54 protein-coding genes and 1 riboswitch (2 of these 55 only partly in view) are annotated in these 57,671 nt (G+C 44.6%); of the genes, 9 read left to right on the forward strand and 45 right to left on the reverse strand.

Annotation, left to right across the window (positions count from 1 at the left end):
• The 3 genes from serC to NSS67_RS25295 form a co-directional block, all read right to left on the reverse strand.
• Positions 1 to 235: the start of a 3-phosphoserine/phosphohydroxythreonine transaminase gene (gene serC / locus NSS67_RS25285; RefSeq protein ID WP_339316464.1), read on the reverse strand. Its footprint begins 854 nt before the window's first position; only the first 235 of its 1,089 coding nucleotides appear in the window; it begins with the start codon at positions 233 to 235; its stop codon lies beyond the left edge, outside the window.
• 110 nt (positions 236 to 345) lie between these two features.
• Entirely contained in the window at positions 346 to 1,233 is an 888-nt protein-coding gene (locus NSS67_RS25290; protein ID WP_339316465.1) for a hypothetical protein, read from the reverse strand.
• 147 nt (positions 1,234 to 1,380) lie between these two features.
• The gene (locus tag NSS67_RS25295) at positions 1,381 to 4,119 is read right to left on the reverse strand and encodes a cellobiose phosphorylase (RefSeq protein ID WP_339316467.1); all 2,739 of its coding nucleotides are present in this window, start codon (positions 4,117 to 4,119) and stop codon (positions 1,381 to 1,383) included.
• A 607-nt stretch (positions 4,120 to 4,726) separates the two neighbouring features.
• Between NSS67_RS25295 and NSS67_RS25300 the strand changes: the two genes are divergently transcribed.
• Positions 4,727 to 4,900 carry a hypothetical protein gene (locus NSS67_RS25300; RefSeq protein WP_339316468.1) on the forward strand — a complete coding sequence of 58 codons (174 nt, stop codon included), beginning with the start codon at positions 4,727 to 4,729 and terminating at the stop codon, positions 4,898 to 4,900.
• 232 nt (positions 4,901 to 5,132) lie between these two features.
• On the opposite strand, the gene glnA is transcribed toward NSS67_RS25300, so the two are convergent.
• The 15 genes from glnA to NSS67_RS25375 form a co-directional block, all read right to left on the reverse strand.
• Positions 5,133 to 6,557 (reverse strand): type I glutamate--ammonia ligase, encoded by a 1,425-nt coding sequence (gene glnA, locus NSS67_RS25305; RefSeq protein WP_339316469.1) that lies wholly within the window; start codon positions 6,555 to 6,557, stop codon positions 5,133 to 5,135.
• Positions 6,558 to 6,840: 283 nt separating this feature from the next.
• A complete protein-coding gene (gene aroF / locus NSS67_RS25310; RefSeq protein WP_076119233.1) occupies positions 6,841 to 7,887 on the reverse strand; it encodes a 3-deoxy-7-phosphoheptulonate synthase in 1,047 nt (348 codons plus the stop codon).
• Between the two features lie 265 nt (positions 7,888 to 8,152).
• The gene (locus NSS67_RS25315) at positions 8,153 to 9,109 is read right to left on the reverse strand and encodes a 4-hydroxy-3-methylbut-2-enyl diphosphate reductase (protein WP_339316470.1); all 957 of its coding nucleotides are present in this window, start codon (positions 9,107 to 9,109) and stop codon (positions 8,153 to 8,155) included.
• Between the two features lie 60 nt (positions 9,110 to 9,169).
• On the reverse strand, positions 9,170 to 10,615 hold the full coding sequence (locus NSS67_RS25320) for a HAMP domain-containing sensor histidine kinase (protein ID WP_339316472.1): 1,446 nt from the start codon (positions 10,613 to 10,615) through the stop codon (positions 9,170 to 9,172).
• Position 10,616: 1 nt separating this feature from the next.
• Entirely contained in the window at positions 10,617 to 11,306 is a 690-nt protein-coding gene (locus NSS67_RS25325; RefSeq protein ID WP_339316474.1) for a response regulator transcription factor, read from the reverse strand.
• Positions 11,307 to 11,412: 106 nt separating this feature from the next.
• A complete protein-coding gene (locus tag NSS67_RS25330) occupies positions 11,413 to 13,080 on the reverse strand; it encodes a trypsin-like peptidase domain-containing protein (RefSeq protein ID WP_339316476.1) in 1,668 nt (555 codons plus the stop codon).
• A gap of 647 nt (positions 13,081 to 13,727) precedes the next feature.
• Positions 13,728 to 14,381 carry a response regulator transcription factor gene (locus NSS67_RS25335; RefSeq protein ID WP_042186223.1) on the reverse strand — a complete coding sequence of 218 codons (654 nt, stop codon included), beginning with the start codon at positions 14,379 to 14,381 and terminating at the stop codon, positions 13,728 to 13,730.
• 3 nt (positions 14,382 to 14,384) lie between these two features.
• Positions 14,385 to 15,461, reverse strand: coding sequence for a HAMP domain-containing sensor histidine kinase (locus NSS67_RS25340; protein ID WP_339316477.1), 1,077 nt, complete (start codon positions 15,459 to 15,461; stop codon positions 14,385 to 14,387).
• Positions 15,462 to 16,538, reverse strand: a complete 1,077-nt coding sequence (gene liaF, locus NSS67_RS25345; protein ID WP_339316479.1) for a cell wall-active antibiotics response protein LiaF — start codon at positions 16,536 to 16,538, stop codon at positions 15,462 to 15,464.
• A gap of 239 nt (positions 16,539 to 16,777) precedes the next feature.
• Positions 16,778 to 16,921 (reverse strand): hypothetical protein, encoded by a 144-nt coding sequence (locus NSS67_RS25350; protein WP_339316481.1) that lies wholly within the window; start codon positions 16,919 to 16,921, stop codon positions 16,778 to 16,780.
• Positions 16,922 to 17,097: 176 nt separating this feature from the next.
• Positions 17,098 to 17,958, reverse strand: a complete 861-nt coding sequence (locus NSS67_RS25355) for a 3D domain-containing protein (protein WP_339316483.1) — start codon at positions 17,956 to 17,958, stop codon at positions 17,098 to 17,100.
• Positions 17,959 to 18,097: 139 nt separating this feature from the next.
• Positions 18,098 to 20,035 (reverse strand): threonine--tRNA ligase, encoded by a 1,938-nt coding sequence (gene thrS / locus NSS67_RS25360; RefSeq protein ID WP_339316485.1) that lies wholly within the window; start codon positions 20,033 to 20,035, stop codon positions 18,098 to 18,100.
• 39 nt (positions 20,036 to 20,074) lie between these two features.
• Positions 20,075 to 20,329: a hypothetical protein gene (locus NSS67_RS25365; protein ID WP_339316486.1), complete on the reverse strand. Its 255-nt coding sequence runs from the start codon at positions 20,327 to 20,329 to the stop codon at positions 20,075 to 20,077.
• Between the two features lie 195 nt (positions 20,330 to 20,524).
• Positions 20,525 to 20,695 (reverse strand): toxin-antitoxin system HicB family antitoxin, encoded by a 171-nt coding sequence (locus NSS67_RS25370; RefSeq protein ID WP_036684471.1) that lies wholly within the window; start codon positions 20,693 to 20,695, stop codon positions 20,525 to 20,527.
• 11 nt (positions 20,696 to 20,706) lie between these two features.
• Complete coding sequence (locus NSS67_RS25375; RefSeq protein ID WP_339316487.1) at positions 20,707 to 21,549, reverse strand: SPFH domain-containing protein; 843 nt, start codon at positions 21,547 to 21,549, stop codon at positions 20,707 to 20,709.
• A 150-nt stretch (positions 21,550 to 21,699) separates the two neighbouring features.
• Between NSS67_RS25375 and NSS67_RS25380 the strand changes: the two genes are divergently transcribed.
• The gene (locus NSS67_RS25380) at positions 21,700 to 21,888 is read left to right on the forward strand and encodes a hypothetical protein (protein WP_339316489.1); all 189 of its coding nucleotides are present in this window, start codon (positions 21,700 to 21,702) and stop codon (positions 21,886 to 21,888) included.
• A gap of 93 nt (positions 21,889 to 21,981) precedes the next feature.
• Here NSS67_RS25380 and mqnC read toward each other — a convergent pair whose 3' ends face one another.
• The 3 genes from mqnC to metA all read right to left on the reverse strand — a co-directional run bounded on the left by mqnC (position 21,982) and on the right by metA (position 25,514).
• Positions 21,982 to 23,118 (reverse strand): cyclic dehypoxanthinyl futalosine synthase, encoded by a 1,137-nt coding sequence (gene mqnC, locus NSS67_RS25385; protein ID WP_339316490.1) that lies wholly within the window; start codon positions 23,116 to 23,118, stop codon positions 21,982 to 21,984.
• A gap of 267 nt (positions 23,119 to 23,385) precedes the next feature.
• Positions 23,386 to 24,558 carry an aminotransferase class I/II-fold pyridoxal phosphate-dependent enzyme gene (locus NSS67_RS25390; protein ID WP_339316491.1) on the reverse strand — a complete coding sequence of 391 codons (1,173 nt, stop codon included), beginning with the start codon at positions 24,556 to 24,558 and terminating at the stop codon, positions 23,386 to 23,388.
• 35 nt (positions 24,559 to 24,593) lie between these two features.
• Positions 24,594 to 25,514, reverse strand: a complete 921-nt coding sequence (gene metA / locus NSS67_RS25395; RefSeq protein WP_339316492.1) for a homoserine O-succinyltransferase — start codon at positions 25,512 to 25,514, stop codon at positions 24,594 to 24,596.
• A gap of 114 nt (positions 25,515 to 25,628) precedes the next feature.
• A riboswitch (SAM riboswitch) is annotated at positions 25,629 to 25,760 on the reverse strand.
• A gap of 396 nt (positions 25,761 to 26,156) precedes the next feature.
• On the opposite strand from metA, the gene corA reads away from it, so the two are divergent.
• Positions 26,157 to 27,092 (forward strand): magnesium/cobalt transporter CorA, encoded by a 936-nt coding sequence (corA, locus tag NSS67_RS25400; RefSeq protein WP_339316494.1) that lies wholly within the window; start codon positions 26,157 to 26,159, stop codon positions 27,090 to 27,092.
• 86 nt (positions 27,093 to 27,178) lie between these two features.
• On the opposite strand, the gene NSS67_RS25405 is transcribed toward corA, so the two are convergent.
• The 3 genes from NSS67_RS25405 to NSS67_RS25415 form a co-directional block, all read right to left on the reverse strand.
• Positions 27,179 to 28,195: an HRDC domain-containing protein gene (locus NSS67_RS25405; protein WP_339316495.1), complete on the reverse strand. Its 1,017-nt coding sequence runs from the start codon at positions 28,193 to 28,195 to the stop codon at positions 27,179 to 27,181.
• A 211-nt stretch (positions 28,196 to 28,406) separates the two neighbouring features.
• On the reverse strand, positions 28,407 to 29,288 hold the full coding sequence (locus NSS67_RS25410) for an ROK family protein (RefSeq protein ID WP_339316497.1): 882 nt from the start codon (positions 29,286 to 29,288) through the stop codon (positions 28,407 to 28,409).
• 156 nt (positions 29,289 to 29,444) lie between these two features.
• Positions 29,445 to 30,371 (reverse strand): 5'-3' exonuclease H3TH domain-containing protein, encoded by a 927-nt coding sequence (locus NSS67_RS25415; RefSeq protein WP_042186207.1) that lies wholly within the window; start codon positions 30,369 to 30,371, stop codon positions 29,445 to 29,447.
• Between the two features lie 454 nt (positions 30,372 to 30,825).
• Between NSS67_RS25415 and NSS67_RS25420 the strand changes: the two genes are divergently transcribed.
• Both NSS67_RS25420 and NSS67_RS25425 read left to right on the forward strand, forming a co-directional pair.
• Positions 30,826 to 31,800 (forward strand): hypothetical protein, encoded by a 975-nt coding sequence (locus tag NSS67_RS25420; protein WP_339316499.1) that lies wholly within the window; start codon positions 30,826 to 30,828, stop codon positions 31,798 to 31,800.
• Positions 31,801 to 32,120: 320 nt separating this feature from the next.
• Complete coding sequence (locus tag NSS67_RS25425; RefSeq protein ID WP_339316501.1) at positions 32,121 to 32,255, forward strand: hypothetical protein; 135 nt, start codon at positions 32,121 to 32,123, stop codon at positions 32,253 to 32,255.
• A gap of 61 nt (positions 32,256 to 32,316) precedes the next feature.
• On the opposite strand, the gene NSS67_RS25430 is transcribed toward NSS67_RS25425, so the two are convergent.
• The 5 genes from NSS67_RS25430 to NSS67_RS25450 are packed head-to-tail and all read right to left on the reverse strand — an operon-like array spanning position 32,317 to position 37,968.
• Complete coding sequence (locus NSS67_RS25430; protein WP_339316503.1) at positions 32,317 to 33,699, reverse strand: hypothetical protein; 1,383 nt, start codon at positions 33,697 to 33,699, stop codon at positions 32,317 to 32,319.
• 33 nt (positions 33,700 to 33,732) lie between these two features.
• Positions 33,733 to 34,584, reverse strand: a complete 852-nt coding sequence (locus NSS67_RS25435; RefSeq protein WP_339316504.1) for a carbohydrate ABC transporter permease — start codon at positions 34,582 to 34,584, stop codon at positions 33,733 to 33,735.
• Positions 34,562 to 35,620, reverse strand: coding sequence for a sugar ABC transporter permease (locus tag NSS67_RS25440; protein ID WP_339316506.1), 1,059 nt, complete (start codon positions 35,618 to 35,620; stop codon positions 34,562 to 34,564). Before NSS67_RS25440 ends, NSS67_RS25435 begins: the two co-directional genes overlap by 23 nt.
• Before the next feature lie 12 nt (positions 35,621 to 35,632).
• Positions 35,633 to 36,898: a sugar ABC transporter substrate-binding protein gene (locus NSS67_RS25445; RefSeq protein ID WP_339316508.1), complete on the reverse strand. Its 1,266-nt coding sequence runs from the start codon at positions 36,896 to 36,898 to the stop codon at positions 35,633 to 35,635.
• Between the two features lie 20 nt (positions 36,899 to 36,918).
• Positions 36,919 to 37,968 (reverse strand): LacI family DNA-binding transcriptional regulator, encoded by a 1,050-nt coding sequence (locus NSS67_RS25450; RefSeq protein WP_339316510.1) that lies wholly within the window; start codon positions 37,966 to 37,968, stop codon positions 36,919 to 36,921.
• A gap of 316 nt (positions 37,969 to 38,284) precedes the next feature.
• Here NSS67_RS25450 and NSS67_RS25455 point away from each other — a divergent pair, with 316 nt between their 5' ends.
• Positions 38,285 to 40,069 carry a glycoside hydrolase family 36 protein gene (locus NSS67_RS25455; protein ID WP_339316511.1) on the forward strand — a complete coding sequence of 595 codons (1,785 nt, stop codon included), beginning with the start codon at positions 38,285 to 38,287 and terminating at the stop codon, positions 40,067 to 40,069.
• 97 nt (positions 40,070 to 40,166) lie between these two features.
• Here the strand turns inward: NSS67_RS25455 and NSS67_RS25460 are convergent, their stop codons facing one another.
• The 10 genes from NSS67_RS25460 to NSS67_RS25505 all read right to left on the reverse strand — a co-directional run bounded on the left by NSS67_RS25460 (position 40,167) and on the right by NSS67_RS25505 (position 47,376).
• Positions 40,167 to 40,544, reverse strand: a complete 378-nt coding sequence (locus tag NSS67_RS25460) for an arsenate reductase family protein (RefSeq protein WP_339316513.1) — start codon at positions 40,542 to 40,544, stop codon at positions 40,167 to 40,169.
• A 189-nt stretch (positions 40,545 to 40,733) separates the two neighbouring features.
• Positions 40,734 to 41,723 (reverse strand): RluA family pseudouridine synthase, encoded by a 990-nt coding sequence (locus NSS67_RS25465; RefSeq protein ID WP_339316514.1) that lies wholly within the window; start codon positions 41,721 to 41,723, stop codon positions 40,734 to 40,736.
• A 1-nt stretch (position 41,724) separates the two neighbouring features.
• A complete protein-coding gene (locus NSS67_RS25470) occupies positions 41,725 to 42,291 on the reverse strand; it encodes a cob(I)yrinic acid a,c-diamide adenosyltransferase (protein WP_339316516.1) in 567 nt (188 codons plus the stop codon).
• 97 nt (positions 42,292 to 42,388) lie between these two features.
• Positions 42,389 to 42,976: an amidohydrolase family protein gene (locus NSS67_RS25475; protein WP_339316517.1), complete on the reverse strand. Its 588-nt coding sequence runs from the start codon at positions 42,974 to 42,976 to the stop codon at positions 42,389 to 42,391.
• Positions 42,977 to 42,984: 8 nt separating this feature from the next.
• Positions 42,985 to 44,061, reverse strand: coding sequence for an amidohydrolase family protein (locus NSS67_RS25480; RefSeq protein WP_339316519.1), 1,077 nt, complete (start codon positions 44,059 to 44,061; stop codon positions 42,985 to 42,987).
• Positions 44,062 to 44,231: 170 nt separating this feature from the next.
• Positions 44,232 to 44,420 (reverse strand): aspartyl-phosphate phosphatase Spo0E family protein, encoded by a 189-nt coding sequence (locus NSS67_RS25485; RefSeq protein WP_339320703.1) that lies wholly within the window; start codon positions 44,418 to 44,420, stop codon positions 44,232 to 44,234.
• A 314-nt stretch (positions 44,421 to 44,734) separates the two neighbouring features.
• A complete protein-coding gene (locus NSS67_RS25490) occupies positions 44,735 to 45,955 on the reverse strand; it encodes an aminotransferase class I/II-fold pyridoxal phosphate-dependent enzyme (RefSeq protein WP_339316520.1) in 1,221 nt (406 codons plus the stop codon).
• Positions 45,956 to 45,968: 13 nt separating this feature from the next.
• A complete protein-coding gene (locus NSS67_RS25495; RefSeq protein WP_339316521.1) occupies positions 45,969 to 46,469 on the reverse strand; it encodes an Lrp/AsnC family transcriptional regulator in 501 nt (166 codons plus the stop codon).
• A gap of 260 nt (positions 46,470 to 46,729) precedes the next feature.
• Positions 46,730 to 47,119 (reverse strand): spore coat protein, encoded by a 390-nt coding sequence (locus NSS67_RS25500; protein WP_339316522.1) that lies wholly within the window; start codon positions 47,117 to 47,119, stop codon positions 46,730 to 46,732.
• 23 nt (positions 47,120 to 47,142) lie between these two features.
• A complete protein-coding gene (locus NSS67_RS25505; RefSeq protein WP_339316523.1) occupies positions 47,143 to 47,376 on the reverse strand; it encodes a hypothetical protein in 234 nt (77 codons plus the stop codon).
• A 177-nt stretch (positions 47,377 to 47,553) separates the two neighbouring features.
• Between NSS67_RS25505 and NSS67_RS25510 the strand changes: the two genes are divergently transcribed.
• The gene (locus NSS67_RS25510; RefSeq protein ID WP_339316525.1) at positions 47,554 to 48,804 is read left to right on the forward strand and encodes an FAD-dependent oxidoreductase; all 1,251 of its coding nucleotides are present in this window, start codon (positions 47,554 to 47,556) and stop codon (positions 48,802 to 48,804) included.
• Positions 48,805 to 48,868: 64 nt separating this feature from the next.
• Here the strand turns inward: NSS67_RS25510 and NSS67_RS25515 are convergent, their stop codons facing one another.
• The 3 genes from NSS67_RS25515 to NSS67_RS25525 form a co-directional block, all read right to left on the reverse strand.
• Entirely contained in the window at positions 48,869 to 49,411 is a 543-nt protein-coding gene (locus NSS67_RS25515) for a hypothetical protein (RefSeq protein ID WP_339316526.1), read from the reverse strand.
• A gap of 212 nt (positions 49,412 to 49,623) precedes the next feature.
• Positions 49,624 to 50,043: a DUF350 domain-containing protein gene (locus tag NSS67_RS25520; RefSeq protein WP_339316527.1), complete on the reverse strand. Its 420-nt coding sequence runs from the start codon at positions 50,041 to 50,043 to the stop codon at positions 49,624 to 49,626.
• A 31-nt stretch (positions 50,044 to 50,074) separates the two neighbouring features.
• Positions 50,075 to 52,441, reverse strand: a complete 2,367-nt coding sequence (locus NSS67_RS25525; protein ID WP_339316528.1) for an endonuclease MutS2 — start codon at positions 52,439 to 52,441, stop codon at positions 50,075 to 50,077.
• Between the two features lie 150 nt (positions 52,442 to 52,591).
• On the opposite strand from NSS67_RS25525, the gene NSS67_RS25530 reads away from it, so the two are divergent.
• A complete protein-coding gene (locus NSS67_RS25530) occupies positions 52,592 to 52,939 on the forward strand; it encodes a phage holin family protein (RefSeq protein WP_339316529.1) in 348 nt (115 codons plus the stop codon).
• Between the two features lie 68 nt (positions 52,940 to 53,007).
• Here the strand turns inward: NSS67_RS25530 and NSS67_RS25535 are convergent, their stop codons facing one another.
• Positions 53,008 to 53,856: a GGDEF domain-containing protein gene (locus NSS67_RS25535; RefSeq protein ID WP_339316530.1), complete on the reverse strand. Its 849-nt coding sequence runs from the start codon at positions 53,854 to 53,856 to the stop codon at positions 53,008 to 53,010.
• Positions 53,857 to 54,355: 499 nt separating this feature from the next.
• Here NSS67_RS25535 and NSS67_RS25540 point away from each other — a divergent pair, with 499 nt between their 5' ends.
• Positions 54,356 to 54,739 carry a cupredoxin domain-containing protein gene (locus tag NSS67_RS25540; RefSeq protein WP_339316531.1) on the forward strand — a complete coding sequence of 128 codons (384 nt, stop codon included), beginning with the start codon at positions 54,356 to 54,358 and terminating at the stop codon, positions 54,737 to 54,739.
• Positions 54,740 to 54,880: 141 nt separating this feature from the next.
• Here NSS67_RS25540 and NSS67_RS25545 read toward each other — a convergent pair whose 3' ends face one another.
• Positions 54,881 to 56,938, reverse strand: a complete 2,058-nt coding sequence (locus NSS67_RS25545; RefSeq protein WP_339316532.1) for a hypothetical protein — start codon at positions 56,936 to 56,938, stop codon at positions 54,881 to 54,883.
• 199 nt (positions 56,939 to 57,137) lie between these two features.
• Positions 57,138 to 57,671 carry the final stretch of a phenylalanine--tRNA ligase subunit beta gene (gene pheT, locus NSS67_RS25550; protein ID WP_339316533.1) on the reverse strand. It continues 1,911 nt past the right edge of the window, so only the last 534 of its 2,445 coding nucleotides appear in the window; the start codon falls outside the window, past its right edge — the gene reads right to left on this strand; the stop codon is at positions 57,138 to 57,140.

Here is a 57,671-nt window from a genome sequence, read left to right on the forward strand (position 1 = left end):
TGCTTGCTCCACCTTGTAAGAACAATACCTTATAGCCTTTTGGATTGCCGAGGAGCGAAAGCAGACGTTCCTGCGCTTCATTATGCACGGATTCGTAGATTGCTCCACGGTGCGACATCTCCATGATAGACATTCCACTTTCCCGGAAATCAACAAACTCCGCTTGTGCGCGTTCCAGTACCGTCAGCGGCAATGCTGCCGGTCCGGCATTAAAATTGTATGCTCTCTTATTCAAAACTACTCCCCACCCTTTCTCTCCTATCAATATGGATATCGCTTATGATAGCAATAATATCACACACCATCAAGTATAATTATTCACATGAAAGCTCGGAATAGCGCTTATCATGTAGTGAAAAAATGATAAGTTCGGCTCCAGGACTTGCTTTCACGCGGTAAAAGACTAATGTTCACAAAAACTTCAGGTGACACCACATGGCGTTCTCCCCATAGTGCCATTCGTGCAACTGGGAAATCTCCGCTCTCGCGTACACCTGTTCCACTAGGCTTATGGACCAACTCCCAATTGAAGTCAGCTTTCAGGTCTTCTAAACCACTCAGCTTGCAGTAAAATGCTTTATCCGGCTCTTCTGACCAAGTGAGGGTATTACCAGATACCTCAAGCAAGTTGTTCGTATATTGAGATTCTGGTTCTTCTACTTTGAGCGTACTCGGGAGACGCAATTCAAAATCTGCACCTATGTTCAAACCATCAATTCCGATGAAATTGTGGACATACTCCTCGGTTTGGAATGGTTTATCTCCTTTGTTATGCATTTCATATGCAATTTTCAATTGGTCGTCCTTTATAGAAATCGTTTTGGTCAAAAGCATCGCGTATCCATTGTTTTCCATCGGCTGGACAGTATATGTAACTGAATCATCCTTAACCTCCATATCAACCGCAAAAGGGCTTAGTGAAAATTTGCTATGAAAGCTATAGCTCTGAGAATCCAGTTTTTGTAACAATCCGATTCCGGGCTTTGGAAACCACCCTCCAGTCGGCGCTTCATCATATCCAATTGCCCGGGAAATGCCAAACTCGTTGCACAGTCCAACGCCTCCAGTACCTTCGCCTTCCTTTAAGCTTTCTGGCACACAAAACGTATGTTTACCCTTTTCTAACGTAACTTGTGTGATAAACCCCGTCCAGTCAAAACGAGTCCCTTTATACTCTTCTCCAATATCAGCGATATCAACAGATAATACGCCATTTGACAGCCTACAACCCATCCTTCATACACCCTTTCAATCATTAAATAAATAAATTAGGCCCATTATATCATTTTTTTGTAGAAATATAAGGAAATTGTTTTCTAAAAAAACGCCTGCAGCCGCTATTCATAACGGTGCAGACGTTTTATTTATATCTTGTTAAGATTACGCGAGTATCACTTCAATCACGTGACGCTTCTCTGTCTGCAGAGCAAGTAGCTCTTCGCGTGGAATAATCGCACTTTCTGAGCCGCACTGCAGCGTCACCTCGCTGCCATTCAAGGTAATGGAGTGTATTTGGTACTCTCCGTAGTTAAAGCTTCCTGTGGCTTTATAGACCACTTCTAACTCACGATCTGCAAAGATTGTCTTAATAGATGCTTTACCCTCGGAATCAAACTGTTCTTTTACTAACTTAGGTTCTAGCAATAGATTGCCCAGCTTGCCCTTCACACCAAATACTTCAGTGACCATGGTTAGCAAGAGCCAGCTTGCTGAGCCTGTTAAATACGTATACATTCCTCTGCCTTGCTCGTTAATATATTCAGGAATACCTGGGTAGATGCGAGCTTTTGCAAAGTCTGTACTCAAGCTGTAAAGAGATTCGAGGACCTTATAACCTTCTTTTACATAACCACGTTTGTACAACGCATTTCCATACATGATGGTCATGTGACTGAACATGGCCCCATTTTCTTTATGGCCAAAGGCAAAGCCGAAAGCACGACCTAAATTCTGCTGAATCCCACCGAAACGGGTATTAAGTCTGTAGCCAATTTTGTCATCGAATAGATTACGATCTACAGCAGCAATAATGTGTGGAATTTGCTCTGGAGCTGCTGCATGACCCATAAGCGGGAACACTTGACCCGTAAGCGTCATACGAACACCTTCAGGAAATTCTCCCTCTACCTGTTCACCATCGTTATTATAATAACCGTTAAACCAGCCATCGCCATTCTCACTTTGTACCCACTCATTGCTGCGCAAATGGTTGAATATCCATTCCGCCTTTTGCTCCAGATCGTCAGCTGCTTTATCAATATCTATAGATACACGAACTCCGCTTACCTCATTTGGTGCGACAGCATAGTATCGATCCAGTCTCTCATGTTTGCCTGATACAGAACCGTAATCCACACGCTCGTTAAGCGTATCCAGCAGCAGCAGCATTTCCTCTGCCAATTCAACCGTTTCCTGACCTTTAGCAGTCTTAAGAGTACGCAACATCCGAGATATATCTAATAAATTGCTAGCATAGAAAGATGTAAAAGCCACACTCTCTCCGCGATCCGTACCCATATCGAGACCATCATTCCAGTCCGCGCCTTCGAGCAGGATATTATTATGTTCTCCTACATTAAAGAATGGAACAAGATTTTGCAGCAAAATATGTTCCAGAATTGTACCTTTGTAGATTTCCCCAGAAGCTGTTCTAAGATCATTGCCTGCAGAGGTATCCCAAGAAGTATCACGTTCCTTACAACGACTCATAAAAGTATCTCGGAAATAAGTCTGTTCTTGCAACAAGAAATCAAGATCACCGCTCTGATCCAAATAGAGCATCGTTGTTAAAAACGGCCATGCCCCATGATCCATCCATACACGCGGAATATTGTTGCGATCAGCGATAAATTCACCTGGCTGTTGACCGATGATAGTTGCGTTACTGCCGTCGATTCTTACTCCAGCATAATTGTTGAAGAGTAAGCTGCGAACTTCAGAAGGCTCCATTATAAGCAGCGCCAAACAGTCTTGCCAAAGATCTCGCCAGCCACGCCCACCTTTACCATAATCATGATACGGTAAGAAGGAGTTACCATAGAGCCTTCTAAGTACCGGTTGGATAGTAACCCACTTCATCCATTGGTCTGCATCCGAATCGCCTGTATGAAATTCAACCATATTCACTTTATCTGCCCAGAAGATTTTAGTTTCCTCTAGTAGTTGATCAAAAGCTTCAGATGTACCATATTTACTCATCATCGCTTCAACGTTCATTCTATCACTATCAATTGCCATAACTACGACATAAGAATGGCTTTCACCAGGAGACAAGGTAATTGGAGCAAAACAAAGGCCACCGACCGCTTCATAACCCTCTCTATCCACGCCCCCACCTTTGCCAATCTCTGGAGTAGTATTCAGAATAACTGCTTCTGGCCAGTCAAGGCTTCCACCTTCACCGATAAATTCCTCTTGAATCGGGAAGAAGCCAACAGGCTGACTACCGTCGCCTTCCGCTCCAAATACACCGTAAGTGGTATGGTTAATACGATGACCACGCTCATCAAAAGAAAGTGCAGGTTGAACCTCAACCCCATAAGCTGAAGTGTAAATCCGGTTCAGTAGGGAGGTTACATGTCTGTGATCCCGCAGATCATCTGCGGAACGGGCATACATCGGAACTACGGCTGTCGACGTTAGAGTAAGCTTCTCTGTTCCCGTGTTCGTCAATTTAACTTTCATTAGTTCTACCTTATCGTTACCACTAGGTACGAAGCTAGTAATCTCAGCTGTTACACCCATCTCTGAGTTGCTGCGAGTGACCCGATGCCATAGGAATCCAGCCTCCAATACTGCGTCATCAGCAGATGCGGTGTAGAACGCTGCATTTTGCTTAGCAGAATTTCCTGCTGCGGACCAAGCGCCCTTGCCTTCGATGTATACCCAGAAATTACGTGAAGCGCGTGAATTATGCAAATCTTCAACAGATAATGGCGGTGTCAAAAATGTATTATGACCTGTTGTCACCTGACCATGAAGCTTCGGGGTTACAGTCGACATCATCCCCCCCTCATTTACTAGAGGAAAGTATAAAAAACTACTTCGATCCGGTTGCTGAAGCCTGAACTCCCCATCATTTCCGGTGAATTCAAAGCCATGAATTTTTTTATGGTCCATTATCTTCATCCTCTCATTTACACACCTGCTTAAGCTTAAACCTCATCTGCCAATACACCTTCGCCGCTACCAAAAAACTTAACGCGCAATCCGAACACTGATGAACTCTGTCCTTGTTGTTGAAACAGTCAAACCGTTTCGTTCAAATATTTTTCTTTATTAATAGAAGAAACCTGACATCACAACTTGCTTTTCCGTGTAATCGCGAAACTTTAACACGGACAGTCCGAAATCGGTTTCGTTATTTTTATTATTACATCGTCATTTATCTTTGTAAAGCCTTTTTATCATTCATTGGCTTTGAGCGTTTTTTAACTTTCTATCTAAAAAAAACCTTCTATATCATGGATTAATCTGTTAGTCAGTTAAATTATCCATTGAATATTTACCTGTAAAATTACAAAACCATTTACGAAACAGTTTCGTAATATAAAATTATAATTCACATGGAAACAGTCTGAAATACATTTTCCCCATATTCCAAGGAGCATTTTTATAAAAAAAGAAGACTAATTGAGGCACTAATATCAAAGATATAGCGAAATTAGCTGAGGTATCTATTTCGATTTAAAGCTATCAGGCAACAATCCTGGTTTAATCCGCGAACTTGATTACATCGGTAGCTTCGCGGATTCTGATCAGCTATTACACAACACCACTATTGACTACGATCAGACAAAATAAAGATAAGATCAGCCGACTAGCTGCGTTAATGCTGCACGACCTGATTAACAAGCAGTCAGGTACACGTTTATTTAGCGTGGACCAGAGCTCATCATAAGAGAATCCTGTGGCGCTTCAGAGCCAGGTTTAGTGTAGACCACCTTTAGATAATCCTTTACTTTATAAAGTGGCGACAAGGCGTTAAGCCTTTATCTATAGAAGAAAAAAACGTGGATGTTTACTCAGAACGTCTGTTACAATCCCAGATCAACACAAAAGGTGTTCCTAAGCCATTTACATGGCTTTTGGAACACCTTTATTTGTTTAAGCTTTATATTTTTTTAGCAATCTTACAGGTCGAAGTACAGAGAATATTCATGTGGATGAACACGAATTGCAACCTCTTGTGCTTCAGAACGTTTCAGAGCGATATAGTTATCAATGAAGTCCTTAGTAAATACGTCGCCTTCAGTAAGGAACTCGTAATCAGCTTCCAAAGAATCAAGTGCTTCGCCCAGGCTACCTGGAACGCTGCGGATCTTCTCTTTGTCTGCATCGGACAATTCGTAGATGTTTTTGTCCAGAGGACCATAACCCAGTTCTTGTGGGTTGATTTTGTTCTTAATTCCGTCCAGACCAGCCATCAGCATTGCGGAGAATGCCAAGTATGGGTTAGCCGTGGAATCCGGTGTGCGGAACTCAATACGGCAGCCTTTTGGTGTCACAGCTGCTACAGGGATACGAACTGCAGCAGAACGATTTCCTTTGGAGTATACCAAGTTAACCGGTGCTTCGTAACCAGGAACCAAACGTTTAAATGAGTTGGTGCTTGGGTTAGTCAAAGCGATCAAAGCTGGTGCATGGTACAAAATACCGCCGATGTAGTGAAGAGCCATTTCGCTCAAGTTAGCATAAGCGCCTTTTTCGTAGAACAAAGGAGTGTCTCCGTCAAAGATTGATTGGTGTACGTGCATTCCGCTACCATTATCGCCGAACAGCGGTTTTGGCATGAAAGTTGCTACTTTGCCGTACTGACGTGCAGTGTTTTGTACAATATATTTATAAGTCATGAGATTATCAGCAGTTTTCTTCAAAGTATCAAAACGGAAGTTGATTTCCGCTTGGCCTGCAGTTGCTACTTCGTGGTGATGACGCTCAATCCGCAGTCCAGTTTCAGCAAGCAGACGACACATTTCACTACGAATATCTTGTTGGGAATCCACAGGAGCTACAGGTACATATCCACCTTTAACACCCACTTTAAACGCCATGTTGCCGCCCTCTTCTTTACGACCTGTATTCCAAGCCGCTTCTTCAGAGTCTACGAAGAATGAGGAGCTGTTCATACCGCTCTCGTAACGAACATCGTCAAAGATAAAGAATTCAGACTCAGGTGCGAAGAATGCCGATGTACCAACTCCGCTCTTCTGTAGGAATTCTTCTGCTTTCACAGCAATACCGCGAGGATCGCGTTCATAACGTTCGCCATCAGGAGTGTAAATGTCGCACATTACGTTAAGCGTTGGATGAGCTGTAAATGGATCAATGAACACACTGTTCGGATCAGGCATCATAACCATGTCTGATTCTTCAATACCACGGAAGCCTTTGATGGAAGAACCGTCGAATGCTACCCCATTTACAAAAGTTTCATCTTCCACTTCAGAAGCAGGCAGAGAAATATGGTGAGCACGGCCACCTAAATCTACGAATCGAAAATCTACCCACTCGATATTGTTTTCTTTAATTGTTTGCAACACTTTTTCAACCGACATGAATTTTTCCTCCCCCAAGTTCCGAACATTAAGCCCCTCACAGTATGCAAATGTTCTTGTTTTATTTTTATTTGCTGTCGTCATTATAAATCTCATACCTAACATCGTCAATGCTTATGTCAGGTATTTCTTTCAGCAATGTAAGATATTCTAACGCTTTCGTGAAATCCGTTATTTTTGCTAATACTCATACCTTCTATAACTTATCCAAAAGAAAAGAAGCCCTACTATCCCACTATACCGCGGGTTAAGAGGACTTCTACGATAGTTATATACTTAAAAATTATAGCGCCGAAACGGTTTCTGGCGAAGTTGAAAACTTACGTCCAACAATCGGAGCCAGCTTTTCCAGATCCTTAAGTAGATTATCGAACTGTTCAGGGAATAACGATTGAACACCATCACCTGTCATGGAATTGTCCGGATCTGTGTGCATTTCGATGATTAGACCATTTGCACCAGCAGCAACTGAAGCTTTAGCCATAGGTTCAACTAACTCACGACGTCCAGTGCCGTGACTTGGGTCAGAGATTACCGGAAGGTGGCTTAAGCTCTGTAGAACCGGAATAGCCGATAGATCCAGCGTATTGCGAGTGTAAGTCTCAAATGTACGAATACCACGCTCACAGAGCATTACATCCTTATTTCCGCCTGCCAAAATGTACTCGGCTGCATTGAGCAATTCATCATAGGTTGCACTGAAGCCACGTTTCAGAAGAACGGGTCTTCCACAAGTACCCAGCTTGCGCAGCAAATCAAAGTTCTGCATGTTCCGTGTACCCACTTGGAGGATATCAGCATGCTCTGCACAAATATCCACATACTCTGGTGTCATAACCTCTGTAATGGTCAACAGGCCATGACGCTTTCCTGCTTCAGCCATCATAGTCAAACCTTCTACACCTACACCTTGGAAGCTGTATGGACCTGTACGGGGCTTAAATGCGCCTCCACGCAGTACCTGAGCACCTGAAGCTTTTACTAGACGGGCAATTTCATCAATCTGCTCTGGAGACTCAACGGCACATGGCCCGCCCATAATTACCAGATTCTCTCCACCAATCTTCACACCCTTGATATCGATAATGGTATCCTCTGGATGGAAATCACGGCTAGCTAGCTTATAGGACTTGGAGATCTTCACGACGTTCTCCACACCCTTCATTTGCCGCAAATGCTCTGCAAGCTTAGGAGTGACACTTCCTACTAAACCGATAACGGTGTGATCTGCACCTTTGGAGAGATGTACCTGCAAGCCCTCTCTTTCGATAACTGCAATAATATCTTTAACCTGCTCTTCTGGAGTTTGATTGGATGTAATGACGATCATTTTAATAACTTCCTCTCTACACTAATAATTTATAATAATTTCGCTGGTCGCACTCGCGCTACGACGCGTGTGCGCTTTTAAGCTTTTAAGCTTTTATGCTTTTAATCGTTAAAGTGATTTTACTCCAAAAATCCATTGTCGTCAATCCTATTTCCTAATTTATTAGATGAGAACGCTTTTATATAAATAGAAAAGCGTGTAACCTCGATAGACGAGGATACACGCTTTTGTTCTAACACAAATATATAAGTTCTATTACAGCGCATTAAGTATTACTTGCACTCTTATTCTTAACCGGAGGAAGTAACTTCGCCATATTCACGGTACGCTTGATCTCCCATGTTTCGGGATTCTCGGAATCATACTGCTCCAAATAATTAATAACTTCTTTCGTAATCGGTGTAGGTGTAGACGCGCCAGAAGTAACCCCTACAATATTTACACCCTTCAGCCAGTCTGTGTTAAGTTCAGACACATCAGAAATCCGATGGGCAGGAACACCTGCGATTTCTTCCGACACCTGTGCCAGACGATTAGAGTTGTTGCTTCGTGGATCGCCAACAACAATCACTAGATCGCATTGGCCCGCCTGTTCCGCTACAGCCTCTTGGCGCACCTGAGTAGCCATACATATCTCATTATGCACTTCGGCACCTGGGAAGGTCTCTAGAAGCTTTTTCATAATATTTTTAATATCCCACTGACTCATAGTGGTCTGATTCGTAATCACAATCCGTGAAGAAGGGATGGATAGCGTTGCAATCTCATCTTCTTTTTCAATTAAATGCACATGCTCTGGAGCAATGCCGACAGCACCTTCCGGTTCCGGATGGCCTTTCTTACCGATGTAAATAACCTCATAGCCATCGTCGACTTTTTCCTGAATGAGATCATGCGTCTTAGTCACATCAGGACAGGTAGCATCGACCGTAGTCAACCCTTTATCCCTTGCCATCTTACGCACCTCAGGTGAAACTCCGTGAGCAGTGAATATAACAGTTCCACTGTCTACTTTATCGAGAATATCCAGACGGTTATGACCGTCCAAGGTAATAATGCCATCGTCCTCGAATGAATTCGTGACATGACTATTATGCACAATCATGCCCAGTATATAAATCGGCCGGGGAAGATCGAGATTTTGCGCAGCCTGCCGTGCCATTACCATAGCATCGACTACTCCGTAACAATATCCCCGGGGAGAAATTTTAATGACTTCCATGACTTCACCAACTTTCTGCTTTCGTTGACTGCTGTAATAGGACACACTTTAAATTATACCCTATTCCAGCGGCGGAGCAAAGAGAAGCGGCAACCAGATCACAAAAGTGGTTCCCTCACCTTGACGTGTAACAACCTCCACAGACCCACCATGTTCATCAATAATCCACTTCGCAATGGATAAGCCAAGCCCGATGCCTTCCGTAATTCCCCGCGATTCATCAGCACGGTAGAAGCGGTCAAAGATATATGGAACCTCATCTTTATCCATACCAATACCTGTATCGGAGATCCGAATACCAACTTGATTCTGATAGAAGACGGTATCTAAACTTACCTCGCCGGAAGGTGTATATTTGAATGCATTATCAATAAAAATGAACAACATTTGTTGTAAATAATCTTTATTTCCAACAACATACTTTCCATTTAAGGAGGACATATCTCCTGTAACCCACTCCGCTTGACGAGGTAGGAATGATGCCCGACGCGCAATCTCAGTCATCATGGGTTCCAGTGCCACTGGTTCTATCTCAAAGGTCCGTCCTGTATCAGCACGCGCAAGAGAGAGCATATCTGCTACCAGACGACTCATTCGCTTAGACTCGTCCGCGATATCCTTCACCGATTCCATCGAGAGCTGACGAATTTCTGCCTCGCTCATCTTCCCTTCGCCCGGCTCCATCTCCCATACTTTTTGCAGCAGATCAATATTCCCACGAATGGTCGTTAGCGGAGTCCGCAGCTCATGTGATGCATCGGAAACGAAGCGACGCTGTGCCGCATAAGAATCCTCAAGCTCTGTATAGAACCCTTCCATACGTCCAAGCATGTTATTGACAGTCTCAATGAGACGACCGATTTCGTCTGGTGGTCCATCATATTCAATACGGGAGCTTAGGTCATTCCCCGTCTGAATCCCATTTGCAGCTTCAATGACGTTTCCAATGGGACTCATCGCTTTACGGGCCAGGAATAAACCAAAAGTGAACGCTGCTATCAAGGTAGCAAAAGACCCGACGAGTAATATATTTTTCAGACGCTCCAAGAGCTTATTCTGCTCACTCACATAGGCAGCAACTTGTAATACAGCAACTGGATTATTATTAAAATGCTCTAGCTCAATAGGCATTTCATAGATCAAGAACTGATTACCGTCTACAGTTACGTTACGAAATCCTTTTGCAACTTTATCTTGAGCAGGATAATCAAACTGAAGGCCAAAGTTAATCATATTCTCCGATAGTGACAAACTATTGCTGCCATAAGTATAAATTTGTGTATACAAATTGGAGTTTTCAGGACCGACTCCGCCAAGCTTCAACTCACCGTTGTAGCGATCAACTTTAAACAAGGGTTTCGTCTGCTCCGCTTGCACTCTTAGACGATCTTTCAAGTCGCCATACGTATTAAAATAGACAAAACCGTAAATTGCGGCTGATAAGGCCAGCAGCATAACGGCCAAAATCCCTGAATACCAAGCAGTCAGCCGCAATCTTATAGACATGTTAGTTGTCACCTCTTAGAATGTAACCGGCACCCCGGATCGTTTGAATGAGGCGTTTACCGCCATGCTCCTCCGTCTTTTGGCGTAGCATAGCTATGTATACCTCAAGTACATTAGATTCACCGCTGTAATCATATCCCCATATTTTATCCATGATCAGATCCCGCGATAGCACCCGTTTCGGATTCTGCATAAAGAGATGTAGTAGCTCGAATTCCTTTGCCGTTAGCTCTAGTCTCTTGCCGGCGCGTGTCACTTCACGTGAATCCACATCCAGAGTAATATCTTCGTAAGTAACGGCTTGCTCACCACCTCCACCTTGCTCACTCTTACGCCGAAGCAGTGCACGTACCCGAGCAAGCAATTCTTCCAGTGCAAATGGTTTTACTAAATAATCGTCCGCACCTAGATCGAGTCCTTTCACACGATGCTCAATTTCATCCTTGGCCGTAAGCATTAGAACAGGCACATTACTCCCCCCTTCTCGCAAACGACGACATACTTCAAAGCCGTCTACCTGAGGCATCATAACATCCAAAATAACTACATCCGGATCGCTACTTAGGATTGCCCGTAAACCATCCGCTCCATTTACCGCAGTCTTTACATCGTAGCCTTCAAAGGCTAGCCCCCGGCGTAGCATGGAGATAATTTTTTCATCATCATCAATAATAAGAATATTCGGTCGCATCAAGCAGCCCCCATTGTTCATTTCTATTTATTTATATTGTAGCAGTCACACCATGATTAGACAAAAACGGAAGGGTTGCCCCTTCCGCGTTATTCACCGTCCGGTGTTATTTCTGCTGACTTTGCCCAGTAGTCGTATCAAAATCATTTTTGTTGCCGATGGTAACGGAAAGATCCATTGGTTTACCATCGCGCACTACATTTAGTGTTACTTTGTCACCGACTTTTAGCGTTTGAATGAAAGCGATCAGATCCTGGTTCGTTGCATACTTTGTTCCATTCGCACCTGTAATAATATCGTAAGGGCGCAAGTCAGCGGCATATGCTGGCGATTTAAAGATAATATCTGCTACAACAGAGCCTTCTTTAATATCTGTGCCCATTTGCTTAGCAACCTCATCTGTAATTGTCATAAGCGTTGCTCCAATGAATGGAACTGGTTCTTTTGGAATCGCTTGGTTCGCTTCCAGTTTATCTACGACTTCTTTAATCGTATTCACAGCGATAGCGAAACCTATACCTTGGGAATCTGTGCTAACCGCTACGTTCATACCAATTACCTGTCCATTCATATTGAGCAGTGGACCACCGGAGTTACCAGGGTTGATAGAAGCGTCAGTTTGCAGCAGATTTTTGTAGTTGCGTGTTCCACTACCATCTTCTTCCGCAATATCAATACTACGTCCTTTTGCACTTAGTACACCGGAAGTTACAGTATGATCGAAGCCTTGCGGGTTACCGATAGCAACCACTTCTGATCCTACTTTCAGACTATCCGAATCTCCAAGAGCAACTGTAGGGAAGTCCTTGTCTCCTTCAATCTTCAGTACTGCCAAGTCCAGATCCTTGCTAGAGCCCAGCAATTTTGCTTCGTATGGTTTGGTAACGCCATCCACTGTAACTTGGATTACATCTGCATTTTCAATGACGTGCTGATTGGTCAAAATATATCCAGATTTCTCATAAATGAAGCCTGTTCCAATACCCTGAGGGATAAGCTGTGATGACGAATCTGATCCTGACTTGGAATCCTGCTCATTTTGTGAAGAACCACTTCCACCGTATTGATCTCCGAAGAAGAATTGAGAGAACGGATCACTCAAATTCGGACTGGATGAACTTCCATTACGCGAACCCGATTTCACTAATGTCTCAATCTTGACGACTGCTGGTCCAACCGCATCAACTACCCCCGTTACATCACGAGATCCTTTCACCAATGATGTTGTAGTAGTATTAGGTGTAACATTAGCACTCTCATCCGTCGTCTTCGCTGTACCATTCGATCCTGAGCTTGCAATGGTTGAGGCTGTATCCCCTGTGAACCAGTTGCCTCGATCCGCCATAAACATTGAACCGGAGAGAACGACCATACCAGCTAGGAAAGAAATCAATACTGTTTTTACTGAGCTTTTTGGCTTTTTATTAAATTGCCAGCCACCGCCACCTTCAGAACCGCCTCCGCCGTTTCCACCTCGTCCACCGCCATTACCATCGTAGCCTGTACTGCGGAATGAACTGTTATATGGGAGTGGTTTTACGGGCTGTGGAGGTGTAATCTCTACCCGCTCCGGCTCCATCCGATTGTAATGCTGAGCACTTCCGTCAACGTTACTTTCATCTTTATTCAAAGATTTAAATGGACCGTAAGAATAGTAGTATGATGATCCTGATTCAGATGACGGGTTATTATTGCTGCTATTGTTATTATTGTCCCATTCCCGATCCGGTGCCGGTCCATTGTCACGATTGAAATTATTTTTGTTATCGTCCATGTTCTATTCCTCCTGCACCCTGTCATCCTGACAAGGATTAATTTGTTTTCTTGTTTCTTATTTTGTACTTTAAACCTTAAGGTCACATTAAAAACAATTTAAGCGGAGATAAAAGATATAGGCAAATAGTCGGAATTTGGTTTCAGGAGGCACACCTTTGTTAGGAGGGACTGGGTTTCAGGCTACACCGCTGTTGAAATCATATTCCTTTGAATTGACCCTGCGGGTGGAATATGATTTCAAAGGCGGACGTAAACTTTTCGCTCTGATACCCAATCCCTAAGCAGGGAAGTAAAAAAAGAAGTTCGGGCGCGGAAAACAACGCGGCCCGAACTTCCAAACATACAACATGCTTAAATAATTAATTAGGGAAAACCTCCCTAATAATGTGAGATTTATCGTGTGCCAAGCGTGAATTAGGGAAAATCCCCCTAATTATCGGGGCGATTCATTCATAAAGAGCGTATTCTCGTATTGATTAGGGAGGAATTCCCTAAAAGCCACAATTTGAACGGATAATTGACTAATTTTAGGGAGGATTTCCCTAATCCGCAAAGTGTGTAGATTCTAAGTCTGGTTTACGGGTTCGGAGGGTTACTTGCGAGCGTTGTTAAAGCCCACTTTTAAGCACCAATAACCAACCTACCCTACCCCTGAGCCCAACCCTTCCGATGAGCATAAATAGCCAGCTGAGTACGATCATCAAGCTCGCATTTCATTAGCAGGTTGCTAACATGCGTCTTCACCGTCTTGATGCTGATATGCAGCTCCTCGCCGATATCCTTATTGGTCTTGCCCTCGGCAATGAGCAGCAGAACCTCCTTCTCACGCTCTGTCAAGCCGGAGGAATCGCCTTGCACAGTTCGCTGGCGAATGCCACGTGTCAGCGCTTGCGATACATCGCCAGTCATGACTGGCATACCACGGAATGCACCTTGCAGTGCATAGATCAGCTCCTCTGCTGACACAGTTTTGAGCACATAGCTGACTGCTCCAGCTTCTATAGCGTCTACGACGAGGTCATCCTCAAGGAAGCTGGTCAAGATAACGATTTTGAGGCCAGGAAATTCTGACAGCACCGCACGAGTAGTCTCCACGCCATTCATCACAGGCATCATCAGATCCATCAGCACGAGATCGGGCAAACCTTCATGACCACCAGCACGCAGCATTTCCAGCGCTTCCTGTCCATTGGCTGCTTCTCCTATAACCTCAAACGTCGGCTCCAGCATCAGATATGTTTTGAGACCCATCCGTACCATATCGTGATCATCTACAAGCAATACTCTTATGACACTCATGCTCTATTCCTCCTCGTCCTCTGTAATTGTTCCTATCGCTCTTTTTCCCTCTGACTCAGAGTTCCCTTGCACAAACTTAGGGATATGTACGCGTATGGTCGTTCCCGCACCTTTACGACTAATAATCTCCACTTGTCCGCCCAGCTTCTCCGCACGCTCACGCATGGTGGTAAGACCGTACGAACCTTGTTTTTGCTGTATATGTTCAAAGCCTTGACCGTCATCACTAATGCTCAGCACAACCTGTCTCGACCCTTCACGCAGCGATAGACTAACCAGTCTAGCCCCAGCATGCTTCACAATATTCGCCATGGCCTCCTGAATAATCAGAAACAGCTGATGTTCAATTGCCTCGGACAATTCTCCTTGCAGTTCAAGCTCCTTCATTCCTTTTAAACCGTTCTGGCGGCAATAGTCCGGGAACCATTTTTCCAGTGCTTCGAACAGATTCCTGCCTTCCAGCTCCACCGGTCGCAACTGTGCAATGAGTGCTCTCATCTGCTTTTGTGCCATCTGTGACATTGCAATTAACTGATCCATTACCAACTGCCCTTGAGCTTCATTGACTTTCAGCACTTTAGGCAGCGAAGAAGCCGACATGTGGATGGCAAAAAGCTGCTGGCTCACCGTATCATGCAAATCCCGGGCCATACGCCTTCTTTCCTCCAGCACCGCGCTCTCCGCTGCCTGTTCCTTCTCAATAACCTCTTGTTCACCTAATCGCTGCAGTAGCTGCATCTTGTTCTCAACTGTATCCATCATGACATTAAATTCGTGATACACCCTCGCAAAAGACTGGTCATCGCTCTCTGGCATCCTTACAGAAAGGTTTCCTTTTGCCACCTGCAGCATGTTCAAATCCAGATGATCAATCCGGCGCTGAATCCGCTGACCTGCCATATAGCCGATAATTACGGCGCACAACACGATACCGATGCACAGATACAGCCACATGCGATAATCTTCAACTTCGATATAACCAAGGCAGGCGCCCGCATACATTAACCCAGCACTTACTCCTCCACTGAGCAAAAAATAGAACGTCAACAACCATTTGGTATTACTGATGATCGTCCCCATCTAACCCACCGTTTTAACTTTAATGTCACCTATAAAAGCACTTACGGTAATGCGAACTTTTTTGCCGGCTTCTTTATAGTAAGGTGTCTTGCATTGAACACTGCTCATAAATCCACTGCGAGACTGATCCAGAACCTCCATATCGCCGATAAAAGAACTGCTGTTCACTGAAATACCCAGATCCATATCATTCGGAATATACACCTTAATGTCACCTATAAAAGCGGAGATATTAATTTTCGTTTCTCCATAAGCAATTTGCGCGTTCGTCAGATCAAGGACAGTATCGCCTATAAACTGCGAGACATTCGTGTTCTTCAGTTGAAAATGCTCGCGCCCCATGTGGACATCCCCGATAAAAGCAGAGCGATTGGTCGACTCCTTGTTACTCTCTGATTCCTGGAACTCCTCATGCCACTCCCCATGTCTTCTAGCGTGACGCTCATGACGTTCCTGACGTCTGCGCTCATGGCGCTCCTGTTTCTCCTGCCAACGTGATTCAGCGGTGGACTTAAAAGCTCCCGTTCCGTCCTCATCCTCTTCTTCATCTTTTTGAAGATTAATATTCCAGTCTCGCCCACCAGAAGGTTTGCCGAATTTCTGTTCAAATTGCTCATCTAGCGTGGAATCCAGCGGCTTTGGCGGCTCCACATCCAGTGAGCTTTTTCCTGAAGGAAAGTGATCATTCGGTGACGTTGGAGCAGGTGGCACTGGTGGTACTGAACCTCTTGGTTTAAAAATCACATAAAGTCCGCCACCAATAAGCATGATTGGAATGAACATTTTGAAAAAATCCCCGGCCGAAATATCGAACCAGTCCAAGTTCCGTCCAAGGAAGAACACTCCGATCGCCAGAAAGAAAAAACCGCCAATAGGTGAAGATCCACCTTTTGAATGTTCGTCTCCCGTCCCCAGAAGTCGCTTCATCCCCATTAGGATCAAAATAACAGGCCAATAATTTGAGATCAAATAGCCTAAGCTGAAATCGGTGTAACCCAATTGTCTGAGTAGAAACATGGCTCCAATCCCTATCAAGATCAGGCCACCAAAAATCTGACTTGTGAACCTTCTTTTCATATTCCATTTCCCCTTTAAATTAGTGGAACGCTCTCTTCTTCAATCTTATAGCCTTAGTCTACAGGAAGAAAGCGCTCATAAACAGCGGCGAGAGAAGGAACTCCCACTCAGTCTCTAGACCGAGACGTATGGGATATTATTCTATATACTACTATATATATGAAAAAAAGACCGCCCCTCAGTTATAAACTGATCTGGGACGGTCTCTTTATTCAGCAGTCTTCTGCATCAGTAGCGCATTATTGTTGCGGTTTCTGAGCTGGTTTAGAAGTATTTCCACTTTGCTTAGTAGCGCCGTCATTCTCAACAGCAAACTCAGCATTGTATTTTTCATTCGGTGTTTTGTAATTGTCTTGAACTTTAGATTTTTTATTATTAGCCACGGAATTCACCTCCCTTATCTCTTATGCAGCATAGATAATGCTTACTAAGAGAACATCTCGGATGAGGCTAATGCTCTGCCCCAGTCCGTATTATGGCAAGGTGATGTCACTATTATGCATGACCAAGTGAAAATAAGTTCAATCCACCAAATTCATTGAAATACAAATCCTAAATGTTAAATGGATTCTTCCAGCAGAGATTGCGGTACGGCATTATAAGTCTCAATCGCCTGGCTTAGCTTCTTCAGCATAGCTTCAGTACATTTACCGTTACCGCGCTTAATGAGCTGAACTTCAACTGATTTTTTGCCCCATTCCTTATACACCTGTTTCGTGGTAGCAAAATACAAATCAATCTTCCGCCCTTTAATGGCAGATCCTGTATCAGCGACTATACCGTACCCATAACCAGGTATATACAATATACTCCCTAACGGTATTACCTTAGGGTCAGCAGCAATGGTCGAGACTGTATTCTTATCTCTACGTACTTTCACACCTGAATAGGTGATTCCGTATTCGGGATGTTTTGAAGTTTTACCTGTAGATTCATAACCCGCAGTATAACCCGTCGCCATCACTTTCATTGAAGTGATAATCTGGTCAGCTGCTGGCGCAGCTACAGGAACAGAATTTGGTGCTTTTGAAGAACCAGCGCCCCCATTCCCTTTGGTAGTTGGAGCTTTGGTAGCTGGCGCTTTGGTGCTCTGTGGTGACAATGTAGCTGCTGGTTTATTTTTCGTTGTCGCAGGTAATACAGATGTTCTAGAATGTTGATCATTTGACAATAATGTGGCGCGGCCTGTCGCAAGTACAACTGGTTGCTCTTTGGTACTCAATGAGCCAGAGTTAGCCTGCGTATGTTGCAACTTGTTCGATAGCGCATTGCCAAAGTCCGTGTGCTGTAATGTGTCTCCTATACCGTTAGCCACAACTGCTTGATGCTTTGATTCAGGAATGACACCTGCAACAGTCAACAGCAGAACTATTGTGACGAAAAGACACCAAAACCTCTGAAATATGCCCATTTTGTTCATGTGATAAACCTCCCCCTTATTAGCGAAGGTTTCCCGATTCACAAAATTTTATACATGAAGATCAATTTTTGATCCTCATGAGCATATGACAGAGGTCGTTATTAAACGTTTTTTTGATGTTGATTATTACAAGGTTTTATTAGATTACACGGTCTGCGATTTCCTGAGCCAGTAGCTCAATAACTTCTTGAAGCGGCTTAGCTCCAATGTCGCCTTCTCCACGCTTACGGATGGAAACTGTCTGAGCATTCATCTCATTCTCGCCAATTACGAACATGTATGGCAGCTTCTCCAATTGAGCTTCACGAATCTTATAACCAAGCTTCTCATTGCGTAGATCTGCCTCAGCGGAGATGCCACGGCGACGCAGCTTGTCAGTAACTTCTTTAGCATAATCGTCGAAGGCAGTGGATACAGGGATGACTTTAACCTGCTGTGGAGACAACCAAAGCGGCAGAGATCCCGCAAAGTTCTCTAACAAGAAAGCAACAAAACGCTCCATTGTACCCAAAATACCGCGGTGTAGAACGACTGGACGGTGTTTTTGACCATCGTCACCGATATATTCAAGCTCGAATTTTTCAGGTAACAAGAAGTCGATTTGCACAGTGGATAGCGTCTCTTCCTTGCCTAATACAGTCTTGATTTGTACATCCAATTTTGGACCGTAAAATGCTGCTTCACCTTCCGCTTCATAGAACGGCAGTCCCGCTTCTTCTACAACCTCGCGCAGCATCCGCTGAGCAGTTTCCCACATATTATCATTATCATAATATTTCTCAGTATCTTTAGGATCTCTATAAGATAAGCGGAAACGGTAATCATTAATACCGAAGTCTTTGTAGACCTGCTGGATCAGCTCGATTACACGAATGAACTCCCCTTTAATTTGGTCCAGACGACAGAAAATATGGGAGTCATTAAGAGTCATAGAACGCACACGGTGCAAACCAGTCAACGCTCCCGACATTTCATAACGGTGCTGGATACCAAGCTCAGCGATACGGATCGGAAGATCACGGTAGCTGTGCATAGAGCTCTTATAGATCATCATGTGATGCGGACAGTTCATTGGGCGAAGAACAAATTCTTCGTTATCAATAGTCATCTTAGGGAACATGTCCTCTTGATAGTGCTCCCAGTGTCCGGAAGTTTTATATAGTTCAACATTACCCAGAACTGGTGTGTATACATGCTGGTATCCCAAGCTTGCTTCCAGATCCACGATGTAACGTTCTAGAATGCTGCGCAGTTTGGCACCCTTAGGCAACCAGATCGGCAAGCCTTGTCCAACTAATTGGTTAAAAGTAAAGATTTCAAGCTCTTTACCCAGCTTACGGTGATCGCGTTTCTTCGCTTCTTCGAGCAGGCGAAGATGCTCATCCAGCTGCGCTTTTTTAATCCAAGCCGTACCATAGACGCGTTGAAGCATCTTATTCTTACTGTCACCGCGCCAGTATGCACCCGCTACATTCATCAATTTGAATACTTTGATCTTAGCAGTCGACGGCACATGTGGTCCACGGCACAAGTCGAAGAATTCACCTTGTTCATAGATTGTAATTACACTATCTTCAGCAAGTGCTTCGATCAATTCGATCTTGTAAGGATCGCCTAGCTCACCGAATATTTCAAGAGCTTCCTTCCGGCTTACTTCCTTGCGTACGATTGGAAGGTTCTCAGAAATAATACGATCCATTTCCTTTTCGATCTTTAATAGATCTTCTGGGTTAAGAGGATGCTCCAGATCCATATCGTAGTAGAAACCGTCTTCGATAACCGGACCTACTCCAAGTTTTACTTCCTTAGTTCCGTACAAACGTCTTACAGCTTGTGCCATCAAATGAGCTGTACTGTGACGCATAACTTCAAGACCTTCAGGTGAATCCAAAGTTACGATCTCTACTAGTGCGCCTTCCTCAAGTGGAGTGGACAGGTCCACAACAATACCGTTCAGTTTACCTGCTGCCGCGTTCTTACGAAGTCCACTGCTGATCGAAGCTGCTACATCATCAATGCTACTACCCTCTGCATATTCCCGAACAGAACCGTCCGGAAGCTTAATATTTACTGACATTCAAATTCCTCCTTCATATCGTTAAGCCTAGTGGCCAGTTTAAGCTTGCGGAACGGAAATATCCACGCATACAAAAAACGCCCGTCCCGCAAAGGGACGAGCGATTGCACCCGTGGTTCCACCCAAATTCGATTCTCTCAATCCGCTCTTAACACGGAGTTGAAACAGAATCCTTCGTAAGCATGGAATAACGACCATGAACCGGCGGTTCTTACTATCCCATTTCAGGGAATTCATAACCGCAGCTACAAAGGGGTAAATCGATAGTAGGCTACCGGAGGAAATTACAGCCAATGTTCCCTCTCTCTGAACGGTCCTGAACAATCAACTCATATCTTTGTCAATGCTGTTAACGTGAATTATGGAGTAATTATAAATCTGTCCTCCCTGACAGTCAAGTCTGAAGAGGCGTCAAAATTTTGTAAACCCGCTAGCAGTCACCCACACGGACAGTTCTGCATCCATGAAATGGACGCTGTCCTTAACAGGTTACTCTTCTCGGCGTTTCTTTTCAGGTAAGCGGCCTGCACGTTTCAAAGACTCACGCAACAAGTATTCGATATGTCCGTTTACGCTGCGAAATTCCTCTCCCGCCCAACGTTCCAACGCCTCATGCAGATCTGGATCGATCCGCAATGGAAAGCTTTTCTTGGCCGCCATGATGCACCGCCTTAATACAACGAGCCGGCGTTGATGACCGGACTCGCTCCGCGCTCCGATACAATCGCCACCATCAGATTATTAATCATCGCCGCTTTACGTTCTTCATCAAGCTCCACTACACCGCTCTCTTTAAGCTGTTTAATCGCCATATCAACCATGCCAACTGCACCTTCTACAATGATTTGGCGAGCAGAAAGAATGGCTGATGCCTGCTGCCGCTGCAACATCGTACTAGCAATTTCTGTTGAATAAGCCAAGTGTGTAAGCCGGGCTTCAATAACCTCCACACCAGACAAGGACAAGCGCTCTTGAAGCTCAGTCGCTAATTCTTTAGCAATTTCGTCTGCATTGGCACGCAGGGACATACCAGATTCATTGAAGTTATCATACGGGTATTTACTGGCCACATGACGCAGTGCTGTTTCACTCTGAATCTCTACGAAAGCCATATATTTATCTACATCAAAAAGGGCTTTAGCGGAGTTAATCACCTTGAAAACGATAACGGCGGCAATTTCAATCGGGTTACCCTCGACATCATTGACCTTGAGCTTCACACTGTTAAAGTTACGAACTCGTAGGGAAACCGTCTTACGTATGCTGAACGGAATGACTGCGAACAATCCACTCGTAGCGATAGTTCCTACATATTTGCCGAAAAAGGTTACAACGACTGACTTATTCGGCTGAACAACCGTAATACTCGTACACAGCACTGCCGCCACAACGAACAATACAACCGACACAACTGCATACTCCAGAACAGCACCATATATTCCACCAACCAAACAAACTGCAATTAATGCGATAACCCAAAATCCGCTGACAGGACGAAGCGTCTTCTCCTTCATAAAAGCACCTCCACTAGATATTCATTTGATATGATTATGATATCACTTATGGATAATAATGTGTATACAAAAATGTAATAAATTATTGAATTCATGTTCACATGTAAATAAATGTTATAATTAATCAAAATCAACCTAGGAGGTCCTCTTATGTTTGATAATAATAACCCTAACCAATTTAATCGTTTACCAGACCCTGACGCAGCGAAAGCTAAATTTGATGTGAATCAAAGGAAACTTCATACTGAAGGTTCACCCGGTTTTTGGAGCGAAGTCTCAAATCTTCTTATCGCTGTCGGAATCATTGCTGCAATTATTATTTTGATAAAAATATTCTAACTATTCCCACACCAAAAAACGCTTGTTTATCATTCATCCCTACAAGAGGCTGAACGATAAACAAGCGTTAAATATGTCCTTATGAATTCCGTATTAGTTCTGCATGATGAAATCATTATCAATCTTTGCATTAGCGTCATCGAACACGCGCAGAATATCATAACGCGTATTCCGCTGTGCGGGGATTTTGCCTGCTTCACGAATCAATTGAGTAATGGATTCGATATTTACTTTGTAAGTTGCGCCCGCAGAAGATACTACGTTCTCCTCAATCATCGTACTGCCGAAATCGTTGCAGCCATATTGAAGGGAAAGCTTGCCAACTTCTGGTCCCATAGTTACCCAAGAGGACTGGAAGTTCTTAATGTTGTCTAGAACAAGGCGACTAATCGCTACCGTCTTCAGATATTCTTCAGGCGATTGTCTATCCAGCTTCAGGTTGGTGTTGTCCGGTTGGAATGTCCAAGAGATAAAGGCCAAGAAACCCTCTGAATCATATTTGTTGGCAATACACTCGTCCTGAGCCTCGCGCACACGAAGTAAGTGCAGTGCCCGTTCTTCCATACTCTCACCAAGACCAATGACCATCGTAGCCGTCGTATTCATACCGATCTTATGCGCCGTCTGCATTACGTCCATCCACTCGCGCCACGAGCCTTTAAGGCGGCTGATCTTGCGGCGTGTACGGTCATCGAGAATTTCCGCTCCCCCACCTGGTAAAGAATCTAGACCCGCAGCATGGATTTGACGCACCACTTCCTCGAGCGATAATCCAGAGACCTCTTTCATCTTCATAATCTCCGCAGGAGAGAAGGAATGCATTGTAATCTCAGGGAAACGTTGCTTAATTCCGCGCAGTATATCTGTATAATAGCTGAAAGGAAGATTAGGGTTCGTTCCGCCTTGCATTAGGATTTCTGTACCATTTACAGCGATGGTCTCAGCGATTTTTTGGTAGATCGTCTCATCCGGCAGTACATAGCCCTCATCCGAGCCTGGTCTGCGATAAAATGCGCAAAAACGACAGTAGACATCACACACATTCGTATAGTTAATATTGCGACCAATTACAAACGTGGCCATCGGGTCCGGATGCCAGCGTTCCATTATAGTGTTAGCAGCAGCACCCATTTTCTCAATTTCGTTGCTCTCGAACAGTCGGATGGTATCTTCCAATTGGAGACGTTCACCCCGTAGGGCTTTGTCCAAAATAAGATCTATCGTACTCATCGTTCGCATCCTCCTTTTAAACCCTTAGGGGTATTGGTAGAATCACAAAATTACAGGAAGAAAAGACGTTGCCTTCTTTCCAGATGACAACCCTTTCTCGTAGAAATGAACAGTTCATTTCCTCATCCTATCACAATCCGAACGGCTTGAAAAATGCTTTTACATTCTTCGCTAAATCCCATCCAGAAGAAAAGCAGCATCGCAATAAGCGATACTGCCAGTTATTCTCTATTTTTTGACTAACACTCGATTGAAAGTAAATCCCAGTTATTCCGACTCAATTTCTGCCCGTGCGGCCTCTAGTGCGTTGCCAAGATCAGCAATCAAATCCTCTGCATGTTCAATGCCGACGGAGAAACGCAGCAAACGATCGTCTACACCCACAGCATTCCGAATTTCTACAGGAATATCAGCATGCGTTTGTACTGCCGGGTAAGTCATAAGTGACTCTACGCCGCCCAGGCTCTCTGCGAATGCAATAAGACGGATGTGACGAAGAAGCGGTTCTACATATCTGGCATCCTTTAATTTGAAAGAAAAAATCCCGGTATTACCTGAGGACTGGCGATTCTGAATTTCAAATCCCGGATGATCTGGCAGGCCTGGATGGAACACTTCCGCAATCGCTGGATGCTCCAGCAAATAGTGAGCAATTGCCAGCGCATTACTCTCGTGCCGCTCCATACGCAAAGCCAAGGTCTTCATGCCTCTCATCAGCTGATAACTGTCTGTTGGCCCAAGAACAGCGCCAATAGAGTTATGTAGAATAGCTATTTCAGCGGATAGTTCAGCCCCTTTAGAGACGATAAGACCGGCAAGCACATCATTGTGTCCGCCCAAATATTTGGTGGCACTATGGACTACAATATCTGCACCTAATTCCAGAGGACGCTGGAAGAATGGAGTCAGCAGCGTGTTGTCTACAATAGTAAGTAGCTCATGATGACGAGCCCAAGTAGCAACGGCTTCAATATCAGTGATCATCATTAGTGGATTCGTTGGTGTTTCAATAAATACAGCTTTCGTATTCGGACGACGCGTAGCTTCCAGTGCATCCAAATCATTCGTATCTACATAAGAAGCAGTGATTCCAAACTTAGACATTATCCGTTCCAGCAGACGATAGGTACCACCGTAAAGATCCAGTGAAACGATCAGATGATCGCCTTGAGCGAACAAGGTAAGGACCGTTTGTATAGCTGCCATCCCTGAGCTACAAGCAAATCCTGCATCTCCGGACTCCAGTTCGGCAGCTGCATTTTCAAGCACTGAACGGGTTGGACTCTTGGTACGGCTATAATCAAACCCTGTACTCTGACCGAGCTTCGGATGACGAAATGCCGTTGCATTATAAATCGGAAAATTAATTGCTCCTGTAGCCGGATCTTCTTGAGAACCTATCTGAGCCAGTCTACTTTCAATCCTAAGTTTGTCATCCATGATTAATGCCTCCTAATTATAATGTAGCGCTGTTATTAATAAACAATCGGGTCGATATCATAAGGTGTTTCTTGATATACATAGTAATTGAGCCAGTTAGAGAATAATAAATTGGCATGCGCACGCCATACAGCTGGAGGCGTTCGATCCGGATCGTCTTTAGGGAAGTAATGTTTCGGCAAGGCCATCTCCATCCCTCTAGCTACATCACGGTCATATTCCCATTTCAAGGATAAAGGGTCGTATTCGGAATGTCCGGTCACAAATATTTGTTTACCGTCGTTTGTAGCCACCAGATACATACCAGCTTCTTCGGATTCCGCTAGAATCTGCAGATCTGGGTTATTCTCAATATCTTCACGGGAGACATCGGTATGACGGGAGTGCGGTACATGGAACACCTCGTCAAAGCCGCGCAACAATTTAATGTTATTTTGATTAATCGTATGAGCGAAGACGCCAAAGCATTTTTCAGGCAATGCCACTTTACGAACACCAAAATGATGATGTAAGCCTGCTTGTGCCGCCCAACAGATATGCATGGTTGAAGTTACATTGTCCTTGCTCCATTCAAAGATCTCTTTCAATTCTTCCCAATACGATACATCCTCGAACTCCATTTGTTCTACAGGAGCACCTGTAACGATTAGGCCGTCTAAGCGGCGGTGACTAATCTCGTCAAAGGTTTTGTAAAAGCTCTTCAAATGTTCAGCAGAAGTATTCTTGGAAGTATGGGAACGTGGATGCAGTAGCGTAACATCAACTTGTAGTGGCGAATTTCCAATTAAACGCAGTAATTGAGTCTCTGTCGTCTCTTTAGTCGGCATGAGGTTCAGAATAGCAATCCGTAGTGGACGGATATCCTGATGGAAAGCCTGACTTTCGTCCATCACAAAAATATTTTCTCCGGATAGTACTTCTTTTGCCGGTAAACTGTCGGGAATTTTAATTGGCATTGTCTTTCCACTCCTTAGCTGATTTTAATTGTATTACCGCACTTCGGCTTGCTGAACAATAAAAAGACCCTTCTCGGAAATCGAGAAAGGTCATATCTACAGTCATATGCGCCTCTCTCATCTGCCAGAATTATTCTGACGACGATTTAGGCGTCAGCAGAAATTCCGCAAGATTTAGCACCGTGCGTTTACACGCCGGTTGCCGGGTTTCATAGGGCTAGTCCCTCCACCTGCTCTTGATAAGATTTAGCTGTATTCAATTAAATTACTTTAAAATTCACTTTAAATCATGAACCTCCTTTTCGTCAAGTCCATACAATGCTGAAGAAGCCTCAAAATCACAATAAATTTGCTTGAAAGAGGCATACTCCGTTGTTATACTAGACAAGTATTTCATACCTGAACGAAAAGAGAGGTGAGAAGAAGGATGGAAGGCGACCCTAGCTCGCAATTAAGTGTACAGAATGAGCAACCACACAGGATAATCATCAGCTTGCCGGCGGCGGGAGCAGTTCTTCTTCATGCCCTCGAAATGTCATTTGGCCTTATGTATTGATTGTAACCCCGGCCAAGCTGATTTTTTTCTCTGTGCTTAATTAGCAGTCCCTGGTGAAGACCTGGGGACAGGAGGAGTGAAATCAGATGAAAATCCGGCTGGTGAATGCAGGGGTTTTTACACCTATTGATGAAATTGATGAAACACTGACACCCCCAACGGAAGGGTTCTATTGGATTGATGCCGATGTGGAGGATTTGGAGCTACTTCAGCCCTTGTTCAATCTACATGATCTTGCTGTTGAGGATTGCCTTAGCGAAGAGGATCAGCGTCCAAAGATCGAAATATACGAAAGTCACTACTTTATTGTTGTAAATAGCATCCGCTTTGATGATGAGGAAATTTTCCTTCGAGCGCTCAATGTATTCCTTGGAAGACATTACATCATCACTGTAACGAAACAAAAGATCAATGAACTGCGAATCCTGAAGCCTATGCTCTGGGAGCAAGAGGTAAATGAGCCGGATATGTTCCTTTACTTACTTATTGACCTTGTCGTGGATAACTACTTCTCCGTCGGCGACCGGATTGAGGCTCGAATTGAGAAGCTGGAAGAAGATATCCTCATGCACACCAAGAAGTCACATCTCAGCGAAATTATCGGTCTACGAAGTGAGATTCTATGGTTGAAGAAGATGTTGGGCCCACAGAAAGAGGTTATTAATACCCTCAATAAAAAAGACCTCCGTCTGATTGATGATCAGCTGCAAAAATATTTTAGCGACATTTATGAAAATGCGGTTAAAATATCTGAAACCTTCGAGACGTACCGCGATCTCATGGGCAACTTACGAGAGGCATACCAATCCAGTATTGCCAACCGCGCGAATGAAATTATGAGAGTGTTTACTGCGATCACAACAATATTCATGCCCCTGACCGTAATTACCGGAATCTATGGTATGAACTTTGATCATATGCCTGAGCTTCATACGAAATACGGCTATTTTGGCGTTATAGGCGTTATGTTGACGTTAGGCTGTGGAATGCTGTATGTATTCCGCAAGAAGGAATGGCTATGAACCAAATTGGACGAATAAGCAAGACGAAGGCCCTGTAACCGTAAGGTATAAGGAAGCCTTCGTCTTTTTAGTATGCGGAATTACAATTAAAAGCTGGTCGCCATACTCACTTTATTCGTTTGCTCTCGACGGAAACGGATGCGGATCAACCGCAATCGCTCATAATATGAATCCAACCCTTCAGCAGGCGAAAAACCCTCTCCGTACACCTTATGTAGCACCGGTTTTAAGAAGAGATCTCCATGCTCCACATAGGCATTCCAAACCGCTTCCTGCTCATTCTGCGGCATATTGCTAAGCTCCACGACGATTAGTTTCTCTACGGAATAACCTTCTCTCTCAAGTTCCTCTACCGCTTCAATCAGTTCACGGCGGTTCACTCCACTATTCAGCTTAAGCTGTTCCATGCTCAATCCATTCTCGATCCCCTGTAGCAGAATTCGACGTAAGCGCAGTCGTTCAAGCTGCTTCTTATATTTGACCTCTTTCTGTTTATAAAGCCAAGATACAAAAGGCTCCTCTTCGATTACTTCATGTACCCAATTCAGAGGAAAGGAATGTTCCCTTGCCACCGCTGTAGTGATAGCGAGCCAATCAGCCCCAAACTGTGCTACCTTCCCCTCTCCTACACCTGGAATCTGCAGCAGTTCCTCAGGCGTATGGGGTAGAAATGTGCTTAATAAGCGCAACAGACGATTGCTGGCGAGAATATAGGGCGCCTTCCGTTCACTCGAAGCTTTTCCACGGCGCCAAGTACATAACTCCTCATAAATAGCTTCATTCCCATGATGTTCGCTGTAATATTGAAGCTTAAGCTGCTCCTGATTACGTCCAGTAAGACTATCCTCCTCGTGGAATATCCCATCTATTAAGGGTCGATAGCCATCTCCCATCTTCACCGCCAGCTCATGCCTGTATACACAGAGCATTTCATTCCATGAACCGCCTTCATACCATAAATTCTCGATGCAATTCTCTCCACCTGAAAAATCACGCCAGCCCAGACTCCAGATTCCCTCCTCCTCTCCAATCCACAGCTGGGCGTACACCTCTTGATCCACTCCAGATATTCTGGATAAACGATTCATAAATACGATTTGCATATTCATCCCTTCCTTTCTCAACTTACAGCAAGCACTATAACCTCCCGGGCAGATCCTCCTTCGGAGCGAACCAATCCTTCTCAATCAGACCCCGAAACGCAAAAAAAGCACCTCTCTCACGATAAACGCGAAAGAGGTGCTCCCTCATTAAATGCTATACTGTTAGATCCTAGAATACCATATATTACCGAACAGTCAATGTCTTTTTATACTAGTTTCTAGCTAGAGCTAATGTAGCCAGTCCAATGGCTCCAGCAAGCCCTGCATTGTCTCCAAGACCCGGTGACACAACATAATTCTCGATGTCGACATTAAGTGATGGATGCTGAACATATCCGCTCAATAGCTCTTGCAGCTTAGTACGAATTAACGGGAACAAGTGGCTTTGTTTCATGACACCACCGCCCATTACGATTTTTTGAGGAGACAGAATCAGCACATAGTTCATGAGTGCATGCGCAAGATAGTGAGCTTCCATCTCCCATGCTGGATGGTCCACTGGTAACTCGCCTGCCGGTTGTCCCCACCGTTTACCGATCCCCGGACCTGCGGCTAACCCTTCAAGGCAATCACCATGATATGGACAGTAACCCTCAAACGTATCCTCTGGATGTCTACGAACTAGAATATGTCCCATCTCAGGATGAGATAATCCATGTACCATCTGACCGCCTACAACCGCTCCCGCTCCAATGCCTGTCCCAACCGTAATATAAAGGCAGCTGTCCAAACCTTTAGCCGCTCCCCATTTACTCTCAGCAAGTGCCGCACCATTCACATCCGTATCAAACCCAATCGGCACATTAAATTGCTCTGCCATAGTACCTACTAGATTATATTGTCCCCAGTGAGGTTTTGGTGTCGTTGTTATATAACCATAAGTAGGGCTGTCCAGCACGGGATCAATCGGTCCAAAAGATCCTATTCCGAAAGCTTCTACATTCTTCCCTTTAAAATAGTTTATTACTAATCCCATCGTTTCTTCCGGAGTAGTAGTCGGAAAGCTTACCCGATCAACAATGGTACCGTCCTCATAACCAATCCCACATACAAACTTTGTTCCGCCTGCTTCAATCGCTCCTAATAGCTTCACAGCAATTATCTCCCTTTCTCTAGTTAGAAGTTGATACGCTACCCATAAATAATATCATTCAAAAAAGCAATCACCAGCCCTAATTATACGTTGAATGAAGCGCTATCACAACAATAAAACTCCCTCCATGCATCTTTGCATGAAGGGAGTTCCTCCTTATCCCAAATCGCCTAACTCAATCTGTACAATGCCTCGCTCATCTTGCACCTCAGCAATCAAGTGCATCAGGCTGCCGAACTCCAGCTCTTGAAATTTGCGCGCGGCTGTTTCCCGCTGTAGTTGCCACAAGGCTTCTGTCAGCTCGCAGACTACCGGTACATCGCAACGGATTTCAGCTAGCTCTCGCGATAAATGCAGCATATCCAGATCTGCTTCGATTTTGGTACGCACACCTTTAGGAAGCAAGTGCAGATTCTCAATTACACCTTCAACTGTACCGTATTCGGTTAACAGTTTCAGTGCAGTTTTCTCACCAATCCCTTTTACCCCTGGATAGTTGTCACTGGTATCGCCCATAAAGCCCTTCAGGTCAATCACCTGTCTAGGGGTTAGACCCTTTTCCTCCAGCAACTCTGCAAGGTCATACACTTTATAGTTAGAGCGTCCTTTTTTCATGATTACGACCTTAACGTTCTCATCAATGAGCTGAAGCATATCATGGTCACCCGTCAAAATATATACCTCGGAATTTTCACTGTAACAAGAAGCTAACGTACCAATGCAATCATCCGCTTCATAGCCTGCAAGTCCGATATTCGGAACACCTAGCTCAGCTACTACATCTTTTACCAGATCGAACTGTGGAATCAGCTCTAATGGTGCCTCAATCCGATTCGATTTGTACCCATCATATTTCTCTGTGCGGAACGTTCCTTTGCCCATATCCCAGCAGCATACGACGTGAGAAGGCTCAAATGTGCTTACCGCATCGAAAAAATACTGTAAAAAACCATACACTGCATTCGTCGGTAATCCAGCTTTTGTCTTGCGAATATATCCTCCATAAGAGGTCGCATAAAAGGCCCGGAACAGCAGAGCCATTCCATCTACAAGCATTACACGGCCCGTTGTTTCTGCTCTCATGTATAAACCTCTCCTCTAATCGTTCTATTAATATTAAGCATTTGTCCAAGCTATTGCACAAAGAGTATTCTAACAGAAAATACTTGATCTGATAAGGGATCATAAAGTTACACATATGGGAGCATATTCTTATCCTTTGAAATTAACAGCTCAACTTTCGCAGCTCAAATCTCCAAACAAACCCTTGATGAGTCCTCCGAGTGTCCGGCATCACTTGATTGACGCCGTTCGTATTCCAACGCTAAATAACGGCTGAATATGCATGTCGTTTCCTTCACATACAAAAATGCTCCCCTTCATTGGTAATTCATCTCAGGTAACTCAATTCTCCTTTTCCAATCTTCAGTTGAGAGAGATATAAAAAAACTTTTCCAATCCAGAAACAAACTTTTTAGGTTACCTCATACGTCTTGCTTATGTAAGAGACAAACAAGAATAAACGGAGGTTTGGAAGATGAAAAAACAGTTTGCAAAAAAAATTCCTTATTTAGTACTGGCGGGTTTCATTTGTGCCGTTGGAATCGGAGCGCCACAAATTTCATTAGCAAAACAGACAAACTCAGCTCCAAAAGTGGTGAATCAGCAGTCCGAAAAAACATTACAAAAAATAGAAATTGGTCAAAAAATTAAAGTACCCGAATTTAAACTGAAGGAAAACACGTATGTACTTGATTACAAAATATCCGATGTTACCGGTGACTCCGTTAAAGACCAAGTGATTTTGGTCGGGATAAAAGAAAAAATTGATGGAAAACTGGATGCGTACGCGAGCAATTTATCCGTCATCGTGCAAGATGGAAAAACCAACAGATACTATAAATATGATTGGGTGTACAAAGGAACGGACGGAAAATTGTATGGAGAACTTGGAAGAGAACCGAATTTGATTATCGGTGACTATACAGGTAACAAAGTGAACGATATTATCACAACAGCCCCTCAAGGAGGAAATGGTGGATACGTGGATCATCTGTTCTTAACATGGGAAGGGAATAAACTTAAAGATGTTTTGGCAAAGGATGTTGTAGCGGATAACCAAGAACTATACACTAATTCTCAAGCAAACTTCAGTTTGAAATTGCCCGCTTCATGGAAAGGACATTACAAGACAAGCCAATATGCAGGTGCAAGTGCAAATAAAATCATACCGTTGGCTAAGCATGTAGTGCAGTTCGATTATACGACAAAGGATCGAAAAGATGCTGAAATGCTGCTGATGATCTCCGTATTCTCCAAAAATGATTGGAGCCACCTATCCAGTGAACAAGGCCCGCCTGTAGGGAGTGTAATTACGGAAGCCAACGGAATGGTTTATGTGTATACAACTCCGCAGTCCAATCCGTTTGATCCCCAGTCGAAGGACGGCAAGCTGTTTGACCAACTCTATGGTGATTTGAAAATCGGGAAATTTTTCACACTGCTAAAATAGGTTTTTGTAGATTCAAGTTGACCGATAGTTCAATACTTATATTAGAAACGATATGAAAAAGGATCTATATAGATATAGATATAAATAACATAATATGAGCATAATTCTTTATTTTCTGTGTCACTTCGTAGCTTTCCCTCACGGAGGAAAAAATTAGAATTGCGTAAAAAACTCGGTTTCCTTAAGATATGGAACATCGAGTTTTTTAATCTGACGGAACTCTTAGTAGTTCTCATTTCCTGGAAGAAAGTAAAAAGCTGTACAGCGATTTTACAGCTGAAATGAAGGAGTTAAAGAAAAATGGCGGAGGCCATACAGGCATGGAAAGCGGCTATGAAGTCAAAACCGACAACGATCAGATTCTTGCTATTGGCAGATATGTCGTAGATACGGTCGGCTCATCCTCAATAACATTTAAATACGATACGATCGATAAGAAAAATCAACTAAATTAACAAGAAAAGACCATGCTCTCAAAATGAGAAGCATGGCCTTTTCTTGTTTAGCTAGAGGCAATTATTGCACAGTGGACACACGGTGTGTCTCACCTTCAGCTACTTCAAGTGTAATAAAGCTAATTTGCCCTCTCGCTTCGGTTAATTCCTGTTTCGCTGAGACGGCAATGCCGTTATGATACAACGTACTAACATTCCCTAGGAAAGCTGCCTTCCAGACAAAAGGTTCTCCAGATTGCAGCGTAACTGCACTTTCTGTGTTGCCATTATGTTTAACCGTAAGAGTACGGTCGAGAATTGGGATGTCCCCCATTTCTGCCCATTCCATAGAATGTGCAAGCGAAGGCAGGGTGCTGATTACGGATGCTCCATTCGCTGCAATTCCCATCAATCCTGTAGCCATAGAACCGATCACGCAATAAGACACTTCTGGGTAATCCCGGCGATCCAGAGTGGGGTCAACCAGTTCCTTCAATTCATTGAAGGCCTCCTCAATCTCTCCATACCGATAAAAGATATCCGGCAAGTAAGTTTTACCCTCGACATTGGCAACACGATTGACTTTGACATCCTCCAGCGCCATACGCAGCTTCTCCTGATTACGGATCGAACCATAATAAAGTGGAAGGAAGTTGCCCTCAGCATGGTAGTCCGTAACGAAGGATCGATCCTGCAGCATTGCACCATAGAAACGCTCTTTAGCTTCGTTCCACCAGTCTTTCTCGTAAAGCTGTTCCAGCTCTTTCGCCTTGTCTGCATACTGTTTTGCTTCTCCGGTTTGGCCTCTGAGGCTAGCCAGATGAGCAAATGCTCGGTATCCAGAGATCTGTGCACCGATCATATCACCGCCGAGTAGCGGATGAAGTCCGGCTTCATTGAAGGTCGCCAAACCTCTACGACCATACTCCGGATAATACTCTAATAGACCATCGCCATCCTTATCCCAAGTCTTCGTATATTCATTTAATGTTAACTGGAAGAACTTCAGCAATTTGCTATCATTTAAATAATAGTTATCGCCAGTCCATTGGTATTGACGCCAGCTTGTGTCGATAATATCGAAGTTTGCAGGAAGATTGTACCAGAAGTCTTGGTCATTATCATAATCAACTGGGGCAGGCACATTGTCCTTAGTGATCTCCCAGTATGTACACCAGTCCCGCGATTCCGCAATGTTCTCGGCAAAACGCATGATCATATTCTTAGTATGGAATCGAAGCCCCAGTACAGCAGCCCCATTGCTATGATGCATAACATCACGAATACAAAATGCTTCACGTTCAGGCAATGCCGCTTCATACCACAGCCCAACGGCATCTTCACCAAAGTGGGCATATTCCAGCGCCTGCTGTTTGGCCCAGACAAAACCTTCGTTCAAGTCTTTGTCGGAGGATTGGAAAGTTACTGCACCTGCTTTAGATTTTATTTCATTCAAATGAGTCATCTCAAAGTCACTCCCGTTTGTCTGTTTTTCTGTTTAGCTTTCCTTGGAACCCGAGAAGGTCAGACCCTCCATAAACGCTTTTTGCGAGGTAAAGAACAATAGTATACACGGCAAAGTGATTACAACCGCTGCAGCCATCAACAGATTGGTATCTGTGGCATAGGTACCTTGAAATCCAGCTAGTCCGAGTGTGAGCGTTTTCCATTTGTCGCTATTGATGTAAATCAGCGGTCCCATGAAGTTGTTCCAAGATCCCATGAAGACCATAACACCAACAGCCATTAGAGCCGGCTTTGACAGCGGAAGGAAGATCGTCCGCCAAATTTTAAAGTAACCACAACCATCGATGATTGCCGCTTCCTCAAGTCCAATAGGCAAGCGAGAATAAAACTGGCGCAATAAGAAGATATAGAATGCTGATCCAAAGAAAGCAGGAACGATCAAAGGATAAAGCGTATCGAGCATGCCCAGGTTTTTGAAAAGAATAAACTGCGGGATCATCGTTACTTCACCGGGAAGCAGCATGGTTGACAGGACGAGTACGAACAGGAACCCGCTTCCTCGCACCTTTAACCGAGCAAACGCGTAGCCCACAAGCGAACAGGACAGCACTGTACCGATAATAGGCAGTACGGTTGTAATCAAGGTATTGAGCAAATATTGCGGGAACGGAAAGGCGGTGAGCGCCTTGGCATAATTTCCCCAGCGCCAGTGCTCCGGCCAGATACTCATCCCTGAAACCGCAAGCTCCTCTAGACTTCGCAATGAGGCGGAGACCATCCAAACAAAAGGATACAGGAACGCAACGCTCCCGATCAGCAGTAGAAGATAGGCCAGCCAATGCCACTTTTTCTTGGCAGAATTACGCTCTTTTTTGACGGACACGACGCTTCCTCCCTCCGTTTTGCTCTGTTTCGTAGTACACCCATAAAGCACTGCTTCGGAATACAATCGCGGTGAACACTAGGATAATCACGAAGAGTACCCAGGCCAGCGCAGAACCGTAGCCCATTTTGAACCACATAAAGGCATTTTGATATAGGTAATAAGCATAGAAAAGCAATGAATTATCTGGCCCTCCGTTGATCATAAAGCCTTGGGTAAATGTCTGGAAGGCACCTATCATACTTGTCACTGTATTGAAGAAAAGAATTGGCGAGATCTGAGGCAGAGTAACATGCCATATTTTTCTCGCGGCAGTGGCGCCGTCGATTTCGGCCGCTTCATATAGACTTTGCGGAATGTCTGACAAGCCAGCCAGGTAAATGATCATATTACCGCCAACGGTCCAAAGGCTCATGATAATTACCGCGGGCATCGACCAATCCGGACTGGAGAACCAACCGGGACCTTCAATTCCAACCAAACGCAGCAGCGAGTTCACGAGACCGACATTTGGGTTAAAGATCCAGATGAACAGCACCATCTGTGCAACACCCTGCACCAGTGTAGGGAGATAATAGATCGTACGGAAAATATAAATACCACGAAGCTTCAGATTCATCAGGATCGCAATAGCAAACGACAGAATGACCTGTAGCGGAACACTTACCAATGTGTAATAAAAAGTAACGGACAACGATTTATAGAATAGCGTGTCCTTGAACAACATCCGGTAATTGTCCAGCCCCGTCCACTGCGGATCACTGACCACTTCCCATTTATTGAAGCTGATATAGAACGAGAAGATCATCGGCCCTACTGTAAACAATAGAAAACCGATAATCCAGACCGAAACGAACATATAGAAGCTAGCCGTTTTGGTATGCATAATCTTCTTCTTCACCAGCATTCTCATCAATACAATAATAACAATGAAGACCAGCGCAATCACGGTCAGAAAAGGGAGAAGCGGCAGTAAATCTGCCGGCATCCCCATTCCTTCATAGAAATTGTAAATCCCTTCTATTATTCCATTCATAGTAATCTCCCGTTAGTTTTGTTGTAGGATCTTATTAATCTTCTCTGCTACCTGCGGGAATACTTCCTTAACATCCTTTTGACCGATTCCGATCGGTGTCGTATCGTCAATAGCTTTCATCTCGTTACCGATCTCATTGGTACGCTTCTGAGCTTCCTGTGAATGCTGCTTCTCCGCTGCAAGGACGAAGGCTTTCAGGTTCTTATCCGGATAAATGGCTTCAAATGCACTAGTAGCACTGCTAAGAACAGGAATTCCATAGGCATTTTTGTTGCCACCAATAATTTTCTGCGTCTCTTCATTCTGTGTCAGGTGATTAATGAAAATCTTAGCCGCTTCCGCATTCTTGCTATCCTTGCTGAGTGCTAAGCCGTTGACTTCCTTGGAACCGCCACCTCCAGGGAACGGTACAAGATCCCATTTAAAGCTTTGCACTTCAGCCATCTGCGGCAGGTACCAAGGACCGAAGTCGGTGAACATACCGATTCTGCCGCCGAGATACCAGTTCATCATGTTCTGCCCTTGTTTCTCCGTATCATTCGGTACAATACCCTCTAGCTTGGAAGCAACCATATACTCAGCAGCTTTAATTGCTTCAGGCTCACCCAATGCCGATTTGGTCAGATCATCACTATAGAATTGCCCACCGAACGCATAGATCCAGTTGCCTAGGTACAACGGCTCGGAACCAAAAACCTTCGTAGCACCCTCTCCAGCTGTGAGCTTCTTCGAGATATCGTTGAACTCATCAGTCGTCATAGGCTCGGTTTTGCTTGGAAGTGGAATGTTATTCTTCTCAAAAAGATCCACGTTAATCGCCATAACCTTAGGCTTAATAATGAACGGCGCTGCGTAAACCTTACCGTCTACACTCATAGAATCAAGCAGTGAAGCCGAGCTGAAGACGGAGCCATCCACTTCTATTTCTTGGAAAGCGTTTGCAAAACCAGGTAAATCCCCTGCGGAGATCAGCATCACATCCGGTGCAGTCCCTCCGGCAATCATCGTCTGTAATTTCGTCAGATAATCCTTTTGAATCCACTGACTTTCTACTTGGATATCTGGATATGTCTTCTTAAAGTTATCTATTGCCTGCTTAATGGCGTCAGCCTCTGACTGGGCTCCCCAATAAGCAAACGTAATTTTCCCTTTAGGTGTCCCGCTGTTACCGCCAGAGTTTGAGGAGCTTTGGGCTGTGTTTCCTCCGTTGCCGGAGCAAGCGGATAAAGCAATTACAACAAGCAGAGATAAAACAATCAAAGACCATTTTTTCATCATGATGTCCCCCTTTTGAATGTTTAACTACTTTGTGATGGCCGGATTTCTGCACCGCAGCTGCTTCTGATGATCAACTTGGATGGAAGTACAATCTTTAAGGGCACTTCTCTACCACCAATGCGTTCCAGCAGCATCTTAACAGCGCTCTGACCCATCTGTTCTGTGTAGATTTTCACCGTCGTTAAAGGCGGATTGGCATAAGCGGCCATTTCAATATCATCAATGCCGACAATTGCTACATCTTTGGGAACCTTTATGCCCGCTTCCTTCAGCGCCCTCCCGGCTGCAATGGCCATAGGGTCCGAACCGATCAGAAAGGCCTCCGGCAAGTTCTGCTTCTCAATCGCTTCCTTCATGAGCTGGTATCCAGTGGACATGGAAAAGTTGTTGCCTATGTGGACATGCTCCGGCATATACAAGTTCTTTTGCTTCATATAAGCTTCGAAGCTACTTTGCCGCTGATCCAGTGAATCTGTACCAGAGTTGGAACCAAAACGGTTAATGAAATCGCGCGAACTGATTAGACCGATTCTCGTATAACCAAGCCCTAGAAGATGATCTAATGCTATTCTAGTTACTTTGTCGAAGTCGTTAACCACGGAATCAAAGCGATCCTCATCTGGTGAGTAATCCACAAACACAACGTTCTGTATCCGACTAAAAAATAGATTATAAGGATCAAACTCGAATTTTCCAATCACAATAAGGCCATCTAAACCCGACAGGCTTTCATACGATTCATGGTTTACCCAGCGGATGGTACGAGTAATATGCAGGCCAAGCTGATTGAACTCTTTCTCAATCTGCAGTCTAATCGACAAATAATAGGGGTCCTCTGATTCAAATTGCTCCGAACAAAAGGTAACCAATCCAATTTTATAATCCTTCAACTGTGCCGCATGAGTTACTGGGCGCCGCTGACTACCTTTATAATGCAGTTGTTCCGCAGCGGAAAGAATCTTTCTCCTTGTATCCTCTAATACCGATAACGATGGATCTCCGTTAAGCACCCGGGACACTGTAGATGGAGAAACGCCTGCCAGACTTGCGATATCACGAATAGTTGCCAAAACTAATCACCTTTTCACTTCATATTTGGGAAACACCCCTCACAATCATTTTATAGTTTAGCCAATCATTTGCCAATCTAAAATATGTTTGTTTACTAAACATCAGTGAACTAATGTGTGATTCCAATATATCAGGGATTAAATTGTTTGACAATACCTATATTTAATCGCTTTCATCTTTTATTTTCGCTATTAATGAATGATTTATCAGATAAAAATTATGAGTGAATATTTTTGTTTACTATACGTTTCGTAAATATTATACTCGTAACGAATGGTAATCAGTAAATATCTATTTTTTAAAATAGGAGGCATTATGAAAACTTTAATCAACAACGATTGTCCCCATGTAGCTGTAATTAGCGAGAACCCTTTCTTTGAAAGCACTACCACCGTTGAGATCATCGAGGAGAATCTTTTTCTGATTCATATCCGGTTAACAGCCTTGCAAAAAGATTATCCGCCCGTATGCCGTATAGAGTGGTCTATTCCCGCAGTTGATATCCATTCCCTGTGGCATCCGGGAACGGACCGCAATAAAGCCTTTCAGGTGGATTGGGGCGATGGTTTCCAATCCAAAAGCACTTCCCTCGCGCCAGTGGCTTCACTGTTCAACTTGAGCGGGCGGAACCGCATGACCTTTGCTTTTAGCGACGCCTTGAACAATGTGTCCATTAAAGCCGGTATCCATGAAGAGAATTCCAGCTTCCTATGCTCTGTAACCCTGTTCGAAGAAGCCCTACCGAAGATGGACCATTATGAAGCCACACTTCGGATCGACCATAGAAATATTCCTTACCATAAGGCGTTGGGGGATGTAACGTTATGGTGGGAGACCTTACCCGGCTATAAACCGGCCGTAGTTCCAGATGTAGCGCTGCGTCCTATGTACTCTACCTGGTATTCCTTCCATCAGGAGTTGAACGCCGCCGAATTAGAGGAGCAGTGTAGACTTGCAAAGGAAATCGGCTGTGACAGCATTATCGTTGATGATGGCTGGCAAACAGACGACAACAATCGAGGTTACGCCTTTACTGGCGACTGGGAGGTTTATGACGGTAAGATTCCAGACATGAAATCTCATGTCGAAGCTGTTCATCGACTCGACATGAAATATATGCTCTGGTATTCCGTTCCGTTTGTAGGCAAATGCAGCAAGGTATGGGGTCAATTTGAGAACAAGCTGCTTCGCGTAGATGAAAAGTTGAACGCCGGGGTGCTTGATCCTCGTTACCCAGATGTACGGGAGTATTTGATCCGCACCTATGAACAGGCCGTTACAGACTGGGATATCGACGGACTGAAACTGGATTTCGTGGACAGCTTTAGGCTCAGTCCAGATCAGAAGGAAGGAACTGCAGAGGGTAGGGATTATGCATCGGTACCGGAAGCGGTTGACCGCTTGCTCTCCGATGTTATGGATCGACTAAAAGCCATCAAGCCTGATATTCTGATTGAATTCCGCCAGACCTATATAGGCCCTCTGATGCGAAAATACGGCAATATGTTCCGAGCGAACGACTGCCCGAATGACTCTATTCAGAACAGAGTTCGTACGCTTGACCTACGTCTTCTGTCAGGAAATACAGCTGTTCATTCCGATATGATCATGTTTAACCCGAATGAACCTTTAGAGAGTGCGGCCATGCAATTGATCAACGTGATCTTCTCTGTTCCGCAAATCTCCCTGCGTCTTAATGACATCGGGGAAGATTATTTATCTATGCTACGTTTTTGGTTAGCTTTCAGTAGAGAGTATAGCGATGTTCTGCTCAAAGGAGCGTTATACCCACAGCAACCGGAGTTACTATATCCTTTAGTGACTGCACGAAAAGACGACATACAAATCATTGCTATCTATGCCGATGCTGTTGTTCCTATAGAACAGGACGCTACCCAATTATTCATTGTGAACGGAACCTATAACGAAAAGTTAGTCATCCGAAGCTCCCTTTCCCCTGCACACTACGAGATACAGGTGAAAGATTGCCTCGGACAACTAGTCAGCTCACAAACGCAGGAGATCAACAAAGGATTGCTTGAAGTGGCAGTTCCTAAGGCGGGGATCATTAGCTTCACCCGAGTGCCGAACGCGCTGTAACTCCATCTAGAATTCTTGCGTTTTATTCAAATAGAGTATACCAAAAAGGGATGTCACAACAGCCATGATATGACTGCTGGGACATCCCTTAACGGAATTATGCCTTGGAAGAAGTATTAGTCCAAGCTTCAGCATATTGATCTTCTTTAAATCCGACCGTAACTTTAACTCCATCAGTGACAATCGGACGTTTGTTTAGCATGCCATGGCTCGCGAGCAGCTCAAGCTTCTCCTGCTCACTAAGCTGTGCCATTTTGTCCTTAAGACCCAAAGATTTATAGACTTCACCGCTTGTATTAAAAAACTTTTTCAGTTCAAGACCGCTATTGGCCAGCAATTCACGCAGTTCCTCAACGGTAGGTGGCTGTTCTGCGATGTGCTGAAGCTCTAGCTCATGACCTTGCCCTTGTAGCCATTTCACTGCGCTGCGGCAGGTGCTGCATTTTGGATATTGATATACTTTTAGTTTGCTCATGTTGTTCTCCTTTAATGGTCGGCTAATAATTCGTAACTACGGGGAATGTTTGGACTTCCGGCCGCTGTTGTCGTAAGGATTTCTTCATTATACCGTTAATCACGGTTGAAATCCGGAGACAAAGGCGGTCGCTATCGCTCCTACAGTTCCAAACTTCCCCTCCATTACTTCATAGCCTGAGTATTAATTTTACCTCAAATTCGCTATCGTTCCTTGCTCCAATATTTCCTCCAAAGCCGCCATATCAGGCGGCAATGGGGCTTCGAAGATCATTTCTTGCAGCAGCACTGGATGCTTGAACGTCAGACGCACCGCATGCAGTGCTTGACGTGGGATGGAAGCATCTAGTGCTGCAATGGACTCCAACTGTTCACTTTGAGTTGAGGTCAGTTCCGGTAGATTATACAGCTCATGACGATACATGCTGTCGCCAATCAGAGGACAGCCGATTGAGGTCATATGGACCCGGATCTGATGGGTACGCCCACTCTCCAGCTTTAATTCAACTTTTGAACCTTGTGCGTATACGGTTTTAACCTCGTAACGAGTCAAGGATGGGTATCCATCCGGTGTTACGATGCGCCGATGCGGCTCCTCGGGATCACGGTCAATAGGCCCATCGATATCGCCGAACGGCTCGGCAGGAGCACCATGAACAAATGCAGCATAACGTTTGTCCACAGTGCCCGCAATCATCTGCTCGGAAATATGCTGATGGCTATATGGGTTCTTGGCGATGACTAACACACCGGAGGTTTCCTGGTCCAGACGATGAACTGGTCGGAAGCGGAACCGTTCATTCTTTTGTGCCCAATAATGAACTACTCCGTTGGCAAGCGTATCTGTGTAATGTCCGTGTGTGGGATGCACGATGATCCCTGCAGCCTTGTTTACAACGAGTAGATGCTCATCCTCAAATAGAATTTCAAAGGGAATCGGCTGTGGTAAAATATCATCCGAAGTCTCCGTCTCCATGCGAATCTGAACAATATCTCCCGCTTTAACATGTACGCTGATATAAACACGCTCTCCATTTAATGTAATGCCTTGTTCTGTCTGCTTAAGGCGTGATAATAATTTGCGTGAAACATCCATCCGTTTATGCAGAATCGTCTTCAAGAGCCAGTCATCCTCTTCAGGAGGTATGATGTAAGTAATAGGTGAATAATAGCTTGTCATATTAGTCCCGGAACACCTTTTTACTGCGAATGTATTCTACATCAGTAATCCCTGCCCGTGTATTAGCCGTCCTAGCCAGTGCAAAGAAATAATCCGATAACCGGTTCAAATAAATAACCGCTTCCGGGTTAATGTCCGCATTTCGCCCAAGTGTAACTGCCCGACGTTCCGCCCGGCGACAAACGGTCCGGCACACATGTAGAACTGAAGCTAGCGGGCTGCCCCCAGGGAGGATGAATTTTTCTAGCGGTGGATTCTCTGCTTGAAGATCATCAATCCAGCCCTCCAGCCGTTTAGCCATCTCGTTTGTTACCATATATTTACCACCATCAGCTAGCTTAATAAATGCCAGATCGGTCCCGCAATCGAATAGCTCATGCTGAATTTCCAGCAGCTGCTCGCGTACATCATCAAACTTATCGTCCTCCATCAGGCTCCGTGCCTGCCCTACAAAGCAATTCAGTTCATCGATGGTTCCGTATGCTTCAACTCGGACATCATCCTTACCAACCCGGCCGCCAATCACCGAAGTTTGACCTGCATCACCCGTACGTGTATAGATCACCATGGCTTATTCCTCCTATCCATTCTTCAAATCACATAATGTTAGTTTAAGCTTTCTTATATAAAATTGGCAAATGAAGAGTATAGATAGTAAACGGAACCTATGCCATGTTATTTTTAATTAGGTTAAGACCATTATCATAGACAATCTGCCCGTCAATCAGCGTACCCACGATAGAAATATCTTTAAGGTTAAGCGGATCAGTAGTCGTAGGATCTTCAGCTAATATAGCAAAATCAGCTCGCTTGCCAAGCTCGATCGTCCCCACATCATCTTCTTCAAAAATCAGTTTCGCCCCGTAAGAGGTCATTGCGCGCAGCGCCGTTACTACATCGATTCGCTGCTCCGGGCCTAGAATCTTGCCATTGCTAGTTAAGCGATTTACGGCTACCCATACCGAGAACAGAGGCGAGACAGGAGTTACTGGATCATCTGAATGAAGCGTAAATAATACATTGTGTGCTGCCGCTTCTGCTAAAGGATTGATTCGTCGCCCCCGCTCTGGTCCTAGAAATATCTGTTCATGTCGGTCGCCCCAGTAATACACATGATTGATAAAAAAAGAGCCTGCAACACCTAATTCATGCATTCGGATCAGATCTTCAGTGGTAGCTGTCTGAACATGCTCAATCCGGTGACGATGATCAGGACGCGGGCTATCTAGAATTGCCTGCTTGAATGCATCCAAAATCGAGCCTATCGCACGATCTCCATTCCCGTGGATCGCATACGAAAACCTCTGTCATGCAAGTCTTTCACTTCAGCATTTAATTCTTCCTGAGCATGAATGAGATCCCCTGACACACCCGGATCATTGAAATACGGCTCACGAAGCGCTCCGGTCAGTCCTTGAATAGAACCATCTTGGAACATTTTGGCACTATCTAATGAAGCACGGCCTCCAGAGCGTTTGCGAATATACGCATCCACTTCCCGCGCTGTCATTGAACCCATTTGGCTGCCTTCGCGAAGCCTATCACTCGCTATCATCAATTTCATATGCATAGGGAGTTGTCCTTGCTTAATGGCCTTGAAACACAATTCCAAATCATCTATCTCATTGGTTATTCCAATCTTCGCATCTGTATTCGTTGTAATCCCCTGCGATAAATAGGACAACGACTCTTCACTAATTAAAGAAAGAAGCTCCTGCTCGCTAGGCTCTGGAGCATAAGCACCAACCGCTTGCGCCGTCCCCTCGTAGAGAATCCCATTAAGACGCCCCTTCTCGTCCCTACCAAAACTTCCACCTTCAGGATCATTTGTTTGCTCATCTACGCCCGCTATTTCCAGAGCTAGAGAGTTAGCCACTCCCAAATGTCCGGAAATATGATAAATGATCACTGGATGCTCTGGTGCCGCTTCATCAAGATCTTTTTTCGTTGGATGTCTCATATCTGATAAGGCGGTATCATCATATCCAAAACCCACAATCCAGCTGCCTTTCTCTACATTTAAGGCTCTCTCTTTGATCTGGGACTTGATATCGGAGATATCACGATTTGGTGGACTTTTACAATCTAGATATTGTCTGAGCATAATAGCGCTGATCATGTGATTATGGGTATCTATAAATCCAGGAAGCAAGGTTGCACCCTGTAGATCAATACACTTAGTTCTTTCAGTAATATTCACTTCATTTGAGGGTGGCTTCTTTTCTGACCAAATCCCCGTAATCCTTCCATTCGTGACGCCTACAGATCCTGCCTTCTTATTTTCCTCATCTAGGGTCAACACATTTGCATTTACGATCAACAACTCCAAATCAACCATAACATAAGCCTCCTTAATACCTCTCTAGTAGGAATTACCCCAATCAGCAGCCAGAGGAATCTACCTTAGACTTATTCTCTCCAGTTAAGCCTGCAATATTGCGATGTGTGGGCTTAACTGGAACAACAAAAAGAGGACCCTAGGGTCCTCTCCAAAAGCATCCGGCAATGTTATTTCCTGCCCGGGTGCCCTTTCATGTATTCATTTATCTTGAGATCCAGTAAACTGCTAATTTCAATCACATTATCTGAAGTGAATGATTTTTCCTGCAAAAAAAGCTGCTCCATCTTGGTACGGAGTATTCTGATTTCATCTTCCAGTGAGAGAATGCGAGCAGAAGCATCACCCTTGGAGGACAGTTTCCCACTTCCAGAGAAACATTGACCTCCATAGGAAGGTAAGTAATAATCGGCGCTAAGCACAATCATCCCTCCTAAAAGTTTGTACAGCATTGCTTCTCGTAAGAGCTTTGTACAAAACTCGCTTCGGAAGCATAAGCCTAAAGTATTATTAAACGCGTGCCACAGAGTATAATCAAAGTAAAAAAGAAACTTCAAAGACGACGCTTAATTCCAGAGTAAATTAATCCTTGTTAGTTCTATTATAGGGGTTAATTACTCTCAAAGTAAAATAATACCATAGGATTATGAGATAGGCTATAGTCCAATTTTCTCTATTCCATTCTCTCTCGTTCCAATTGTGTGACAAAAGCACCAATGCGTTCTACAGCTTCATTAAGTTGAGATACTGAAGTAGCATAAGAGCAACGTAAGTAGCCTTCGCCACCTAATCCAAATACGCTTCCAGGTACGGCTGCAACCTTGTATTCAAGCAATAATCTTTGTGCAAATTGATCAGAGGTTAGTCCCGTTTTGCGCACGCTAGGAAAAGCGTAGAATGCACCTTGTGGTTCATGGCACTCCAATCCGGCATCACGCAAACCTTTAACAATTAGCCTCCGCCGTTGGTTATATGAATCGACCATTCGGTCCTTCTCTTCCATCCCATTGGTTAATGCCTCAAGAGCAGCCACCTGACCCATAGAAGGAGCACACATGACAGTGTACTGGTGAATCTTAAGCATAGCAGAGATTAAATCAGGGTGACCGCAAGCATAGCCCATTCTCCATCCAGTCATTGCAAAAGCTTTGGAGAAGCCGCTGACCAGAATCGTACGGTCCATCATACCTGGCAGTGAGGCAAAGCTGACATGATTAATCCCATAAGACAATTCCGCATAAATCTCGTCTGAAATTACAATAAGATCATGTTTCTCTACAACCTTGGCGATCGGCTCCCAATCCTCTCGGGTCATAACGCTTCCCGTCGGGTTGCTCGGGTAGCACAGAATAAGAACTTTGGAGCGTGGAGTAATCTTCGCTTCCAAACTCTCCGCAGTAAGTTTAAAGTCATTCTCCCCGATCGTTTCGATACCTACAGGAATTCCCCCGCCAATAGCCGTTATCGGCGAATAGGAAATATAGCAAGGTTCCGGTATAAGAATTTCATCGCCTGGCGTGATCAACGCGCGTAGAGCCAGATCTATGGCCTCGCTACCGCCGACCGTTGCTATAATTTGATTGGCAGGATCATACTCCACTGCAAAACGGGTGTGCAAATAGTTCGCAATTCCCTCCCGCAGCTCAGGCATTCCTGCATTGGATGTATAGCCTGTAAACCCTCTCTCCAGTGAATAAACACAAGCTTCTCTGACATGCCACGGGGTCTTGAAATCTGGCTCCCCGACTCCAAGTGATATAATATCCTTGCTGCCAGCAGCCAGATCAAAAAACTTGCGAATACCCGAAGGCTGAATTTGCTGAACTAGCGGTGCCAAATAAGAATTCATTGATTTGCTGTCTTCTCCGGTTAGCTGCGTTTTATTCGTGATCATATGATTACTTCCTTTATGGAGAGATCATCAGACGGTTGTCTTCCTCATGCTCCTCGAAGATGATCCCATCCTGTTTGTATTTTTTAAGGGTAAAGTTCGTTTTAGTTGAGAGTACTGAATCAATCGGAGACAGCTTCTCAGATACAAAATTGGCCACTTCACGTAAGTTCCGGCCTTCCACTTCCACCAAAAGATCATAAGCACCTGACATCAGGTAAACGGATTTCACTTGTGGATACAGGTAGATTCTCTCGGCAATACCCTCAAAGCCGCGTCCCCGTTCGGGCGTAATCTGTACCTCGATCAGCGCGGTTACCTTTTCATCATCCACTTTATCCCAGTTTACAACAGCTGCATATTTTACAATCACATGGTCTTTCTCTAATTGTCCAATCGCTGTCTTAACGTCTTCTTCTTCCGCGCCAAGCAGCGTAGCTAAGAGTGCAGTAGATGTTCTCGCGTCCTCTTTAAGCAGTTCCAGCACTTTCCTCTTTAGTTCATTCATTTCCTTCATGCCTTCCCTCCGGATAGTTCGCAAATGACGTTGCGCTATTCATGCGTCGTCCCGCGAAAAGAGTTTAATACTAATATGACACGAATTGAGCATCTCTGCAAACAAAATAACCCCATATGATATCCACATAGAAGACCATGATTACTCAGCTAAATGGATTTATATACAAAAAACGCTCGTTTCTACCGAAGTTCACCGGTAGAAACGAGCGTCATTCTTAAGGCTATGGGATAGGATGCTTCATCCGATAACCACCTTGGTTACATTAAATGTGAGGGCTGATGCTGCACATTCGAATGAAGATGAGCGTTCGGATTGTGAGCAAAAGAAACAGATTGTCCTGTTTTTTGCTGAACGAACTGCCCTGTTTGTTGTTGCATTTGCTGTGCGGTTTGCAGCTGCTTGTCCACATCTTGGCGCAATGCCTTTGCCGGGGCAGGATACATATTCATTTGGGACATATGCGTATAAAGATCCCCTTGAAGTCGGAGCGTGTTCATGGTCAAGTCATTAAAGACCCGGCGAACAGCTGGACATGCCGATTCCGTAGCAGCGGTCGCATATTCACGGACCGTCCGCTTCAAGTCACACAAAATGGTGTTCATTAAATCCTCATCTGGCATAAATGCTGCTGAATTTTGTGCGTTCATTTAATAACCTCCTTGAGATTCAATTATTGTGGACTTGTTGGTGCGTACTGTTGGTGCTGCTGGATTAACTGAGTAAGTGTAGCCATGTTCTGCGTGTGATTTTGCATATGCTGCATACAAATTTGACGCACCTGCTCATTCTGTGTTGTTCCAGCTGTAGCCGCGCACTGCTTAAGAAGCAAGTCCTCATTGGAGATGGAGTCCGCGATATATTCCAATTCCTTACCACTTAGTGCCTGCATTTGCGTTGATTGCATGAGTTGTAGTCCCTCCTTGTAGTTGATCCAAACAGGCCTTAGTATGCCGCTCCATCGCATCATTTATTTGCCCGAAAGCACTAGAGAGTTATGACAAAAATAAGAACATGGCGCGAATGAGACAGTAAAGTGCCGCCAATACTAAATTATGGGACGAATTAAGGAGCGATCAATTTCATGAGACTAAATAGTGGTAACACCCCTTGGAGAAGCACTTTACAAGACCCTCCAACTTATCCAGCTTTAGAGGATACCGTTTACTGTGATTGTCTGGTTGTAGGCGCCGGAATAGGTGGGGCAATGGCATCCTATCGATTGTCCTTAAACGGTGCTGATACTGTTCTGATCGAAAAAAGCCAGGTCGGATATGGAAGCTCGCATGCCAATACAGGGCTACTACAAATATCTAACGATAAATCGTTAACCTCATGTATGAACACTTTTGGACAAAAGAACGGCTTGCTCTTTTATCACTTATGCCAAGCAGCGGTTAGAAATATTCTGGATCTAGCATCCAAGCTCGATATCGATTCCCAAATCATTCCTCGCAGCAGCCTTTTATATGCCAGCACACCATCGGATGTATCTGCTCTGCGGGAAGAATATGAGAATCTCGTTGCTAACGGATTCGATTCTGAATTCTGGGACGAAAAAAGAATCGCTTTGGTGTATTCTTTTTCTAAACCAGCTGCGCTTTATTCACGTAGTGATGCAGAAGCCAACCCTTACCGGTTGGTTCACAGCCTGATCGCCAAGGCAGCTAAGAATGGTGTACGCGTATATGAGCAAACCGAAGCTAAACACTATGAGTTTACTGAAGATGGCGTGATTTGCCACACAGAGAATGGTCGTATTATTGCGAAGAAGGTCATTTTTGCAATGGGTTACGAAACACAGGAGTTTAAAAAAGACCGTGGCGCTAAGCTGATCAATACGTATGCTGTGATGACCAAACCTCTGAAGGAATTTCCGAAGTGGTATGAGCACAGTCTCCTCTGGGAAACTGCCCGGCCGTATTTGTATTTTCGAACAACACCGGAGGGACGTATTATTGTTGGGGGCAAAGATGAGCCATTGACGGATGCAGAGCACCGCGATATCCGAGTGATTTCTCAGAGTCAAAGACTACTGGAAGAGCTGGAGGCTTTGTTTCCTGAAATCAAAGGCATCGAGCTAGAGTATTCCTGGGGAGCTGTATTCGGCTCTACGTATGATGGGCTTCCGTATATCGGCGCTCATCCAAGGTTCCCTCATTGCTACTTCATCGAGGGCTATGGAGGCAATGGGACGGTATACAGCATGATTGCTGCGGAGTTATTAACGGATACGATTGCAGGTAAACATCGGCCGGAGCTTGATCTGTTCTCTTTGACACGATCAGCTAAACCTTCCCCTTCTCAGGAGTCGGACGTGATTGAGCAGAGCTGAGTTATTGTTAAAAAAAGCTTAGTCCTTTTGGTTGATAAAAGGACTAAGCTTTTTATGATGATTCTTATGCCTTATCGGTACTCAAATTGCGTACGAGCTGAATACGGTCTTCCTGCGCTAGACTGTGCTGAACATGGAAACACGAAGGGCACACATAAACATTAAGTGAGAATGGAGATGTCAATACAGGTCCACCCAGAGTGGCCGGCGCAGACGGCTCGAAGTTGCTGACGAGCTGCTTACCTGCAAGGATAGTCAATTCATGGCATTGTGTACATTCCGGGGCTTCTTCCTGAATAGCTAAGATAGCCGACACACGTTCTTCATACTTATTCAAATCATAATCGTCACCGAATTGGTTGAGCGTGTTGTAGATAGGAACCACACTGTCTTTGTCGACGTCTCCCCAGAGATCATCATCATTAATAACCTCTTGTTTAGGCTCCTCAACGATTTCTTCTTCCTCTTCCTCGATGCCGTCTATCCCTACAGTAACCGTACGATATCCGTTAAGCTCATTGTTGCAGTGAGGACAATTCTCCTCCGGTCCGAATTCCTCGTCCCATACAATTTCAGTATGGCACCATGGGCACACAGTTGTTTCCATATTTATTATCTCCTTCATACTTCAACATAAATTTAGTTCATCATTAAATAAATAATACCGGCTGCTATAAAGGCAATGGCTGACACAAACAGAACTCGGGTAAGAATCTTCATGAAATCCTCCTAATACCCCACAATGGAGCTGCTCACTTCAAAGCTTGTCCGGATTCATCTAGAATCCTTTGCAGAGCGGTGCAAAATTTTCTTATATTTTTAAAATAAAGCTGCACCAATCACATAAGACAACGAAACCGAGATCAGCATCGCTATTAGCCCAACAGCACGGTTATCCGCAGCGATCTCATCATCAATAGAGAACACAGGGGTTAGGAATTCAAATAAAAAGTAGGCAAGCAGCAGCAGTAAAAAACCGACGACCGACCACTTCATCGTCTCATAAATCGAGACACCTGATTCAATACTGAAACGCAGCACGTTGCAAATCCCAAAGATTTTGCCGCCAGTAGCCATGGCTACTGCCAAGTTCCCCTTGCGAATTTCTTCCCAGCAATTATATTTCGTTACCATTTCAAAAATAGACAGGAATATAACAAGCCCAAGAATCGCTACTGCAAAATAGCCAAGCAAGGCACCTAGCGGATGACCCAGCAAAAGATCAATATCTCCTTGCACAATTTCCCCTTCTTTCTGCCGGGCAATCCCGCTATTGCAGCTCAGCCACTGTTACGCCTGCGCCGCCTTCATTATAATTTCCAAGTCTATAGCTCTTAACGTGTCTGTGCTTACGCAAATATTCCTGAATCCCTGTGCGGAGCACACCTGTGCCTTTACCATGAATGATGGAAATCTGGCCCAAGTTACCTAAGAAGGCTTCATCAATAAAACGATCCGTCTCCATTATAGCTTCCTCTAGGTTCGTACCGCGTAAATCCAGTTCTCTACGAATGTTCTCGTCACGGGAACGTTTTACGGTTGTCGCCTGCCGAAGAGGCGTTGGTGTAGCCGTAGCCTTCGAAGAGAGCAGCTCCAATTCATCCAGGCTTACCTTCATCTTCATGATTCCAAACTGTACTAACGCTTCTTTAGTACCGCTTAGCTCCACTACAAAGCCCTTTTGATTTAACCTGTCTACTTTCACTTCATCACCAGGACCAATTGTCCGCGGAGCCTTAGCAGTCTTACGAGTAACGGCTTTCTTACGCGGTGAAGGCTCCGCTTCGTCTAGACGTCTCCGTGCCTCAATCAGCTTATGCTCTTTTACTGATGCGCCCTCTTCCATAGCCAAGCGGCGCAGGTCACTGATGATTTCTGCAGCTTCTTTACGCGCTTTCTCCAAGATTGCGCTGGCATCTTTCTCCGCCTTCTCCAGACGTTTGTCCCGCTGGCTTTCCAGCTTATCAAGCTCTTGTTGTTGTCTGCTACGTAGTTCTTCTACTTCGAGGCGGATGCGCTCTGCTCGCTCATGCTCCTTTTCCGCTCCAAGTCGATTCTCTTCGAGAGAAGCAATCATATGCTCCACACGCAGGTCCTCTTCCTTCACTTCGCCGCGTGCATGCTCTAGAATCGCGCCTGGCAGACCTAATCGCTCTGCAATTGCAAAGGCGTTGCTTCGTCCAGGAACACCAATCAGCAAGCGATAGGTCGGGCTGAGACTTTGGACATCGAATTCCATACTGGCATTAATGACCCCTTTACGCTCATAAGCGTAAGCTTTCAGCTCGCTATAATGCGTGGTAGCGACCATACGGCATTCGATCCGGTGGATATGCTCCAGAATGGCAATCGCCAGCGCGGAACCCTCTGCGGGATCCGTCCCTGCGCCTACTTCATCAAGCAAGATAAGACTCTTTGGAGTCATTCTACGCAGAATGGAAATAATATTCGTCATATGGCTAGAGAATGTACTCAGACTTTGCTCGATGCTCTGTTCATCGCCAATATCTGCATAAATGGCATCAAATACACACATCTGACTGCCTTCCTCTGCAGGGATAAACAAACCAGACATCGACATTAGACTGAGCAGTCCTATGGTCTTGAGTGTAACGGTTTTACCACCAGTATTCGGTCCGGTTACAATAATCGAGCTGTATTGGTTGCCCAGCTCCACATCCAGAGGAACCACATGCTCCGCAGGAATAAGCGGATGCCGTCCTTTGCGCAGCTTCAGATAGCCGCGGTCATTCATGCGCGGCTGTGTAGCCTTCATATCTCGGGCCAGACGGGCCTTAGAGAAGATGAAGTCAAGCTCGCCTAAAATATCGATATCATAGGTCATTTCTTCGGCTATATCAGCTACAAACGCTGTCAACCTGTGCAAAATAATCTCGATCTCCCGTTCTTCACGCAGCCGTGTTTCACGCAGCTTGTTATTCATCGCCACAATAGACTCTGGCTCGATGAATAAAGTCGCTCCTGATCCCGACTGATCATGTACGATACCGCCGAAGTGCGCACGATACTCCGCTTTTACAGGAATAACAAACCGATCACCACGAATCGTTACCAGTTGATCCTGCAGCATTTTAGCTACGGAAGAAGAACGAATCATGGAATCCAGCTTCTCACGAATTCTGGTCTCTCCTCCGCGTAATTCACGGCGAATCGTAGCCAGCTCAGAGCTAGCTGTGTCAAGTACATCTGCGTTCTCGTCTATACATAAACGGATGGCATCCTCTACATGCTTTTGCTCCGACAAGACGTCGCTCAGTGAGAACAGGAGCTCAATCTTCTCTTCCTCATGCATGGCTGCCAGAAAACGTTTGACTCTACGTGCACCACCAATGGTATTTCCCACTGCCAGCAGTTCCGTTGTTCCCAGCATTCCGCCTATAGATGCACGTTTTAGTGCAGCTCGAATATCGCTTATCCCACCAAACGAAGGAATCCCCTTCAGGCGATCCACATTAGCCGCTTCATCTGTAGCTTGAAGCAGCTTCTTCACGCCTTCAAAATCACCGGAGGGCCTTAGCTGCTCCGCAGCCAATTTCCCCATTGAGGTTTGCGTATATTGCATTAATTTATTTAAAATCTTGCGATATTCAAGCGTATGCAAAATTTTGTCGTCCAATTACAGTCACAGCTCCCTTCATAGATGTTTCCATTATACAGAATTCAAGCCAATTTCGCTATTTGGGTATCGTTTAAGCATAAAAACATGTATTAGGGTCACAATAAGAACTGCACATATCCTTAGCTTGGGCCAAAGGAGGTTAGTACAGTGAATTTCTTGAGTCATGTAGGTCGTTTTATAGTTGCAGCGCTCGTTCTGATGGTTGTTGGTTGGATTGTTCCACAGTTCTCGGTTGGTGGTTTCTGGAGCGCTCTAATCCTTGCACTGGTGATTGCGTTACTCGGCTGGGTAGTCGAAGGAATCTTCGGCAAAAAAGCAACACCCTTCGGTCGCGGTATCGTCGGTTTTATCGTTAGTGCCTTGGTCATCTGGGTTGCCCAATTCGTAGTGAGTGGAGTCAGCGTATCCGTTCTCGGAGCCATCCTGGCGGCTCTGGTCATCGGTATTGTCGATTTGTTCTTGCCGGTATCCACTCCATTTGAGGCAGCCAAGTAACAAATGCTGTCCACAACACAGAACCCCTATTTCCGGTTCTTTTCCGGTAATAAGGGTTCTGTGTGTTTTTATCCATAAGACTTAATTTCATCTCCATGAATTTCAAAAGCGTTAACCACTGTGTTCTTGCCACGTTTCTTAGCTGCATAAAGTGCATTGTCCGTTTTGCGGAATAGAAGCTCCTTCCCATCACCAAGCTGATAATCGCATATCCCAATGCTTACGGTAATCGGATTGTTTCCAGCGTGCAAATGCTCTATTCGGGCAATGTTGATCCGCAGTTCCTCTACAGCCTCATAAGCTTCTGAATAACTTTTGTCCGTAAAAATCACCGCAAATTCTTCCCCACCGTACCGGGCTGCAAAATCATTAAGTCCAATCATGCTGCCTACCTTGTCCGCAACCGACTTAAGTACAAGATCTCCCACCCAGTGTCCGTATGTATCATTAACCTTCTTGAAATTATCGATATCAAAAAGAGCCAGTTGTAAATTAAGATTATTGCTTTCACATTGCTCCAATAATGAATCCAAATATTCATGAAAGGTTTTATGGTTATACAGTCCAGTGAGTGCATCTATCTTCAGTAGCTTATCAGAAATTGCCCTCTCCACCATAAGATCCTGGCCTTCCTTTGTTAATCTCTCCAGATTAACACGCGCCTCCCGAGCACGAATAATTACAGCAAGAGCCATCCCCACAAATATAATAAATACACACTCTATCATTAAGAAATCAAGCAGCGGTTTATCCAGAGATGTTCGTTCTAATCCAAAATAAAACCCTGCATAAAACAACACGCTTAAAATCCCCATACTGCACAGGAGTTTAAAATCAAAATAAATAAGAGCTACCATAATTGGCATCATTAACGTCATCTGAGCACCGTCAACATAAGGCTCTAATACAAAATACATAAGGTAGGAAACGAAAAACCCACAACAAACCACCCCATATTTTGGGGGGGAGTTTGCTAAATCGCAGCCACAGCTCAGCAGCAATCATAAAAGTCACAATAAGTAAATTACAAACTATAAATAAATGCGATTCTACCGGGTTTAGGGATATCTTTAAATCTAGACGGCCAACATTTTTCACAAAAACAAACTGTGCAATCATCATAAAAATGACTATTATCCAGTAGGCTTTTAAAATTCTACGGTGCCAAATCTCTGTTTTTAGCACATCGGTATTATCTATAATCTGTATCCCCTACTTAATCGTTAATATCATCGCCTTACATTATAATAAACTTATATTATATTTTTTTGCAAACTTCGACAAGATTTGAATATATTTTCCGTTCACGGATTATTCACATTTAGTCAAAGCGCTTACTAAAATTTTAAGTTATGATGTCTACATAATTGTCACATTTTTTCCTGCGTTTGTACTTCCTGGGAGGGGATAAAGATTATGAAGAGAGTTGCAATACTACTTTCAATTGTGTTTGTTATAGCTCTCACTGCCTGCAGCAACAGCAACAAGAATACAGCTAGCAACAACGGTAATGTATCGGAGCCGGAAATCGAAGCAGAGACAGAACTCATAATTACAGCTACAAATTACAGTTTTGATCAACAAGAATATCACTTGAAAAAAGGTGTCCCCGTCAAAATTATATTTAAAAACGATAGCGGGAATCACGGCATTCTTGTTCCTGAATTCGAACTCCAGCTTAGTGGCAAAAAGACCTCGAAAGTAATTGTCCCCGAGGAAGCTGGTACATTCGAAATGACCTGTTCGATTATGTGCGGATCTGGACATAGCGGTATGAATGCAAAAATCATCGTGGAATAGACGATTAAATAAATAGCCGATCGTTAGGGAATCGCCCTGACGATCGGCTATTTATTTAGTCTGTGGTCACAAAACAAAGAGGGCTGACCTGAAATAGATCTCTCTATTCATCAGGTAAGCCCTCTTTCTTGCATCCGACATTCAACTATCCTGTTCGATCAGTTGAATCCATTCATTATATTCGTTCTGAAGCTTGGCATATTCCTCTTGGAGATTTCGATGCTCCTCCGTCATCTTCTGAAGCTCATCCTGATGCACCTCAAACTGAGCCTGCAGCAGGCGAAGTTGTCCTTGAGCCAATTCATAGTTCTCACCGACTTCACCAAGCTGCTGAAGCACCTCACTACGTTCACGTTCAATAGATTCCTGCTTCGCCTCAGCCTCACCGGCCTCCTGCTGCCAAATATCTATCTCTTCGCGCAGCTTCGCTTCCAAATCCGTCCACTGCTGCTGTCGCTCGGATAACTCCTCGTACTTGTGCTTCCAAGAAGCTCCGTACGCCTCTGACTCCTTCAGTACGTCCTGCTGTTCAGCAGCGGTAGCAGCAGCTTCACGATTCGCTTCTGACAGTTCTTCTAAGCGACGCGCTGCCTCTTCGCCTTCTTCCTCCAGCAAACGATATCTTTCCTGTAGACGTTCCCCATCTTGCAGTACTTCGTCGTATTGAGAGATTAATTCCTCATAACGTACTCGAAGCGCTGACAGATCCTTCTGAACTAGTTCACTTTGCTCACGGAGCACTGCAGTTTCGCGTTCTGCATCCGTACGAAGCTGAACTTCCCGCTCTAACTGCTGTACTAATCCATCAGCTTGACCACGCAGGTTCTCAATCTCATTCTGAAGTGCCAGTGATTTCTCCTCGGTCTCCAGTAGATTCATTTCTAGTTCGCTAATATCTTCCATACGTTTATCCGAAAGATCCTGCCAAGTCGCTGCCTCAGCCATAGATCCAGCGAGTTCTTCCTGAACACGGTGCAGATTGTCATTCGTTTCCTGTAGTGACTTCCGCAGCTCCGATGCTTCATTCTGAGACAGCTGATAACGCTGGCGTAAATCTTCCAGCTCCTCATTCAACAACGTACCTAGCTCAGTAGCAGTATGCAGTTCCTCACTGAGCTGTTCTTCACGTTTGACAACAGCTTCATATTGTCCAAGCAGCGTTTGACGGGCATCTCGTTCGCTCTTAAGGCTGGCTTCAGCCGCACGGAGTCTAGACTGCAGTTGTCCTGTTCCACCACGAAGTTCAGCCAGTTGTTTCTCCAGCTCTTGAATGCTTTGCTTATGTCTATGTTCCTGAGTACCTTGCGACTGTCGAAGTTCCTTATTCTTAGCAAGCTCCCGTTGTAAAGCTTCCCGCTCTTCAGCCAGTTCCTTGCCTAGCTTCGTTGTCGTATTCTCAAGCTCCTTACCCAGTGTCAACCTAGTCTCCTCAAGTTCCTTACCTAATGTTGATTTGGTTTCCTCAAGCTGTTTCTCCAGCGTTGACCTAGTCTCGGTTAACTCAAGCTCCAGAGCAGACAAAGTATCTGTCTTCTCCTTAGTAAGCGCCTCCCGGATGTTCTCCAGCTCTTGCAAATGAGCAGACTTCTGCTCTTCCAGCTGCTGCAGACGGATGGCTTCTGCATTTGCCAGTTCCTTCCGATGACTCTCTCGAATAGCTGCTGCTTCAGACTCGTAGCTTGTCCGCAGCGCTTTGAGCTCCAACTCACGCTCATTCAGCTCTTCTTCCAGCTTCTGTCGCGCGGCTTCAGCAGCTTGTACTGCCTCCTGAATCTGATTTGCATGTACCTTGCGCTCGTTCTCCTGGATCTCCTGATGTCGCTTACGTTCTTCTTCAACCGCAGCAATCAGTCGCCCAGCCTCTTCTTTGGCCGCCGCTTCAAGGCGTTCATATTCTTCTTGTCGCTCCCGCTGAACCTCCAGCAAGCGAGATACTTCCAATCGCAGTTCACTGCGTTCACCTGTCATCATGTTGAGTTCATTTTTAAAATCCTGAACCTGAATAGCCTGCTCCGCCATATGTACTGCTGCAAGCACCGCTATACGCGGCGTATCCAGTCTGTTGTGTGATTTAGAAATCGTGCGCATATGTTCGTCAACATAACGGGCCACTTGTTTCATATATTCAGTGCTGCTTCCGACGAGTTTATAGGAAGTTCCGTATATCTCCACGGCGACACGTGTCCGGTCCATAGCCACAGTTGTGCCCTCCTTTGTATGTGTGCGGATTCTAAGCTAGTCTTACTGTTTCTATTGTAGCTTTTTTCTTAAGCATTTGGCAAAATCCCTTGTATTCAATAGATTCTCGCTGATATCCTCCGCATTTCACTCTACCCAGAAAAAGCCGCAGCGAATCTCAGTTTCTAAATGGATTCGATGCGGCTTTACACAATTCCTGCTATTTTCTTAATTCTGCACCAAAAGTTTGTTGAAGGGACGATAATAGCTTATCATGCACTTCTCCAACCTCTTCATCTGTCAATGTATGTTCACCGTGACGATACAACAGTGAGATCGCAATACTCTTCTTTCCACTCTCTAATTTGCCACCAGTGTACACGTCAAATACTTGTACGGACTGCAGCAAAGTTCCTCCGTTCGCACGGATGGAAGCTAGTAGATCGCCCGCAGGTACAGCTGAATCCACAACCACGGCAATATCCCGTTCCATTCCTGGGAAACGTGGAAGCTCGTTATATTGCAGACGGCTTTGCGTGTTATCATACAGTGGCTGTAATAGAATCTCAGCTACATAAGTATCCACTAGATCAAGCTTTCTTTGCAGATCCGGATGGAGCTGGCCCATGGTGCCAATCTTCACACGACCTTCGTCCCCAAGTAAATATACCGACGCGGAACGTCCAGGATGATACCCTTCTGGACCATCTCCCTCGTAGATTATTTTATCTGTAAGACCCAAATGAGCAAACAC

Origin of the sequence: Paenibacillus sp. FSL R10-2734 (assembly GCF_037963865.1) — a bacterium.
Classification (GTDB): domain Bacteria; phylum Bacillota; class Bacilli; order Paenibacillales; family Paenibacillaceae; genus Paenibacillus_AQ.

Excerpts from the sequence above, each read along its gene's own strand:
- NSS67_RS25290 (WP_339316465.1), bottom strand. The coding sequence starts at position 1,233 with ATGGGTTGTAGGCTGTCAAATGGCGTATTATCTGTTGATATCGCTGAT.
- NSS67_RS25295 (WP_339316467.1), bottom strand. The coding sequence starts at position 4,119 with ATGGACCATAAAAAAATTCATGGCTTTGAATTCACCGGAAATGATGGG.
- glnA (WP_339316469.1), bottom strand. The coding sequence starts at position 6,557 with ATGTCGGTTGAAAAAGTGTTGCAAACAATTAAAGAAAACAATATCGAG.
- aroF (WP_076119233.1), bottom strand. The coding sequence starts at position 7,887 with ATGATCGTCATTACATCCAATCAAACTCCAGAAGAGCAGGTTAAAGAT.
- NSS67_RS25315 (WP_339316470.1), bottom strand. The coding sequence starts at position 9,109 with ATGGAAGTCATTAAAATTTCTCCCCGGGGATATTGTTACGGAGTAGTC.
- NSS67_RS25320 (WP_339316472.1), bottom strand. The coding sequence starts at position 10,615 with ATGTCTATAAGATTGCGGCTGACTGCTTGGTATTCAGGGATTTTGGCC.
- NSS67_RS25325 (WP_339316474.1), bottom strand. The coding sequence starts at position 11,306 with ATGCGACCGAATATTCTTATTATTGATGATGATGAAAAAATTATCTCC.
- NSS67_RS25330 (WP_339316476.1), bottom strand. The coding sequence starts at position 13,080 with ATGGACGATAACAAAAATAATTTCAATCGTGACAATGGACCGGCACCG.
- NSS67_RS25335 (WP_042186223.1), bottom strand. The coding sequence starts at position 14,381 with ATGAGTGTCATAAGAGTATTGCTTGTAGATGATCACGATATGGTACGG.
- NSS67_RS25340 (WP_339316477.1), bottom strand. The coding sequence starts at position 15,461 with ATGGGGACGATCATCAGTAATACCAAATGGTTGTTGACGTTCTATTTT.
- liaF (WP_339316479.1), bottom strand. The coding sequence starts at position 16,538 with ATGAAAAGAAGGTTCACAAGTCAGATTTTTGGTGGCCTGATCTTGATA.
- NSS67_RS25355 (WP_339316483.1), bottom strand. The coding sequence starts at position 17,958 with ATGAACAAAATGGGCATATTTCAGAGGTTTTGGTGTCTTTTCGTCACA.
- thrS (WP_339316485.1), bottom strand. The coding sequence starts at position 20,035 with ATGTCAGTAAATATTAAGCTTCCGGACGGTTCTGTTCGGGAATATGCA.
- NSS67_RS25370 (WP_036684471.1), bottom strand. The coding sequence starts at position 20,695 with ATGGCGGCCAAGAAAAGCTTTCCATTGCGGATCGATCCAGATCTGCAT.
- NSS67_RS25375 (WP_339316487.1), bottom strand. The coding sequence starts at position 21,549 with ATGAAGGAGAAGACGCTTCGTCCTGTCAGCGGATTTTGGGTTATCGCA.
- NSS67_RS25380 (WP_339316489.1), top strand. The coding sequence starts at position 21,700 with ATGTTTGATAATAATAACCCTAACCAATTTAATCGTTTACCAGACCCT.
- mqnC (WP_339316490.1), bottom strand. The coding sequence starts at position 23,118 with ATGAGTACGATAGATCTTATTTTGGACAAAGCCCTACGGGGTGAACGT.
- NSS67_RS25390 (WP_339316491.1), bottom strand. The coding sequence starts at position 24,558 with ATGGATGACAAACTTAGGATTGAAAGTAGACTGGCTCAGATAGGTTCT.
- metA (WP_339316492.1), bottom strand. The coding sequence starts at position 25,514 with ATGCCAATTAAAATTCCCGACAGTTTACCGGCAAAAGAAGTACTATCC.
- corA (WP_339316494.1), top strand. The coding sequence starts at position 26,157 with ATGAAAATCCGGCTGGTGAATGCAGGGGTTTTTACACCTATTGATGAA.
- NSS67_RS25405 (WP_339316495.1), bottom strand. The coding sequence starts at position 28,195 with ATGCAAATCGTATTTATGAATCGTTTATCCAGAATATCTGGAGTGGAT.
- NSS67_RS25415 (WP_042186207.1), bottom strand. The coding sequence starts at position 30,371 with ATGAGAGCAGAAACAACGGGCCGTGTAATGCTTGTAGATGGAATGGCT.
- NSS67_RS25420 (WP_339316499.1), top strand. The coding sequence starts at position 30,826 with ATGAAAAAACAGTTTGCAAAAAAAATTCCTTATTTAGTACTGGCGGGT.
- NSS67_RS25425 (WP_339316501.1), top strand. The coding sequence starts at position 32,121 with ATGGAAAGCGGCTATGAAGTCAAAACCGACAACGATCAGATTCTTGCT.
- NSS67_RS25430 (WP_339316503.1), bottom strand. The coding sequence starts at position 33,699 with ATGACTCATTTGAATGAAATAAAATCTAAAGCAGGTGCAGTAACTTTC.
- NSS67_RS25440 (WP_339316506.1), bottom strand. The coding sequence starts at position 35,620 with ATGAATGGAATAATAGAAGGGATTTACAATTTCTATGAAGGAATGGGG.
- NSS67_RS25445 (WP_339316508.1), bottom strand. The coding sequence starts at position 36,898 with ATGATGAAAAAATGGTCTTTGATTGTTTTATCTCTGCTTGTTGTAATT.
- NSS67_RS25455 (WP_339316511.1), top strand. The coding sequence starts at position 38,285 with ATGAAAACTTTAATCAACAACGATTGTCCCCATGTAGCTGTAATTAGC.
- NSS67_RS25460 (WP_339316513.1), bottom strand. The coding sequence starts at position 40,544 with ATGAGCAAACTAAAAGTATATCAATATCCAAAATGCAGCACCTGCCGC.
- NSS67_RS25465 (WP_339316514.1), bottom strand. The coding sequence starts at position 41,723 with ATGACAAGCTATTATTCACCTATTACTTACATCATACCTCCTGAAGAG.
- NSS67_RS25470 (WP_339316516.1), bottom strand. The coding sequence starts at position 42,291 with ATGGTGATCTATACACGTACGGGTGATGCAGGTCAAACTTCGGTGATT.
- NSS67_RS25480 (WP_339316519.1), bottom strand. The coding sequence starts at position 44,061 with ATGGTTGATTTGGAGTTGTTGATCGTAAATGCAAATGTGTTGACCCTA.
- NSS67_RS25490 (WP_339316520.1), bottom strand. The coding sequence starts at position 45,955 with ATGATCACGAATAAAACGCAGCTAACCGGAGAAGACAGCAAATCAATG.
- NSS67_RS25495 (WP_339316521.1), bottom strand. The coding sequence starts at position 46,469 with ATGAAGGAAATGAATGAACTAAAGAGGAAAGTGCTGGAACTGCTTAAA.
- NSS67_RS25500 (WP_339316522.1), bottom strand. The coding sequence starts at position 47,119 with ATGAACGCACAAAATTCAGCAGCATTTATGCCAGATGAGGATTTAATG.
- NSS67_RS25505 (WP_339316523.1), bottom strand. The coding sequence starts at position 47,376 with ATGCAATCAACGCAAATGCAGGCACTAAGTGGTAAGGAATTGGAATAT.
- NSS67_RS25510 (WP_339316525.1), top strand. The coding sequence starts at position 47,554 with ATGAGACTAAATAGTGGTAACACCCCTTGGAGAAGCACTTTACAAGAC.
- NSS67_RS25515 (WP_339316526.1), bottom strand. The coding sequence starts at position 49,411 with ATGGAAACAACTGTGTGCCCATGGTGCCATACTGAAATTGTATGGGAC.
- NSS67_RS25535 (WP_339316530.1), bottom strand. The coding sequence starts at position 53,856 with ATGTATTTTGTATTAGAGCCTTATGTTGACGGTGCTCAGATGACGTTA.
- NSS67_RS25540 (WP_339316531.1), top strand. The coding sequence starts at position 54,356 with ATGAAGAGAGTTGCAATACTACTTTCAATTGTGTTTGTTATAGCTCTC.